At 66.9% G+C, this 57,367-nt stretch carries 48 protein-coding genes (1 of these 48 only partly in view); 19 read left to right on the top strand and 29 right to left on the bottom strand.

Annotated elements, in window-relative coordinates; genetic code table 11:
- Positions 1-130 precede the first annotated feature (130 nt).
- Positions 131-1,039: a DMT family transporter gene (locus tag LG3211_RS02960; protein ID WP_057941526.1), complete on the bottom strand. Its 909-nt coding sequence runs from the start codon at positions 1,037-1,039 to the stop codon at positions 131-133.
- A 310-nt stretch (positions 1,040-1,349) separates the two neighbouring features.
- Between LG3211_RS02960 and LG3211_RS02955 the strand changes: the two genes are divergently transcribed.
- Complete coding sequence (locus LG3211_RS02955; protein ID WP_057941525.1) at positions 1,350-2,771, top strand: aminotransferase-like domain-containing protein; 1,422 nt, start codon at positions 1,350-1,352, stop codon at positions 2,769-2,771.
- Positions 2,772-2,969: 198 nt separating this feature from the next.
- Here the strand turns inward: LG3211_RS02955 and LG3211_RS02950 are convergent, their stop codons facing one another.
- The 8 genes from LG3211_RS02950 to LG3211_RS02915 all read right to left on the bottom strand — a co-directional run bounded on the left by LG3211_RS02950 (position 2,970) and on the right by LG3211_RS02915 (position 12,735).
- Positions 2,970-3,584: a TetR/AcrR family transcriptional regulator gene (locus LG3211_RS02950; protein WP_057941524.1), complete on the bottom strand. Its 615-nt coding sequence runs from the start codon at positions 3,582-3,584 to the stop codon at positions 2,970-2,972.
- A complete protein-coding gene (locus tag LG3211_RS02945) occupies positions 3,581-5,035 on the bottom strand; it encodes an efflux transporter outer membrane subunit (RefSeq protein ID WP_057941523.1) in 1,455 nt (484 codons plus the stop codon). The genes LG3211_RS02950 and LG3211_RS02945 overlap by 4 nt, the downstream gene beginning before the upstream one ends.
- On the bottom strand, positions 5,028-8,222 hold the full coding sequence (locus LG3211_RS02940; protein ID WP_057941522.1) for an efflux RND transporter permease subunit: 3,195 nt from the start codon (positions 8,220-8,222) through the stop codon (positions 5,028-5,030). The genes LG3211_RS02945 and LG3211_RS02940 overlap by 8 nt, the downstream gene beginning before the upstream one ends.
- A 12-nt stretch (positions 8,223-8,234) precedes the next feature.
- Entirely contained in the window at positions 8,235-9,440 is a 1,206-nt protein-coding gene (locus LG3211_RS02935) for an efflux RND transporter periplasmic adaptor subunit (protein ID WP_057941521.1), read from the bottom strand.
- Between the two features lie 252 nt (positions 9,441-9,692).
- Entirely contained in the window at positions 9,693-9,938 is a 246-nt protein-coding gene (locus LG3211_RS02930) for a hypothetical protein (RefSeq protein WP_057941520.1), read from the bottom strand.
- Between the two features lie 205 nt (positions 9,939-10,143).
- A complete protein-coding gene (locus LG3211_RS02925) occupies positions 10,144-10,383 on the bottom strand; it encodes a hypothetical protein (protein ID WP_057941519.1) in 240 nt (79 codons plus the stop codon).
- A gap of 225 nt (positions 10,384-10,608) precedes the next feature.
- Positions 10,609-11,619, bottom strand: coding sequence for a hypothetical protein (locus LG3211_RS02920; protein WP_057941518.1), 1,011 nt, complete (start codon positions 11,617-11,619; stop codon positions 10,609-10,611).
- A gap of 435 nt (positions 11,620-12,054) precedes the next feature.
- Positions 12,055-12,735 carry a DsbA family oxidoreductase gene (locus LG3211_RS02915; RefSeq protein WP_057941517.1) on the bottom strand — a complete coding sequence of 227 codons (681 nt, stop codon included), beginning with the start codon at positions 12,733-12,735 and terminating at the stop codon, positions 12,055-12,057.
- 382 nt (positions 12,736-13,117) lie between these two features.
- Here LG3211_RS02915 and LG3211_RS02910 point away from each other — a divergent pair, with 382 nt between their 5' ends.
- The 6 genes from LG3211_RS02910 to LG3211_RS02885 all read left to right on the top strand — a co-directional run bounded on the left by LG3211_RS02910 (position 13,118) and on the right by LG3211_RS02885 (position 24,566).
- Positions 13,118-16,933 carry a M48 family metallopeptidase gene (locus LG3211_RS02910; protein WP_057941516.1) on the top strand — a complete coding sequence of 1,272 codons (3,816 nt, stop codon included), beginning with the start codon at positions 13,118-13,120 and terminating at the stop codon, positions 16,931-16,933.
- 273 nt (positions 16,934-17,206) lie between these two features.
- Complete coding sequence (locus LG3211_RS02905) at positions 17,207-18,487, top strand: MFS transporter (RefSeq protein ID WP_057945232.1); 1,281 nt, start codon at positions 17,207-17,209, stop codon at positions 18,485-18,487.
- A gap of 157 nt (positions 18,488-18,644) precedes the next feature.
- The gene (locus LG3211_RS02900) at positions 18,645-19,997 is read left to right on the top strand and encodes an MATE family efflux transporter (RefSeq protein WP_057941515.1); all 1,353 of its coding nucleotides are present in this window, start codon (positions 18,645-18,647) and stop codon (positions 19,995-19,997) included.
- A 423-nt stretch (positions 19,998-20,420) separates the two neighbouring features.
- Positions 20,421-22,034, top strand: a complete 1,614-nt coding sequence (locus tag LG3211_RS25370) for an N-acetylmuramoyl-L-alanine amidase (protein WP_187313127.1) — start codon at positions 20,421-20,423, stop codon at positions 22,032-22,034.
- A gap of 127 nt (positions 22,035-22,161) precedes the next feature.
- The gene (locus LG3211_RS02890) at positions 22,162-23,493 is read left to right on the top strand and encodes a condensation domain-containing protein (RefSeq protein WP_057941514.1); all 1,332 of its coding nucleotides are present in this window, start codon (positions 22,162-22,164) and stop codon (positions 23,491-23,493) included.
- Between the two features lie 170 nt (positions 23,494-23,663).
- Positions 23,664-24,566: a glycosyltransferase gene (locus tag LG3211_RS02885; protein ID WP_057941513.1), complete on the top strand. Its 903-nt coding sequence runs from the start codon at positions 23,664-23,666 to the stop codon at positions 24,564-24,566.
- 186 nt (positions 24,567-24,752) lie between these two features.
- On the opposite strand, the gene LG3211_RS02880 is transcribed toward LG3211_RS02885, so the two are convergent.
- From LG3211_RS02880 to LG3211_RS26685, 6 genes are all read right to left on the bottom strand, one after another.
- A complete protein-coding gene (locus LG3211_RS02880; RefSeq protein ID WP_057941512.1) occupies positions 24,753-25,304 on the bottom strand; it encodes a DUF6630 family protein in 552 nt (183 codons plus the stop codon).
- Between the two features lie 172 nt (positions 25,305-25,476).
- Positions 25,477-25,686: a cold-shock protein gene (locus tag LG3211_RS02875; RefSeq protein WP_057941511.1), complete on the bottom strand. Its 210-nt coding sequence runs from the start codon at positions 25,684-25,686 to the stop codon at positions 25,477-25,479.
- A 477-nt stretch (positions 25,687-26,163) separates the two neighbouring features.
- On the bottom strand, positions 26,164-27,081 hold the full coding sequence (locus tag LG3211_RS02870) for a HEAT repeat domain-containing protein (RefSeq protein WP_057941510.1): 918 nt from the start codon (positions 27,079-27,081) through the stop codon (positions 26,164-26,166).
- A gap of 198 nt (positions 27,082-27,279) precedes the next feature.
- Positions 27,280-28,047 (bottom strand): M23 family metallopeptidase, encoded by a 768-nt coding sequence (locus LG3211_RS02865; RefSeq protein WP_057941509.1) that lies wholly within the window; start codon positions 28,045-28,047, stop codon positions 27,280-27,282.
- An 84-nt stretch (positions 28,048-28,131) separates the two neighbouring features.
- Positions 28,132-30,288: a SpoIID/LytB domain-containing protein gene (locus tag LG3211_RS02860; RefSeq protein WP_057941508.1), complete on the bottom strand. Its 2,157-nt coding sequence runs from the start codon at positions 30,286-30,288 to the stop codon at positions 28,132-28,134.
- Between the two features lie 231 nt (positions 30,289-30,519).
- On the bottom strand, positions 30,520-32,439 hold the full coding sequence (locus tag LG3211_RS26685) for an N-acetylmuramoyl-L-alanine amidase (protein ID WP_057941507.1): 1,920 nt from the start codon (positions 32,437-32,439) through the stop codon (positions 30,520-30,522).
- Between the two features lie 369 nt (positions 32,440-32,808).
- Between LG3211_RS26685 and LG3211_RS26240 the strand changes: the two genes are divergently transcribed.
- Positions 32,809-34,932 (top strand): hypothetical protein, encoded by a 2,124-nt coding sequence (locus LG3211_RS26240; RefSeq protein WP_057941506.1) that lies wholly within the window; start codon positions 32,809-32,811, stop codon positions 34,930-34,932.
- Positions 34,933-35,055: 123 nt separating this feature from the next.
- On the opposite strand, the gene LG3211_RS02845 is transcribed toward LG3211_RS26240, so the two are convergent.
- The 3 genes from LG3211_RS02845 to LG3211_RS02835 all read right to left on the bottom strand — a co-directional run bounded on the left by LG3211_RS02845 (position 35,056) and on the right by LG3211_RS02835 (position 38,398).
- Positions 35,056-36,084, bottom strand: coding sequence for an aldo/keto reductase (locus tag LG3211_RS02845; protein WP_057941505.1), 1,029 nt, complete (start codon positions 36,082-36,084; stop codon positions 35,056-35,058).
- Positions 36,085-36,315: 231 nt separating this feature from the next.
- On the bottom strand, positions 36,316-37,503 hold the full coding sequence (locus tag LG3211_RS02840; RefSeq protein WP_057941504.1) for a lactonase family protein: 1,188 nt from the start codon (positions 37,501-37,503) through the stop codon (positions 36,316-36,318).
- Between the two features lie 196 nt (positions 37,504-37,699).
- Entirely contained in the window at positions 37,700-38,398 is a 699-nt protein-coding gene (locus tag LG3211_RS02835) for an SIMPL domain-containing protein (protein ID WP_057941503.1), read from the bottom strand.
- A 208-nt stretch (positions 38,399-38,606) separates the two neighbouring features.
- On the opposite strand from LG3211_RS02835, the gene LG3211_RS02830 reads away from it, so the two are divergent.
- Together LG3211_RS02830 and LG3211_RS02825 are read left to right on the top strand one after the other, a co-directional pair.
- On the top strand, positions 38,607-38,864 hold the full coding sequence (locus tag LG3211_RS02830) for a DUF3297 family protein (protein WP_057941502.1): 258 nt from the start codon (positions 38,607-38,609) through the stop codon (positions 38,862-38,864).
- A gap of 301 nt (positions 38,865-39,165) precedes the next feature.
- Positions 39,166-39,648, top strand: a complete 483-nt coding sequence (locus tag LG3211_RS02825) for a DUF2165 family protein (RefSeq protein WP_057941501.1) — start codon at positions 39,166-39,168, stop codon at positions 39,646-39,648.
- A gap of 12 nt (positions 39,649-39,660) precedes the next feature.
- On the opposite strand, the gene LG3211_RS02820 is transcribed toward LG3211_RS02825, so the two are convergent.
- Positions 39,661-40,146, bottom strand: a complete 486-nt coding sequence (locus tag LG3211_RS02820; RefSeq protein WP_057941500.1) for a tetratricopeptide repeat protein — start codon at positions 40,144-40,146, stop codon at positions 39,661-39,663.
- Positions 40,147-40,529: 383 nt separating this feature from the next.
- Here LG3211_RS02820 and LG3211_RS02815 point away from each other — a divergent pair, with 383 nt between their 5' ends.
- Complete coding sequence (locus tag LG3211_RS02815) at positions 40,530-42,056, top strand: vWA domain-containing protein (RefSeq protein ID WP_057945231.1); 1,527 nt, start codon at positions 40,530-40,532, stop codon at positions 42,054-42,056.
- A gap of 174 nt (positions 42,057-42,230) precedes the next feature.
- Here LG3211_RS02815 and LG3211_RS02810 read toward each other — a convergent pair whose 3' ends face one another.
- The 5 genes from LG3211_RS02810 to tsaA all read right to left on the bottom strand — a co-directional run bounded on the left by LG3211_RS02810 (position 42,231) and on the right by tsaA (position 47,310).
- Positions 42,231-43,613: an amino acid permease gene (locus tag LG3211_RS02810; RefSeq protein WP_057941499.1), complete on the bottom strand. Its 1,383-nt coding sequence runs from the start codon at positions 43,611-43,613 to the stop codon at positions 42,231-42,233.
- 452 nt (positions 43,614-44,065) lie between these two features.
- Entirely contained in the window at positions 44,066-44,827 is a 762-nt protein-coding gene (locus LG3211_RS02805; protein WP_057941498.1) for an ABC transporter permease, read from the bottom strand.
- On the bottom strand, positions 44,824-45,849 hold the full coding sequence (locus LG3211_RS02800; RefSeq protein WP_083512272.1) for an ABC transporter ATP-binding protein: 1,026 nt from the start codon (positions 45,847-45,849) through the stop codon (positions 44,824-44,826). The genes LG3211_RS02805 and LG3211_RS02800 overlap by 4 nt, the downstream gene beginning before the upstream one ends.
- Positions 45,850-46,028: 179 nt before the next feature.
- Entirely contained in the window at positions 46,029-46,535 is a 507-nt protein-coding gene (locus LG3211_RS02795) for an SRPBCC domain-containing protein (protein ID WP_083512271.1), read from the bottom strand.
- A 238-nt stretch (positions 46,536-46,773) separates the two neighbouring features.
- Positions 46,774-47,310: a tRNA (N6-threonylcarbamoyladenosine(37)-N6)-methyltransferase TrmO gene (gene tsaA / locus LG3211_RS02790; protein WP_057945228.1), complete on the bottom strand. Its 537-nt coding sequence runs from the start codon at positions 47,308-47,310 to the stop codon at positions 46,774-46,776.
- 366 nt (positions 47,311-47,676) lie between these two features.
- Here tsaA and LG3211_RS25355 point away from each other — a divergent pair, with 366 nt between their 5' ends.
- From LG3211_RS25355 to LG3211_RS02775, 5 genes are all read left to right on the top strand, one after another.
- The gene (locus LG3211_RS25355) at positions 47,677-48,039 is read left to right on the top strand and encodes a hypothetical protein (protein WP_148648717.1); all 363 of its coding nucleotides are present in this window, start codon (positions 47,677-47,679) and stop codon (positions 48,037-48,039) included.
- 159 nt (positions 48,040-48,198) lie between these two features.
- Positions 48,199-48,363 carry a hypothetical protein gene (locus LG3211_RS26235; RefSeq protein WP_187313126.1) on the top strand — a complete coding sequence of 55 codons (165 nt, stop codon included), beginning with the start codon at positions 48,199-48,201 and terminating at the stop codon, positions 48,361-48,363.
- Between the two features lie 347 nt (positions 48,364-48,710).
- Positions 48,711-49,085, top strand: coding sequence for a YciI family protein (locus tag LG3211_RS02785; protein ID WP_057941497.1), 375 nt, complete (start codon positions 48,711-48,713; stop codon positions 49,083-49,085).
- A 150-nt stretch (positions 49,086-49,235) separates the two neighbouring features.
- Positions 49,236-49,592, top strand: a complete 357-nt coding sequence (locus LG3211_RS02780) for an excalibur calcium-binding domain-containing protein (RefSeq protein ID WP_083512270.1) — start codon at positions 49,236-49,238, stop codon at positions 49,590-49,592.
- Positions 49,593-49,733: 141 nt separating this feature from the next.
- The gene (locus LG3211_RS02775) at positions 49,734-50,303 is read left to right on the top strand and encodes a DUF3016 domain-containing protein (RefSeq protein ID WP_057945227.1); all 570 of its coding nucleotides are present in this window, start codon (positions 49,734-49,736) and stop codon (positions 50,301-50,303) included.
- 128 nt (positions 50,304-50,431) lie between these two features.
- Here LG3211_RS02775 and LG3211_RS02770 read toward each other — a convergent pair whose 3' ends face one another.
- From LG3211_RS02770 to LG3211_RS02760, 3 genes are all read right to left on the bottom strand, one after another.
- On the bottom strand, positions 50,432-50,851 hold the full coding sequence (locus LG3211_RS02770; protein ID WP_057941495.1) for a VOC family protein: 420 nt from the start codon (positions 50,849-50,851) through the stop codon (positions 50,432-50,434).
- 200 nt (positions 50,852-51,051) lie between these two features.
- Positions 51,052-51,951 carry an SMP-30/gluconolactonase/LRE family protein gene (locus LG3211_RS02765; RefSeq protein WP_057941494.1) on the bottom strand — a complete coding sequence of 300 codons (900 nt, stop codon included), beginning with the start codon at positions 51,949-51,951 and terminating at the stop codon, positions 51,052-51,054.
- A gap of 101 nt (positions 51,952-52,052) precedes the next feature.
- Positions 52,053-52,511, bottom strand: a complete 459-nt coding sequence (locus tag LG3211_RS02760; protein ID WP_222837566.1) for an Lrp/AsnC family transcriptional regulator — start codon at positions 52,509-52,511, stop codon at positions 52,053-52,055.
- A 194-nt stretch (positions 52,512-52,705) separates the two neighbouring features.
- On the opposite strand from LG3211_RS02760, the gene LG3211_RS02755 reads away from it, so the two are divergent.
- Positions 52,706-54,013, top strand: coding sequence for a beta-1,3-glucanase family protein (locus LG3211_RS02755; protein WP_057941493.1), 1,308 nt, complete (start codon positions 52,706-52,708; stop codon positions 54,011-54,013).
- 93 nt (positions 54,014-54,106) lie between these two features.
- Here LG3211_RS02755 and LG3211_RS02750 read toward each other — a convergent pair whose 3' ends face one another.
- Positions 54,107-54,535: a PepSY domain-containing protein gene (locus LG3211_RS02750; RefSeq protein WP_057941492.1), complete on the bottom strand. Its 429-nt coding sequence runs from the start codon at positions 54,533-54,535 to the stop codon at positions 54,107-54,109.
- A gap of 401 nt (positions 54,536-54,936) precedes the next feature.
- Between LG3211_RS02750 and LG3211_RS02745 the strand changes: the two genes are divergently transcribed.
- Positions 54,937-55,839 (top strand): tetratricopeptide repeat protein, encoded by a 903-nt coding sequence (locus LG3211_RS02745; protein WP_057941491.1) that lies wholly within the window; start codon positions 54,937-54,939, stop codon positions 55,837-55,839.
- A 297-nt stretch (positions 55,840-56,136) separates the two neighbouring features.
- On the top strand, positions 56,137-57,021 hold the full coding sequence (locus LG3211_RS02740; protein ID WP_148648716.1) for a hypothetical protein: 885 nt from the start codon (positions 56,137-56,139) through the stop codon (positions 57,019-57,021).
- A 210-nt stretch (positions 57,022-57,231) separates the two neighbouring features.
- Here LG3211_RS02740 and LG3211_RS02735 read toward each other — a convergent pair whose 3' ends face one another.
- On the bottom strand, positions 57,232-57,367 hold the 3' portion of the coding sequence (locus LG3211_RS02735) for an arylamine N-acetyltransferase family protein (protein ID WP_057941489.1). 722 nt of this gene lie beyond the right edge of the window; only the last 136 of its 858 coding nucleotides appear in the window; its start codon lies beyond the right edge, outside the window; the stop codon is at positions 57,232-57,234.

The following is a 57,367-nucleotide window of genomic DNA, read 5'->3' as shown; positions in this document are numbered from 1 at the left end:
ACTGCGGCATCGTATCGGCGAACGACAAATACCCAGCCGGCGCGTCCTTGCGCCGGCCGAGCAGGCATCGCCTGCTGCCCCGTCCAGACGACGGGCCGGGTCGAGAAAAACGTACGGCGTTCGCGAACGCTCAGGCCCGCGCCGGTAGCGGCCGGCGCCACTGCCATTTCAGATTGACGCCCAGGGTGCCCAGCACGATCAGCGCCACGCCCAGGCTCTGCACCGGCGCCAAGGTGCGGCCGTAGAGCAGATAATCCAGCAGCAGTGCGATCACCGGATAGATGAAGGCCAGCACCGCGATCGTCGCCACCTGCAGGCGCGGATACGACGAATAGAACAGCACGTAGCACACGCCGCTGTGGATCAGGCCCAGGCCGGCGAGCCAGAACCAGTGGCTGCCCGGCGTCCACACCGCGGCGTAATCGGCGAACGGCGCCAGCATGACCACGCCGACCAGGCATTGGATCAGCACCACCGCGAACGGCCGCTCTCGGCTGATCCGCCGCGACAGCAGCAACGACGCGCCGCACAGAATGGCCGCCACGAAGGTCATGCCGACGCCGATCAGATAGCCGCTGCCGGCGCTGTTCCACAACTTGAACGGATCGGCCGAGCACAGCACGCCGACGAAGGCGATCGCGGTCCAGCCCAGGTCGGCCGCGCGCGTGCGCTCGCCGTAGAACATCGCCGCCATCCCCATCACCACGAACGGGAAGAAGTGGTAGACCATCGTCGCCACGCCGATCGACGAGCGCGCCATGCCGGCGAACAGCGCCACCCAGTTCAGCACCAGCAGCACGCCGCTGACGATCGCCGAGCGGATCAGCGCGCGCTCGCCGAGCAAGCCGCGGAACAAACCACGCGCGCAGCCCCAGGCCAGCAGGAACAGGCAGCCGAACACGCAGCGGAACAGCACCGCGGTGATCGCGTTCTGGCCGCTTTCGTGCACGAACACGCCGACCGATCCGATCAGCAGTTCGGCGACCAGCAACTGGATCAGGGCGGTGCGCGATTCGGCGGGGGTGGCGACGGGGGTCATGGCAGGCTGCGCGGTGCACGCGCCGGGGCTACGGGATCGGGGAAGCTCAGGTTAGGACCGGGCTGCGGACCGATACAGATTCAGTTAGGATCAATTTCGACCGGTACAGTTTGAGACGACGCGAGACCGCATCGCGGTCACCGCGTAGCTGCATCTGTTCCCTCTCCCGCTGGCGGGAGAGGGTTAGGGTGAGGGGGTGAGCGCCGAAGGCGCGAATGCTGTTGCTTTCATCAGCGCTTGCCGGCCCTCACCCCAACCCCTCTCCCGCCAGCGGGAGAGGGGCTCCGAAGACGTCATCGGATTTGCCCCCATGTCCCAAGACCTGCTCTACGAACGCCTCGCCGACCGCATGCGCCGCCAGATCCAGCGCGGCGTGCTGCGCGCCGGCGAACGCCTGCCGTCGCTGCGCCGGCTCGGTCGCGATCAGCGCATCAGCCTGGCCACCGCGGTCGAGGCGTATCAGCAACTCGAACGCGAAGGCCTGATCGAAGCGCGGCCGCGTTCGGGTTACTACGTGCGCGCCGCCGCCGGCGCGCCGCCGCGCGGTTCGCGCGCGCGCCACCTCGCCCGCGCGCCGATGCCGGTGAGCAATCCCGCCCTGCTCGGCGTGCTCGACGTGCAATCGCGTCGCGACCTGATCGCCCTGCACGCCGCCACCCCGGACGCCTCGATGCTGCCGACCGCGGCGCTGGCCGCTTCGGTCGCGCGCGCGATGCGGCGCGATCCGCACACCGCGCTGAGCTACACCGTGCCGCAGGGATTGCCGCAACTGCGCGAGCGCATCGCTCAGCGCTACGCGCAATGCGGCGTGGAGATCGATCCGGACGAAGTGATCGTCACCGCCGGTGCGATGGAGGCGATCAGCCTGACCTTGCGCACCATCACCCGCCCGGGCGACATCGTGATTCTCGAATCGCCGACCTATCACGGCCTGCTGCAGGCGGTGTCGGCGCAGGGCCTGCGCGTGCTGGAAATCCCCAACCATCCCGGCCGCGGCATCGATCCGGCGCAACTGCGCGAACTGCTCGAACGCCACGCGGTCCGCGCCGCGCTGCTGGTGCCGAACTTCAACAATCCGCTCGGCAGCCTGACCAGCGAAGCGAGCAAGCGCGAGATCGTCGCCGCCTGCGCCGCCCACGGCACGGCCCTGATCGAAGACGATCTGTACGGCGAACTGGCCTATTCCGGCGAACGCCCGTCGCCGCTGCGCCGTTACGACGACGGCGAGCACGTGGTCACCTGCGGCTCGTACTCGAAGATGCTCGCGCCGGGCTTGCGCGTGGGTTGGATGCTCGGTGGGCGGCGCCGCTCGGAACTGCTACGGACCAAGAGCTTTTCCACCGTCGCCACCGCGACCCTGCCGCAGATGGCGCTGATCGATTTCTTCGCCCGCCACGACATGGAACGCGGCTTGCGGCGCTTGCGCCGGACCTTGGCCGGCAACGCGCAGATCTATCGGCAGGCCTTGCTGGATCATTGGCCCGACGGCACCTGCGTGGCCGAACCGGCCGGCGGCATGACCTTGTGGGTGGAGCTGCCGCCGGCGATCGATGGACAGGCCTTGTTCGAAGCGGCGATGGCGCGCGGCATCGGCATCCTGCCGGGGCATCTGTTTTCCAACCGCGGCGACTACGCCCACCACGTGCGGCTCAGTTGCGGGCAGCCGTGGGACAAGAAGATCGAAACGGCATTGAAGACCGTGGGCGAGTTGGCCAAGGGCTTGCAAGGGTAAGCGGCGAAGACAATCCAGGCCTGCGCGAACTCCGGGCTGTTTTGTGGGAGGGAGCTTCAGCCCCGATGCTTTTCTTTCAGGTATCGATGGAGCTGAAAGAGAAGCATCGGGGCTGAAGCTCCCTCCTGCAAAAGCACAAAGGCCGCACGGGGCGGCCTTCACTGGAAGCATTCGCGGTCGAATCTCGACCCCGATCTGTCAGGCCGTCAACAAACTCGGCAGAAACTGATTCAACGCCGACTTGACCTGATCCACGCTCAAGTCCGGCTGCGAGATCGCGCGCATCGCCAGGCCTTCGATCAGGCATTGCAGGATCAGCACGCGCGTGGCGACCTGATCCTGCGACACGCCCAAACCGCCGTCGGCGACGGCGCGCACGAACCAATCGCCCAGCAAGGATCGGAACACGCGGTCGGACGCCTGCGTGGCCACGGCGATTTCCTCATCGCGCGTGGCCTCGGCGGTGAGTTCCAGGAACAAGGCCGCGCTGGTGACATTGGGATCGTTGGCCTGCCACTGCCCGAACACTTCCGCGATGCCCGCGACCAGATCGCTGGTCGCGTGCAGCTTGGCGATATCGGCCCGGGCCTCTTCGAGTTGGCGCTCGATAATGGCCAGGATGATGTCGTTCTTGCCCTTGAAATAGCGGTAGATCAGGCCCGCGCTCATGCCCGCCGTGTCGGCGATGTTGGCCATGCTCGCGGCGTGGAAGCCGTGCACGACGAAACATTTCTGCGCCGCCACGAGAATGCGCTCGCGCTGAGCCAGCGCGCGCGCGGCGGCCTTGGCGGTCGGCTTGCCCGGAGTGCTCATTGGCTGCGCTCGTTCCAGCCACCTCCGAGGACTTTGTAGAGCGTGACCCGGTTGGCCTGTTCGCTCAGGCGCGTGGTCACCAAGCCCTGCTGCGCACCGTACAGCGTGCGCTGCGCATCGAGCTGGTTGAGGTAGCTGTCGCGGCCGGCCTTGTAACGGGCGGTAGAAAGCTGATCGGCGCGCGAGGCCGCTTCGACCAGCGCTTCCTGCGCCTGACGCTGTTCGGCCAGGGTCTTGGTCAGCGCCAGCGCGTCGGCGACGTCGCGGAAACCGGACTGGATCGCCTTCTCGTACTGGGCCAGCGCGATCTGCTGATCGGCCTTGGCCGAGGCCAGATTCGCGCGCAGCTTGCCGCCCTGGAAGATCGGCAGGTTGATCACCGGGTTCACCGTCCACGCGCGCGTGTTCGAGTCGAACAGACCCGACAGCTCATTGCTGGCGCTGCCGAGGAAGCCGGTCAGGTTGATCGACGGGAAGAACGCCGCGCGCGCGGCGCCGATGTTGGCGTTCTGCGCGCGCAAGGTGTGCTCGGCCTGCAGCACATCGGGACGGCGCAGCAGCACTTCCGAGGGCAGACCCGACGGCAGCCCGGCCAGGCCGGTGACGCCGTCGGTGAGCTTCTGCGGCAGCAGCGCCGGATCGACAGTTTCGCCGACCAACAGATTCAACGCGTTGATGTCCTGCGCGACCTGGCCGGCATAACGCGCCGAATCCGCGCGCGCCTGCTCGACCTGGGTCCGCGCCTGGCTCAGTTCCAGCCCGGACACCGCGCCCAGTTCGCGGCGCTTCTCGGTCAGATCGTAAGCGGCCTGCTGATTCTTCAGCGTCGCTTCCGACACCGACAGCAGTTCGCGATCGGCCGCCAAGGTCAGATAAGCGTTGGCGACTTCGGCGATCAGGCTCAGCTGCGCGCTGCGGCGCGCCTCTTCCTCGGCGAAATAACGCTGCAGCGCCGATTGGCTGAGGCTGCGCACGCGGCCGAACAAGTCGAGTTCGAAGTTGGTGATGCCGATGCCGGCGGTGTACTGGTCGGTGACCGGCACGTTGTCGCCGCCGCGGCGATCCAACTGCGCGCTGGCGCCCAGCGCGGGAACGCGGTCGGCGCGCTGGATGCGGTACTGCGCGCGCGCCTTCTCGACGTTGAGCACGGCCACGCGCAGATCGCGGTTGTTGTCGAGCGCGCGGCCGATCAGGTTTTCCAGATTCTGGTCGGCGAAGAAATCGCGCCAGCCGATATCGGCCACCGCGACGGACGAATCCGTCGCGGCGGAGGCCGCCGCCGGGTCCGAGGTCAGCGGTTGCGCGCCGACGAAGGACTGGGTGGTCGGCGGCAGCGGCCACTGCGCCGGAATCGCCGCCTGCTGCTCGGGCAGCTTGGGCGCCAGGCTGAGGCAACCGGTGGTCGCCACCGCGATCGCGAGCGCCAGGGCGTGGATCGAAAACTTACTCATGGCTCTGCGCTCCTTGCGTGCCCTGCTCAGCGGGCGCGTGCTTCTTTCGGACGAATACTTTCTCGACCACCACGAAGAACAGCGGGACGAAGAAGATACCCAGGAAGGTACCCACCACCATGCCGCCGAGCACGCCGGTGCCGATCGCGCGCTGCGCGCCGGAACCCGCGCCGCTCGCCAGCGCCAGCGGCAACACGCCCAGGCCGAAGGCCAGCGAGGTCATGATGATCGGGCGCAGACGGTCGCGGACGGCCGCCAACGTGCCCGAGATCAGGTCCATGCCTTTCTCAAGGTTCTCCTTCGCGAACTCGACGATCAAAATCGCGTTCTTACTCGACAAGCCCACCGTGGTGAGCATCGCCACCTGGAAGTAGACGTCGCGTTCCATGCCGCGCAGCCACGTCGCCAGCACCGTGCCCAGGATGCCCATCGGCGCGATCAGCAGCACCGAAGTCGGGATGGCCCAGCTTTCGTACATCGCCGCCAGACACAGGAACACGATCAACAGCGACAGCGTGTACAGCAGCGGCGTCTGCGCGCCGGCCTGGCGTTCCTGATACGACAGGCCCGTCCATTCCAGACCGATGCCCGGCGGCAACTGCGCCACCAGCTTCTCGACCTCGGCCATCGCCTGGCCCGAGCTCACGCCCGGCTTGGCTTCGCCGTTGATTTCCAGCGCCGAGACACCGTTGTAACGCTCAAGTCGCGGCGAACCGAATTCCCAACGGGTGGTGGCGAAGGCCGAGAACGGCACCATCTCGCCCTTGTCGTTGCGCACGTACCAGCGATTGAAATCGGTGGGCGCCATGCGGAACGGCGCGTCGGCCTGGATGTAGACGCGCTTGACGCGGCCGCGATCGACGAAGTCGTCGATGTACTGGCCGCCCCAGGCCGCCTGCAGGGTCGAATTGATGTCGGCGATGTTCAGGCCCAACGCGGCGGCCTTCTGGTTATCGACATCGACGCGGAACTGCGGGGTGTCTTCCATGCCGTTCGGACGCACGTTCTGCAGCAACTCGCTCTTGCCGGCCATGCCGAGGAACTGGTTGCGCGCGGCGACCAGTGCATCGTGACCCAGCGAACCGTTGTCCTTCATGTAGAACACGAAGCCGTTGGAGTTGCCCAGTTCGAACACCGCCGGCGGCGCCAGCGCGAACACGAACGCATCCTTGATCTGCATGAAGCTGCCCATCGCCCGGCCGACGACGCCGTTGACGCTGTTGTCGGGCATCGGCGTCTTGCCGAAACTGGTCAGCCAGCGCCAGCGATCGCCCCAGGTGGTCTCGCGCTCTTCCCACGGCTTGAGCTGCGAGAACGCCATACCCGCGTTCTGGCCGTTACCGGCGAAGCTGAAGCCCTGCACGGTGAACAGCGAATCCACGGCCTTGTCGCCCAGGAACTGCTCTTCGACCTTCTTGAGCACTTCGCCGGTGCGTTCCTGCGTGGCGCCGACCGGCGCCTGCACGATGGTGAACAAAAAGCCCTGATCTTCCTGCGGCAGGAACGAGGACGGCAGGCGGATGAACAACACCGCCATCAACGCCGCCATCGCCGCGAACACGATCATGAAGCGGCCGGTGCGGGTGACGATGCCGCGCACCACGCCCTGGTACTTCTTGTTGCCGCGGTCGAACTTGTCGTTGAACCAGCCGAAGAAGCCCTTGTCGGAGGCGTGGTGGCCCTTCTCGATCTGCTTGAGCATGGTCGCGCACAGCGCCGGCGTCAGCACGATCGCCACCAGCACCGACAGGCCCATGGCCGAAACGATGGTCACCGAGAACTGGCGATAGATGACGCCGGTCGCGCCGCCCAGGAACGCCATCGGCACGAACACCGCCGACAGCACCAGGCCGATACCGACCAGCGCGCCGGTGATCTGGTCCATCGACTTGCGCGTGGCTTCCTTGGGCGAGAGACCTTCCTCGCTCATCACGCGCTCGACGTTTTCGACCACGACGATGGCGTCATCGACCAGCAGGCCGATCGCCAGCACCACCGCGAACATGGTCAACATGTTGACCGAGTAACCGAACAAGGCCAGCAGGCCGAAAGTACCCAGCAACACCACCGGCACCGCGATCGTCGGGATCAGCGTGGCGCGGAAGTTCTGCAGGAACAGGTACATCACCAGGAACACCAGCACGATCGCTTCGAGCAGGGTCTTGATCACTTCCTCGATCGCCACGCGCACGAACGGCGTGGTGTCGAACGGCGTCACCGCCTTGAGGCCCTTCGGGAACGAAGGCTTGAGCTGTTCGAGTTCGGCCTGGATCGCCTGCGCGGTGGCCAGCGCGTTGGCGCCGGTCGCCAGCGAGATCGCGATACCCGTCGCCGGCTTGCCGTTGAAGCGGGCGATGGTGCTGTAGTCCTCCTGGCCCAGTTCGACACGGGCCACGTCCGACAGCTTCAGCACCGCGCCGGAGCTGTTGGCGCGCACGACGATGTTCTTGAACTGGTCGGCGGTCTGCAGGCGATCCTGCGCGGTGATGGTCGCGTTGAGCTGCTGGCCCTTCACCGACGGCGTGCCGCCGAGCTGACCGACCGCGACCTGGGCGTTCTGCGCGCGCAGGGCGTTGATGACGTCGGTCGGGGTCAGCTTGTAGGTGTTGAGCTTGTCCGGGTCGAGCCAGATGCGCATCGCGTACTTGGTGCCGAACAGCTGAGTGCTGCCGACGCCGTTGACGCGCGCGAGCGGATCGACCAGGTTGGCGGCGACGTAGTCGGCGATGTCCGCGCCGTTCATGCTGCCGTCTTCGGACACGAAGCCGATCACCAGCAAGAACGCCGAGTTGGCCTTCGACACGCTCACGCCCTGCTGCTGCACGATCTGCGGCAACAACGGAGTGGCCAGCTGCAGTTTGTTCTGCACCTGCACCTGGGCGATGTCGGGGTCGGTGCCGCTTTCAAACGTCAGCGTGACGCCGGCCTGACCGTCGGAGGAGCTGGTCGCCGACATGTACAGCAAGCCGTCGATGCCCTTCATGTTCTGCTCGATGATCTGCGTCACCGAGTTTTCGACGGCCTTGGCGGAAGCGCCGGGGTAGGACGCGTTCACCGATACGGTCGGCGGCGCGATGGTCGGGTACTGCGAGATCGGCAGTTGGGTGATCGCGATCGCGCCACCCAACATGATGATGATCGCCAGGACCCAGGCAAAGATCGGGCGATCGATAAAGAACCGTGCCATGAATTTCTCCGATTACTGCTTCGGCGCGCCGGCGGGGGCCGCGGCCGGCTTGGCCGGCGCTGCGCCCTTTTCGGTCGCGTCCACCGGCATGCCCGGGCCGATCTTCTGCAGACCTTCGACGATGACCTTGTCGCCGGCCTTCAGGCCGCTTTCGACCAGCCACTTGTCGCCGATGGCCTGACTGACCTGCAGTTCGCGCGGCTCGACCGTGCCCTTGGCGCCGACCACCATCGCGGTGGCGTTGCCCTTCGGGTCGCGCGAAATGCCCTGCTGCGGAACCAGCAGCGCGTTCTGGCGCACGCCGGTACCGACCAGCGCGCGCACGTACATGCCGGGCATCAGGATGTTGTCCGGGTTCGGCACCACCACGCGCAGCAGGAAGCTGCCGGTGCCTTCATCGACGGTGACTTCCGAGAACGCCAGCTTGCCTTCGAGCGGATACTTGCTGCCGTCTTCGAGCACGATGGTCACCGGCGTGGTCGCTTCGGTCAGGGTGCCGGCGGCGATCTGCTTGCGCAGCGCGAGCAGTTCGGCGCTGGACTGGCTGATATCGACGTGGACCGGATCGAGCTGCTGCACCACCGCGAGCGGATCGGCCTGATTGGCGGTGACCAGCGCGCCGGCGGTGACCGCCGACTTGCCGATGCGGCCGGTGATCGGCGAGGTGATGCGGGCGCGGCCGAGGATCACGCTGGCGCTCTGCACCGCGGCGCGGCCGGACGACACATCGGCCTGGCTTTGCTTGAGCGTGGCGACCGCGGTTTCGTCGTCCTGCTTGCTGACCGCGTCGATCTTGACCAGATCGGCCGAGCGCTTGGCGTTCAGACGCGCCGAATTCAACGACGCCTCACCGCGCGCGAGCGTGGCCTTGGCCGTTTCCAGGTCGGCGGCGTAGGTCTTGTCGTCGAGCTGATACAGCGGCTGCCCGGCCTTGACCAGACCGCCCTCGGTGAACAAGCGCTTCTCGACGATGCCGTTGACCTGCGGCCGCACCTCGGCGATCAGCGAAGCGCTGGTGCGCCCCGGCAATTCGCGGGTCAGCGTGACCGTCTCGGGCTTGAGGGTCACCACCGTGACCTGCCCCTTCTGGCCGCCGGGACCGCCGGGACCGCCTGGACCGCCTTGTTGATCGCCTCCCTTGCCGCAGGCCGCGAGGGCCAGGCTGAGCACGGAAACAGTGAGAATTGTCTTATAGGACAGGGACTTGCGCGACGGCATGGGGGAGCCTCAGGTCGTTGTTGCGGTCGGACAGACCGCGGCCACATCGTAGAATGAACGATCATTCTCTTTTTTTGGGTGGGCGAGGTCAAGTGACCTTTGGCGGAGGCGCGCAAGGTTCCACGGCGTTTTGCGGGGTATGCAGGGTTTGGGCGCGCGAGGCGACATCGAAGGGGCCGGCTCGGCAAAGTCGCGACGGCTTGAGGGCGCCAGCGGGCAGCCCGGTCGGACAGGCCTGCCCGACAAGAAGAACTACTCGATCGGATGTTCCGCATCCCAGTCCGCCGCAATCGCTTGCGGCCCTCTGGTTTTCCATTCCCAGGCTTGTTCGATCGTCAGGCGGCGGATGCCGCTTTTATACAGATCCGTGGTCCGCGGATAGCTGCCGTCGATGAGGGAAATGCCCCAGGCGAAACCCGTGTCGTCGATGCCGATGCACAGACAGGGATGGAAGAAGACGTCTTCGTATATGTCGCCGGGTTGAATAAGTTCTTGCATGCAGTGTCGATGGTAGACTGATCGTCCAAGAGTAATGCGGCGCAGTGGGAGTTATTCGCCGCATGTGAGCCGCAACGGAACTGCGAATTGCGCGCATACCTTAGAAGACGGACCGATTAGCCCGCAAATACCGGTAACGGGCAACGAGCACATGAGCTGATACCGGATTGACTAGCAAGCACAGCACTATAAACCAGCTTTCGAACTAGCCGAACAAGACTCCTGTATAGGACGCGCCGATCAACCACGGCCACGCACCGTTCAATCTCGGCAAAAACCGCCTGGCGATGTACTCCATAAACACAGAACCGAATACAAACGGGGCTACCAGAATCGGGGCGAAGACAACAAACATTCCCGGGCTCATCTGCGGTCTGCGGTCGATCTCGAGGTAATAAAACATCCTGAGCGTGGACAGCACCAGCACGCTGGTCGCGGCGCCCATCGCTACCTGGATGTATCACAGCAATGATTTTTCCACATGGCTCGGCCCTTACTCGCGAAAGCCGGGCGGCTGGGAATTCCATGCACAGACACGGCCGCATCGGCAGGCCGAGCTTAAGGCCCAGCCCCATGTTCCGCCAAGCTATCGACGCTGTTCGGCACCCGGCCTTTTGGATGCAGACGCCTGCCTTTGCAAGCAAGCGCCTGCACTGCGCACTAAGCGAACCTAGCGATAAGGATTGTAGGTATAGCTCGCACTCACCCCTTCCGGAATCCGAAAATAATTCGTCACCACTCCCACCGGATCGCTAGCCAACATCCCCCGCCCCGGACCATCGTTGCTGTCGTCCCAACCCCAAGGCGCATTCGCCGAGTTGGTGTTGCAGCCGATCGCGCCGCTGCCGCAGCCGCCGGTCTTGTCGCCGGCGAAGCTGCCGTAGCCGGCGAACAGCCAGCTGTTGTTACGCTGATCCCACATGCCGCCGGGTTCGAAGATGTCGATGAGTCTGTACTTGACGTCGCGGTCGTCGGCGTTGGACGGAACTTCCGCGATGGTGAGCGAGGGGTAATAGATCACGCCGTCGCCGTTGATGTTGTAGGCCGGCCAGGCTTTGAGGCCGTGGCCTTTCGCTTCCTGCGCGGTGACCGGGTGCGGGGCGCCCTGGTAGGTCAGGAACGACAGCGAGCCGTCCACGTTTTCGGCGCCGGCGGTCCAGTTGCTGCCGGCGGGGACGAAAGAGAAGAAGTCGGTGTGGGCGACGGTCACCGCGGCCTTGAGCGTGCCGTAGGTGGAGCCGTCGCGTGCGATTGCGAACAGCACGCCTTCGGCGTCGTTCTCGTGTTCGGTGTCGAAGAAGGAATCGGTCCAGTCGCGCGGATGGAAGAACAGGTAGGTGATGAACCAGTGGGTGCTGGTCTCGACCACCGAGTAGTAGCCGTGCGCGGCGAGCGGATACGCGGCCTGGCCGGCGCGATCCCAATTGTTGCGGCCGTCGAGGTCGCCGTCGAAATCGTAACGGGTGACGTAGTCGGCGGCGCCGCCGAGTGCGTGGCTGCCGGTCTGGTCGACGTCCTGGTAATGCACCGGTGCCCAGCGCAGGGCGAGCGCGGCGCGGTCGGCGGCCGATTGCGCCGACAGGCCGGCCGCGGCGGCGTCGGTTGCGAATGCGCCGGCGAGCAAACCGCTGGCGATGAGACTGATGCGCATCGTGCGCGCGATACCGTCGAAGCCGATCATCGAACCCTCCTTGCCTGCTGAAAGACCGAAGCATGCGAGCCGCTTGATGGCAACGGTATTGCAAGGGCGTTGATGCGAAGGCGCAAAGCGGCACAGATCGGCGAATCCGCGCGGCGGCGGATCGGGACTGTGCGCGCGGTCGCTTGCGTGGGATGGCGCCGGGCCGTCAGCGCGGCGCGGCGATTACGAAAAAGAGGGCTGGCAGGCGCGAGCCGGGCTGGCAAGAGGGGTCGCGATCCACGTCGGTCGCGCCGCGCATGCTACGGGCCGCTCGCGGCTTGAACAAGACTCGATGATGATCGCGAACGTCGAAGACCGCGGATTCGCGGCGATCTTGCGTCGGGGCTGAAGCCCCTCCCACAAAAGATTCCGAAGCTTCGTCTCTACATTGAGCGCGATGCGACTGCGTTACGGCGCAGTCGCATCCGCCCGCAATCAACCCGCCGCTTGCGGCACGCCGGCGATCTGCCGCAACGCCGCTTCGAACTGCTCCACCGGCTGTCCGCCCTGAATCAGGTGACGGTCGTTGATGATCACCGACGGCACCGCGCGGATGCCCTGGCTTTGATAGAACTGCTCCTGCTCACGCACCGCATCGGCGTATTCGTCCGAAGCCAACAGCGCCCGCGCGCGTTCGCCGTCCAGGCCCGCTTCCGTCGCCACCGCGGCCAGCACCTCGCGCGAGGAAATATCGCGGCCGTCGGTGAAGTAAGCCTTCAGCAGCGTGTGCTTGAGCGCCCGCTCCTGCGCCGCGCCTTCGACGCCGGCCCAATGCAGCAGGCGGTGCGCGTCGAAGGTGTTGTAGATCCGATCGCGCGCGTTGAATTCAAAATCGACCGCGGCGCCGCGCTGACGCAAGGCCTCGCGGTTCTGCGCCAGTTGCTGCGCGCCCAGGCCGTACTTGTGCGCCAGATGCTCGTCGATGTTCTCGCCTTCGGCGGCCATCTGCGGGTTGAGTTCGAACGGCTGGAAATGCAGTTCGATCTCGACCTCGTCGCCGAGCCGGGCAATAGCCTGTTCGAGCGAATTCAGGCCGACCGCGCACCACGGGCAGACGACATCGGAGACGAAATCGATCTTCACGCGCGGGGCCGTACCGGGGGACAAGGAACTCATGGTGAAACTCCGCGCGGGGCGCATCGAATAGGTGCAAAGACGATGCGGCCGGCGCCGGCCGTCATCAAGCCGCGCGCGGCCGCACCGGCGGATCGGTGCGTTCCATCGCGGCGGCCGGGAGCGGCTGGCGGGGCGGTCCGTCCGGGCCCACCGGACTGATGACTGGGTCACAAAACTATGCGCAAAATAGCCCGGCGTCCGGCCGGGGCGCCCGCGCCGCGGGACGGCCCGGGCGGGCCGGGGCGCCGACCGCAGCGGCCCTCGCGCCGCGCCAACGCTCAATGGGGACAACATGGACTCGATGTATCCGGCCGGACCTGCATCCGTGCCTGCGCAACTGACTGCGCCCAGTGCCGCCTACCGCCGTCACGCCTAGCTCGCCATGGCCGGCCTGCTCGGCTTCGTCGCGATCTACTTCGCCTTGCTGGCCTGGTTCGGCTGGACCGCCTGGCGGCTGTTCGCGAGCATCGTCAACAGCAACGGCCAGAACCTGATCGGCAACGGCATCACCGGCGCCTGCGCCGCGTTCCTGTGCGTGTTCATGGCCAAGGCGCTGGTGTTCAAGCGCCGCGGCAAGAGCGGCGAGGACATGGAACTCAAGCCGGCCGATCAGCCCGACCTGTTCGCCTTCCTGCACCGGCTGGCCGATGAGGCCGGCGCGCCGCGTCCGCATCGGGTGTTCTTGTCGCCGCGGGTCAACGCCGGGGTGTTCTACGACCTGTCGCTGCTCAACCTGATCGTGCCGTCGAAGAAGAACCTCGAAATCGGCCTGGCGCTGGTCAACGTGCTCAACCTGGGCGAGCTCAAGGCGGTGCTGGCGCACGAGTTCGGCCATTTCGCCCAGCGCACCATGGCGGTCGGGCGCTGGGTCTACATCGCCCAGCAGGTGGCCGCGCACATCATCGCCAAGCGCGATGCCTTCGACGACTTCCTGCGCGCGCTGTCGCGCTTCGACCTGCGCGTGGCCTGGGTCGGCTGGCTGTTGTCGCTGGTGGTGTGGTCGATCCGCTCGGTCGTAGAGATGGTGTTCCGGCTGGTGGTGCTGGCGCAGCGCGCGTTGTCGCGCGAGATGGAATACCAGGCCGATCTGGTCGCCGCCTCGCTGACCGGCAGCGATGCGCTGGTGCATGCCCTGCACCGCCTGGGCGCCGCCGACGACGCCTGGGACCGCGCGCTGAGCTTCGCCGGCCGCGAATACGCCAACCAGCGCCCGGTGGCCGATCTGTTCGCGATCCAGACCCGCATCATCGAGCATCTGCGCCGTGTTTTCGCCGACGCCGAATACGGCGAGCCGCCGCAGTTGCCAGGCAGCGAACGCGAGCGCCACCGCGTGTTCAAGAACGAACTGGCGCAGCCGCCGCAGATGTGGTCCACGCATCCGGCCAACAGCGACCGCGAGCGCAACATCAAGCGCAGCTACATCGCCTGCGAGATCGATCCGCGCCCGGCGATGAGCCTGCTGCGCGACGGCCAGGCATTGAAGGAGCGCATGTCGCGCGAAATGATCGACGCGCCCGAGCCGCTGCCGCCGGTGCCGATCGAGGAATCGCTGCGCCATCTGGAACGCGACTATGCCGATCCCGCCCTGGACCGACGCTTCCGCGGCACCTACCTGGGCCGCTCGATCGTGCGCGACTACGACCGCTGCGACGAGCTGTACTACCCCCTGCCCGCCGGCGCCGACCTGGGCGAGCATCTGCGCGGCCTGTATCCGGCCGCGCACGGCGACGCGCTCGAACGTCTGCGCGAGCTGGAAGCCGAGCGCGGCACCCTGGAAGCCATGCGCGAAGGCCATCTGCGCGCGACCGGCGGCGTGCTGCACTGGCGCGGCAGCGAACTGCCGGCCAAGGAACTGCCGAAGATCATCGCTCAGCTGGACGAAGAGCTGACGCCACTGCGCGAGGACGTGCGCGAGCACGATCGCCGTTGCCGCAGCGTGCACCTGACCGCGGCGCGCGCGCTCGGCGGCCCGTGGGAGGCGCTGCTGCGCGGCCAGTTGGCGGTGTTGCATTACGCCGATCACAGCTACGCCGACGTGCAGGACATCAACGGGCTGCTGGTCAACACCTACGAGGTGGTCACCGCCGATCGCCGCGTGTCCTCCGACGAACTCAATCGCCTGGTGGCGGCGGCCAATCAGCTGCAGCGCACGCTGCACCGGCTGCACGATCACGCCGGGCAAGTGCGCCTGGACCGGCGCATCGCCGAGCGCCTGGAGGCGAGCGACTGGGCCGAGGTGATGGGCGAATTCCGCCTGCCCTTGGCCGATCGCGACAACATCCAGAAATGGCTGGGTGTGATCGACAACTGGGTGCGCGGCACGCTCGGCCCGTTGGCGGCGTTGCGCAAGGCCGCGCTCGGCGCGTTGCTGTCGACCGAGGATGAAGTCGCTGCGCTGGTGCATGCGCGCGCACACGCTGGCGCCGATGCGCTGGCTGCGTTCAGCGCGAGCGATGCGCCGGCCGATGCGCCGGCCACCGCTGGCGACGGCGACGAGCGCTTCGCCGCGAGCACGCCCGACTCGCCCGCCGCGGTGCCGCAGGAATACAACCTGCTCAAGCCCGGCGGCGGCCGCAAGCGCCAGACCAAGCTCGGCTGGTGGGATCGCTTCCAGACCGCCGACGGCCTGGTGCCGTCGATGTCGCGCGTGGCGGTGGCCGGCGGCATCGTCGGCGCGGTGTTGTTCGTCGGCGCCTCGATCGGCGTGGCCAAGATCACCGTGATCAACGGCCTGGCCCAGGCGATGCGGGTGGAGATCGACGGCCACACCCTCGATCTGCCGCCGCTGCAGCATCTCACCGTGGACCTGCCCGGCAGCGGTAGCCATCACGTGGTCGCGCGCACCGCCGACGGCGCGACCGTGGAGGAATTCGACAGCGACCGCGAACAGGCTTCGCACGTGGTCTACAACATCGCCTCGGCCACGCCGCTGGTGGAATGGACCGCGGTCTACGGCAGCCGCGGCGAATTCCCCGAACGCAAGCTCGGCACGCCGCGCTGGAGCACGGCGGCGGCCGACTACGTGTTCGAGCAGCCGCCCAAGCAGATCAACACCAAGGGCGATGGCGGCACGCGCACCGTGTTGCAGGAGTTCGCCGGGTTCGCGCCGGGCGATCAGTTGCAGCTGACCGCCGGCGACGACGAGAAAGCCTTGATGATCGCCGCGCATGCGCGCTGGGACGCGGCCGATTCGCGCCACATCAGCCAATGGCTGGCACTGGCCTCGACCACGCCGGAATTCCCCCGATTGATCGGCGAACGCCTGCGCCGCGCGCCGACCGAAGTGGTGTCGCTGCGCGCCGAGCAGGACGCGGTCGAGGGCAAGCCGGAATACGCGCAAGTGTGCGCGCGCCATCGCGGCCTGTCCGAACGCACGCCCGATTCGGCCGACCTGCGCTACATCGCGGTGCGCTGCACGGCCGACGACGAAGCCCAGGATCGCGCCTTCGCCGAAGGCCACGCACGCTGGCCCGAGCACGGCTGGTTCGCGCTGGCGGCCGGTTACGGCGCCAGCGAACGCGCGCAGTGGGCGCAGGCGCTGCCGTTGCTGCAGCAGGCGGCGAAGATGCCGCAGGCCGCCGATTGGCTGGGACCGGAGCTGGCGCGCGCGCAGCGCGCGATCGAGGGCGAATCGGCGCAGGTGGTCGCGCCGGAGTCGGAGCAGCTCAAGCTGCTGCTGGCGATCGACAACAACACCGTGCCGCGCGAATCGCCGTACTGGGCCTATGCCGCGCTCAAGGGCGGCTCGCTCGGCCACGCACTGACGACCAAGCAAAGCTCGCCGGAACTGGAAGCGCGTCTGCTGAGCCTGGTCGCCGCCTCCGACGGCGCGCCGGCCGAAACCGTGGCGCGCGCGCTGACGCAGAGCGTGCGAGTGGAGAACGATCCGGCGGCGTCGTGGGCGCTGGCGGCGCTGGCCGCGCGCGAGCACCACGCGGCCGCTTCGCAGTTGCGCGAGGTCGCCATGCGCGCCGATCCGGAGGACTCGGCGAAGATCGCCGCGTTCTTCGACGCGGTGCGCCGCGGCGGCGCGGCCTCCACCGCCGAGGCCGAGCGCGCGTTGGGCAAAATTTCGCCGCGTTCGCGCGGCATCGCCTACGCCACCGCCGTGGTGCTGTTGGGCCGCGATTGCCCGAACGCCTGGCGCGACGGCGCCAAGCGCCTGTTGTTCGCGATCGAGCGGCCCTACTTCGCCTGAACGGCGTGAACCGCCGATGCCGCGGCGCCGCTCCGGCGCCGCGGCGACTTTGCCGCAACTGACCGTTGCCGCGCCGGTGCTGGCGCGCATGCCGGCCAGTGGCCACACTGTGTCCACCTCGCTCCCGCATCCGGCCGATATCCTTCGCGATGTCGGCGATCGGCTCTCCCAGGTTTCGCATCGCTCGGGTCGCTTTTTGCGATGCGAGCCTGCATGCAGGCCGATCGCGGCAGCTCGCACCGCTCCCCCATTCTTTCGACGACGCATCACGCCATGAGCGCTACCGCAGCCCCCACGTCCCTCGCCCGTCCGCTCTGGCAGGGCCGCGCCTGGGTGCTGGTCGGCATCGTGCTGTCGGCGTTCACCCTGCGCACCGCGGTGACCTCGCTGACGCCGCTGCTGGACGCGTTGGGCCGCGAATTCGCCTTCGGTTCGACCATGACCGGCGTGTTCGGCATGGTGCCGACCGCGGCGTTCGCCCTGTTCGGCGTCGCCACGCCGGCATTGGCGCATCGCATCGGCCTGGAGCGCGCGGCGCTGCTGGCGATGGCGGTGGCGGCGCTGGGCCTGCTGGCGCGCGGCTTCGTCGGCGATACCGGGCAGTTGCTCGCGGCCAACGCGATCGCGCTGGCCGGCATGGGCATCGGCAATGTGGTGCTGCCGCCGCTGGTGAAACGCTATTTCGGCGATCGCGTCGGCACGGTCAGCACCGCCTACATCACGGTGCTGCAACTGGGCACGATCCTGCCGGCGCTGGCGGCGGTGCCGCTGGCGCAGGCTTCGGGCTGGCGCGTGTCGCTGGCGTCGTGGTCGCTGGTGGCGGTGGCCGCAGCGTTGCCGTGGCTGACGGTGCTGTGGATGGAAGCGCGTGGCCGTTCGGCGCAGGCGCGCGAACTGGCCAGCACGCACGATCGCGCCGTCGCTATCGGCGATGAAGCGCCGGAACTGTCCGTGCCGGCCGCGCCGGTCGCGCGCGGCAAGGTCTGGCGCTCGCCGGTGGCCTGGGGCATGACGCTGATGTTCGGCATGACCTCGCTGATCACCTATTCGATGTTCACCTGGCTGCCCAAGCTGCTGGTCGAAGCCGGCGGCAGCGCCGCGCTGGGCGGCAGCATGGTCGCGCTGTTTTCGACCCTGGGCATGATCAGCGCGCTGTGCATGCCGATGCTGGCGGTGCGCATCGCCAATCCGTTCCCGATCGTGCTGGCCTGCGTGCTGGCGTATCTGGGCGGTTTCACCGGCCTGTTGCTGGCGCCGATGCACGGCACGTTCCTGTGGGTCGGCCTGATCGGCCTGGGCCCGAGCACGTTCCCGCTGGCGCTGACCCTGATCAATCTGCGCACGCGCACGCCGGGCGGTTCGGCCGCCCTGTCCGGTTTCATGCAGGGCCTGGGCTACACCATCAGCTGCCTGGGGCCGCTGGCGTTCGGTTGGCTGCACGAGCTCAGCCACGGCTGGGTGTGGCCGTTCGCGATGCTGGGCGCCTGTCTGCTGGTGCTGATCGTGGGCGGACGCCTGGCGTGCAAGCCGCGGTATCTGGAAGACACCTGGTAACAAGGCCCGGGGCGCTGCGCCCCGACGCGCACGCGCGGTTTTTCCCTATCGGCCGATTCACGACACCATGGCCGCCTGCGTTGTTTTTTTACGTCGTGCAGGCCGTGCGCATGCGCGGTAACGTCGTGACTTCCGACTTCTTCCTTGCGTGATCGCGATGCAGGATCTGACCCAAGGCTCGATTCCCGGCCACCTGCTGCGCATGGCCACGCCGATCGCGGCCGGCATGCTGTTCCAGATGATGTATGTGCTGGTCGATCTGTATTTCGTCGCGCGCCTGGGCGATGCCTCGATCGCCGGCGTCGGCGCCGCCGGCAACGTCCAGTTCGTGATCATGGCGCTGACGCAGATCCTCGCAGTCGGCACGATGGCGCTGATCGCTCAGGCCGCCGGCCGTAAGGATCGCGACGACGCGAATCTGGTGTTCAACCAGAGCCTGCTGCTGGCGCTGGCGTGCATGGTGCTGGTGCTGGTCGCCGGTTACGCCCTGGCCGGCGCGTACATGCGCATGCTCGGCGCCAATCAGGCGACCACCGCGGCCGGCATCGAGTACCTGCACTGGTTTCTGCCGGGGTTGGCGCTGCAGTTCATTCCGACCGCGATGGGCGCGGCCCTGCGCGGCACCGGCATCGCCAAGCCGACCATGTTGGTGCAGATCTTCACCGTCGTGCTCAACATCGTGCTGGCGCCGGTGTTGATCGCCGGCTGGCTGACCGGCCATGCAATGGGCGTAGCCGGCGCCGGCCTGGCCAGTTCGATCGCGATCGGCGCCGGCCTGGTGCTGATGGTCTGGTACTTCCTGCGCCTGGAGAAATACGTCCGCGCCGATCCGGCCCTGCTGCGGATACGCCCGTCGGTGTGGAAGCGCATCCTCGCCATCGGCCTGCCGCCCGGCGGCGAGTTCGCGCTGATGTTCGTGTACATGGGCCTGATCTATTGGGTGATCCGCCATTTCGGCGCCGAGGCTCAGGCCGGTTACGGCATCGGCTCGCGCATCATGCAGGCGATCTTTCTGCCGGCGATGGCGATCGCGTTCGCGACCGCGCCGGTGGCCGGGCAGAACGTGGGCGCGCGGCAGCCCGAGCGGGTGCTCGCTACGTTTCGCGCGGCGACGTTGATGAGCGCGGCGGTGATGCTGGTGCTTACGCTGCTGTGCCAGTGGAAGCCGGAGCTGTTGGTGCGCGGCTTCACCCAGGAAGAAGCGGTGGTGCGGGTCGCGGCGGAGTTTCTCGCGGTGATCTCGTGGAACTTCATCGCCTCGGGCCTGATCTTCAGCTGCTCGGGCCTGTTCCAGGCGCTGGGCAATACCGTGCCGGCCCTGCTCAGCAGCGCCAGCCGTCTGGTGACGTTCGCGGTTCCGGCGATATGGCTGTCGGCGCAGCCCGGTTTCGAACTGCACCAGCTGTGGTGGCTCTCGGTCGCCACCCTGACCCTGCAGGCCGCGCTCAGCCTGTGGCTGCTGCATCGCCAGTTCCGGCAACGCTTGCCGCAGCTCGCGCTGGCGGTGTGAATCGCGTGCGGCGCGCATGCGCCGCGCCTTGCAAACCTCATGCGCGAAGGCGTTAGCGCCGCGCGCTCGCTGCGCGATGGCGAAACCATCCCCCTGGGGCAAACCCGGGACGACGACCCGGGCGGCCCATGGCCGCCCTTTTTTATTCGCGCCGCCGCGATCGCGAGCGTTTTTTGTTACAGCCGTTCGTGCGCGAGCGCAGCCGCCGAGCTTACGCGTTCATCGGCATGAATCGCACGGATGTGTCGGCGGTCAAAGCACGGATATGGAAACGCGGGCACAAATCGACCTGTCATCTCGCAGCGGTTTCCGGTAACGGATCACGTAACGCGACCTCTCGCTCACGACAATGAACGAACGGGATCCATGCTTGCCTTGCAACCACGCGGCTTTATCGCAGCCGCGTCCGAAGGAGATCGTTCGATGCATCCGCACTCTCTCGCCGCAGCCCTGGGCTGCTCGCTACTGCTGACTTCAGCCCTGGCCGGCGCAAGCGACCGCTTCGACACGCTGCAACTGAACCTGGAAAAGACCAACGCCCTGGTGTTGGCGCAAGCGCAACGCGCGTCGTATCCCGAGTATTTCCGCCGCGCCTACGCGCGCTATCCGAATCTTCCCGCCGGTTCCCTGGAAGCCATCGCCTACGCCGAAACCAACTGGACCCACGTTCGCCCCGATCCGGCGCAGGACCCGCGCGATCTGCACATGCCGCGCTCCTTCGGCGTCATGGGCCTGTACCATGGCGGCGGCTTCGCCGACCAGATCGGCGACGGCGCGCGCCTGATCGGCCGCAGCGCGCGGCAAGTCATCGACGATCCGGAAAGCAACATCCTCGCCGCGGCCGCGCTGCTCGATCGCGCACTCGCCGCCAGCCAGTCCGACAAGCGCAGCCGCGCGCTCGCTCAACCCGAGGATCTGGCGCCGGTGCTCGCGCGCTACGCCGGCTACGGCGCGGCCAACGGCGGCATCGCCGACTACGCGCGGCAGAGCTTCGCCTACGCCGTGCTGCAGACCTTGCAGCGCGGCGTGAACGAACAAGGCGTGCAGATCAAGGCCCAGCCGCTCAAGCTCGAACGCGCCTTCGATGCCGGGCAGTTGCGGAAGCTGCGCGCGTCCACCTTGCTGATGAACGCCGGCGACGACAGCGTGCGCGTCGACGATGCGCTGGCGCGCGAACTCGCCGCGCCCGCGCTCAACGCGCCGGCCACCGATGTCGGCACCAAGGCGATGGATTTCGGCGAAGCGCTCTGGAATCCAGCCAGTTCCAGCAACTACAGCACCGCCTCCAATGCGATGAGCGCGGTGATCATGCACACGATGGAAGGCTCGTACGCCGGCTCGATCTCGTGGTTCCAGAACCCGTCCGCGCAGGTCTCGGCGCATTACCTGATCCGCAAATCCGACGGCCAGATCACCCAGATGGTGCGCGAGTACCATCAGGCCTGGCACGCCAAGAACCATAACTACTACACCGTCGGCATCGAGCACGACGGCCGCGCCGCCGATGCAGGCAACTGGTCGGCGGCGATGGTCAACGCCTCGGCGCGCCTGACCAAGAGCATCTGCGCGCGCCGCGGCGTAAATTGCGCCAGCGCCTGGAGCGGCCCGGGTTACGACACCTTCCATCTGGTCCCCGACAGCGTGCGGGTCAAGGGCCACGGCATGTTGTCGGGCAACGAGAACCGCTACGACCCGGGCAAATACTTCCCGTGGTCGAACTACTACAGCCTGATCAACGGCGGCGGCAATCCGCCGAATCCGCCCGGCAAGTATTGGGTGGACACCTTCGCCAACGCCACCGGCTACAAGTGGCCGTCGACGCTGACGCCGGTCGGCACGCTCTACCAGGGCACCAACTATGTCTATTGCAAGGCCTGGGGCGAGGAAGTGCGTTCGGGCACCAGCTACAACCACTACTGGCTCAAGACCGATCTCGACGTCGGTCCGGCCGGCGCTTGGGTTTCGGCTTATTACCTCAGCCGCTGGGGCAACGACGAGGCGCGCGACAACAACGGCGTGGTGATTCCCGATTGCTGATCGGTAGCCGCGCAATCACTGAAACAGCCCCTCTCCCCATCGTGGGAGAGGGGTGGGACGAGGGCTGAATCCACGCGAACGCCCCCGCCCCGCAGCAACGAATTCCCCCACTGTCACGAGTCACCGAATGAAGCGAAAGATGATGTTGTGCGAGCGAATCATGTATGTCGATCGCGATTCCACCTTCACCATCGTCCAGGCCGCGCGCGTGCGCGGACGCATCGACCCCGCGCAACTGCGCCATGCGCTGGACAAGGTCCAGAGCAAGCATCCGATGCTGCGCTGTTCGATCATCGACGGCGATCCGCCGGACATCGTGCTGGAAGACGATCCGGCGCCGATTCCGCTGCGCCTGGCCGAGCGCCGCGACGACGAGGAATGGCAGCGTCAGTCCGATATCGAACGCGAAACCCGCTTCGCCAGCGAACGCGCGCCGCTGATGCGCATGGTGTGGGTGCACGGCGTGGACGCCGACGGCGAGCCGGTCGGCGAACTGCTGGTGGTCTGCCACCACGTCATCTGCGACGGCATGTCGATGATGACCCTGCTGCGCGAAACCCTGGCCTTGTGCGACAACCCGCAGCTCGACATCGGCCGCCACACCAGCTTCAACGCGCTGCAGGACATTCTGCCGGCGCAGGTGCTGGCCGACCGCCGTATCCGCCGCAGCGCGGCCTGGAAAGCGCTGGCGTTCCGCCTGTTCTTCGCCCTGCGCCGCAAGCGCAAGCCGGTGCCGCAGGGCGAGTTCTACGTGCTGCACTGGAAACTGCCGCGCGAAGCCACCAGCGCGCTGGCCGCGCGCGCGCGCGCCGAGGGCGTGACCATGTTCGCGGCGATGGCGGTGGCGTTCTCGCTGGCGTTCCGCACGGTCAAGGGCGCGAGCGCGAAAGGCAAGGTGTTCGCGCCGATCGACATCCGCAAATTCCTGCCGCTGATCGGCGCCGACCAATTGTTCTCGGCCTCGCCGGGCTCGATCGTCGCGCTCGACACCAGGCTCGCGCCCGATCAGGTCGATGACGCCGCGTTCTGGGAACAGGCCAGGCAGTTCAAGAGCCGCTTGAATCAGCGGATCGAGCGCATGGCGCGCAACGTCTACGAATACTTCGTCGGCCTGGAGATGATGCAGTCGGTGTTCGGCCAGTTCGTCGCCGAGCGCCGTTCCGACCTGGATCAGTTCGATACCACCTTGTCCAACATCGGCCGCATCGAGATTCCGCAGGAGTACCGCGAGTTCCGCGTCGAAACCGTATTCAGCCCGACCGCGCGCCTGCCCTGGCGCAGCACCACCGCGGTGCTGATGTCCGGCTATGCGGGCGAACTGGACTTCGCCCTGACCTGCGACACCGCATCGCTGCCGCGCGTGGAAGCCGAGCGCGTGCGCGATCTGGCCAACGCCCTGCTGCTGGAGCGTGCGCACGCGCCGGCGCCGCAGGCTCTGCCGATGCGGGCGGCGGCATGAGCGGTGAGGCGCGCCGCGATGCTTCGTTGAGTCAGGCCGAGGTGGTGGCGGGCGCGGAGGTCGGTCCGACGGGGAGTGAGGCGGCTTCGGCCGGTGACGCCGCGAATTCGGGGCCCTGCGTTCGCAGCTCGCAGGACGGCCGGACTTCCATTGATCCTGATTCTTTTGGCGTGATCGTCGTGCTGTGGCAGCCCAGCGCCGCGCACCTGCAGCAGCTCGCCGCCACCCGCGCGGTCTGTCGCCACGTGGTCGCGGTCGACAACTCGCCGCAAGCCGATCCGGACTTGCACGCGCGCTTGCGCGAGTCCGGCATCGAGGTGGTGCACAACGCCAACCGCGGCGGCATCTCCGGCGCTTACAACCGCGGCGCGCAGCTGGTGTTCGCGCGCGGTTGCCAGGTGATGTTCCTGCTCGACCAGGACTCGCAGCTCGGCGCGGATTTCTTCGACGGCATGATGCGGGCCTGCGCGCGCACCGGCGCCGACGCGTTCATCGTCGGGCCGAAGGTGTTCGAAGTGAACCTGGGCAAGTACCTGCCGGTGTTCTCGCCGGAGTTGCGCATGCCCAAGCCCGAGCGCATCGACGAGCGCGACGAAGGTCTGGTGCCGACCTTGTTCGTGATCTCCTCGGGTTCGGCGATCTCGGCCGCGGCCTATCGCAGGGTCGGTGAGTTCCGCGAGGATTACTTCATCGAGTATGTCGATATCGAATACGGCATGCGCGCCACCCGCAACGGCGTGCCGGTGTTCGTCAACGCCGCCGTGCAGATGCGCCAGCAGGTCGGCGAGTACGTCAAACGCGGGATTTTCTCGACCAGCAACCATGTGGCATGGCGGCGTTACTACGCTTCGCGCAACGCGGTGCATGCGCTGCGCTCGAACTCGGCGCGCTGGTCCATCCATTGGCTGATCGAGCTGCTGACCCTGCACCAGGTGGCCTGCGTGCTGGTGTGCGAGCAGCACAAGCTGCGCAAGGTGGTCGCGATCGCGGTGGGTTATTTCGATGGGTTGTTCGGCAAGCTCGGCACGTTCGAGCAGCGGCATCCGCGGGTGGCGGCGTTTTGTAAGCACTGATTCGCTGGTGCGCGGCGAGCTGAGCGAAAAGCATCGGGCCTGAAGGGCCCTCCCACAAAAGAGGCCGCGGCTTCGCAGGCTCTTGTGGGAGGGCCCTTCAGGCCCGATGCCTTGCTCTTGTGGGAGGGCCTTTCAGGCCCGATGCTTTACGCTCAAATCGCGACGAAACCTACAAACACGCCGCTCTCAAAACGCATCGCTACCCGGCCGAATATCGATCCCCAACGCCGCCGCGACCGCCTGCATCGTCTCGTCGTCGCGCCGCAAAGTGATCCACCCCGCGAAGGTATCGTCGCGCGTATCGCGATTCCACACGGTATAGCCATGCTCGCGCAGACGGTCGTGCGCGGTCGACATCAGCTCGGGCACATCCACGCTTTGCAGGAACTCATCGTCGGTGGGATCTTCCACGCCCCAATCCACCTGCAGATTCCAGCGCGCGGCCAATTGCGCGATCGAGTCGATGAAGGACTGGGTGTCGCCCTCTTCCACCCGATACCCCGAGGTCCAGTCGATCACCTCCTGCAGCGTGTCGATGGCTTCGCCGTCGTCGTCGGCGCCCTCGCGCAGTTCGCGGAAGCGGCCGAACTGGTGCAGCGCGGTTTCTTCGTCGCCCGGATTGATCAGCAGCAGCAGCTGCCAGAACAGGGTTTCTTCGTCCAGGTCCTCATCGTCGTCGTTGCCGCTGAAGTCGAAGGCGTCGTCTTCGTAATCGGATTCGTTGTCGGGTGAGCTCATGGCGGCGCATCGCGTGGGGGATGGATCATGGTGATGGAAAACGCCCGGCGCGGGAATGAGGCGATCGGGGCATCGGCACGGCGGCCCGGGCGCCCAAAACGAAAAAGCCCGGCTTGCGCCGGGCTTTTCGAGCGACTCGCGGCTTGCGCCGCAGGTCACGGGTACGGGCGAATTAGACCGCCTGAACCTGGTCGGCCTGCAGGCCCTTCTGGCCCTGGGTCACGACGAAGGAGACCTTCTGGCCTTCCTGCAGGCTCTTGAAGCCCTGGCCCTGGATCGCGCGGAAATGCACGAACACGTCATCGCCGCCTTCGCGGGAGATGAAGCCAAAGCCCTTAGCATCGTTGAACCACTTGACGGTTCCGATCTCACGATCTGCCATGTTACTAACTCCTTGAAACGTATGTATTTGGAATGCCGCTTGCACGGCGGTGGGGCTGGTTGCAAGGAGGAAGCGTGGAACGATGGAGTGGATCTGTGGATCGTTGATCTACGGCATCGGGTCACGACCTACGGTGACCCTTGACTAACTCAGCCCGCACACCGTAGTAGCGTCCGGGGCGAAAATCAATTGGCTTGGGAGTCGGATGTTCAGACGATTTGCCAAATTTGGCACAAAATTATCAATTACAGATATCGGTTCAGGCCGCGCAGGCATGCGTAAACGGCCCTGACCATAATTCTATCGAATTGATTTCAAAAGAAATTATTTCGGCGAAGCGGGAAAATACCCAGCTCGCGTAGACCCGGTTCAGCACTATTGGAGCGGACGAGCTGAACGGGCTGGCGGTCACGCTTTGGATGCCCCCTAAACAGCCTGCCGGGGTACCTGGAGAGCCAGTCTGCGCCGAACCGTTGTTCAGCCGCCCTCGCCGCTATCGCGGTCGGCCTGGGTCTGGGCCCGGCGCCAGATGCCGTATTCGGCCCGGTTGAGACGGAAGTCCTGCAGGGCGAAGGCGGCCGCTCCGCGATCGGCGGCGCTGCTGGCCGGGTCGTCGGCGATGTCGAGCAGGGCCTCCTTGAGCCGGTCGCTGCGCAGGTGCGAGCTCTGCACCCCGGCGATGGCTTTGCCGCGCACCTGCGGCGAGGCGTCGAGCAAGGCGCGATGCAGCACGTCCTCGGCCTGAGCGCCGTCGTCCCACTGCGCCAGCTGCAATACCGCCTCGGCGCGCACGGCCGGATCGGCGTGACGGGTCAGCGCGCTCAGTTCGGCCACCACTGGCGCGGCGTCTTCGCTCGGCATCGTGGTCGGCGTCAGCATGCCGACCAGTTCGGCGGTGCGCTGCGGATCGCCGCCCTGCTCCAGCTTGCTCAGCACGGCCTGGCGGACTTCGGCACGATCCATCGAATAGGCGCGCAGCAGATCGAGGCCGTCGCGCTCGTCCTGCGCGCGCGTGCTCGCCGCCAGCGACAGGGCGAAGCGCAGCACGTCCTCGCCGGAGACGGCGTTGAGCAGCGACAGCAGTTCGCCGCGCGCGGCCGGGTCGGTTTCGTTGCGGAAGCGCTGCAACAGGTTCTGCAGGAACGCCGGATCGCGGCTGGCGCGTTCGCGCAGGGATTGGAAGCTGACGTGGTTGCCGCCCAGCGACAGGTATTCGGGATAGGGCGATTGTTCGTCAGCGGCCGGTGGCTGCTTCGGCGGCGACGCAGCGGCCGCTTGCGGTGGTGTCGCCGACGCGACCGATGCGGCATCGCGATGGGTCACGTACGCGCCGCCGGCGACGGCACCGGCCGCGGCGGAGATGAGGGCGATCAATAGAACGCGCGTGGCGGTCATCGGCGAGTGGTGGCGAGATCGGGTTCAAGCATACGCGCAGCGGATCGAACCGCCCTCATCCGCCCCCCGCCTTCGCGGGGGCAGGCTCTCCGGGCACCTTCTCCCGCAAGCGGGAGAAGGGACTGCATGCGCGCTTTTTTGCTCAAAGCCCCTCTCCCGCTTGCGGGAGAGGGGTTGGGGGTGAGGGCCGCGCCCCACTCAGCAATCCGGCGCCACCCGCCCATCGGAGCCGGTGTAGGTATACGCATCGGGAATGAAGCGCCCGCTGCCGATCCGGTTCCAGATGTTGCTGGTGCCGTAGGTGCCGCTGACCGAGGTGCCGGTGGTCTGGCACTGGATGGTCACCGTCGCGCCGTCGCTCAGGCTGCCGACGATCGAATACGAGGTGCCCGGGCCGGAGCGCACATTCAACGGCGTGCCGTTGGTGTTGACCGTGCCGGTGGCGCCGCCGCTGCTGCCGCAGGAATTGCGGCTGGTGTAGTCGTCGCTGCCCCAATAGAGGATCTGCGAACCGTTGAACTTGATCTTCTGCGCGGTGCCGCTGAGGCGTTCTTCGAAATGCAGATGCGGGCCGGTCGAGCCGCCGGTGGTGCCGACGGTGCCGATCGACTTGCCCATCGCCACGCTCTGCCCGACCGAGACCGAATACGAATTCAGATGCGCGTACAACGAGGTCCAGCCGCCGCCGTGATCGATCACCACGTACTTGCCGTAGCTGGTATCGCCGAGATTGCGCACCACGCTGACGGTGCCGGCCGCGGCGGCGACCACGGTGTCGCCTTCATCGTTGGCGCGGTTGAAATCCACCGCGTTGGCCGGGCTGTGATTGGTGCGAGTCTGGCCGGACCAGACCTGGCCGCAGGGGAACGGCATCTGGAACGTCGGCGCGGCCTGCGCGGCCGATCCGAACAAAGCCGCGAACGCGAACAGCGCCAGCGCGCCGCGGGTGCGATTGACTGACTTCATGAGCACAACTCCATGGTTGGGGCCGCGAGCTTCGCGCCGCGGCGACAAGATCGGGACAACAGGACGAAACATCGGTGGTGAAACTCAGTGCACGATCTGTACATCGTCGAGGTAGAGGTTGACGTCGAAGCTGGTCTGTTCGCGCAGGAACCACACCGCGTCCAGACGCACGCCGGCGCCGTCGATCTGGCCGTTGCTGGCGCCGGCCCAGGCGTTCCACTGCGCGGCGTCGTCCAGCGACCATTCCAGGTACGTCCATTGGCCGGTCGGGATCGCACGTTCGATCGCGCGCTCGGTGCCGTCGCTGTCGTCGATGCTCAGCGAGGCGCGCAGGCCGCTGGCGCCGGTATAGATCCAGAAACCGACCTTGCCGCCGTCGCGGATCAACTCGACGTTGTTGGCCGGCGTGCCGCCGCCCGACAGCAGCCGTACCGACCACGCGGTGGTCACGGCGGGATCGTCCTTGAGCAGCACGCGCAGCGAGCACACGCCGTTCTTGCGCGTGGCGCAGTCGTGCTGGGCCAGCGATGCGGTCGAAATGCCGGCGGTGCTGCCGGACAAGGTCGGCGCGCTGGCGAAGCGGCCGACGCCGCCTTCGAAGTCGTCCAGCACCACCGCGCCGCCGCCCGGACCACCGCCGCCGTCGTTGGCCAGGAAGGCGTTGCGCTGGCCGCCGGGATTGTTGTTGGCATTGAAGTAATGGTTGGCGATCCAGCGCCAGTCGCGGCCGTTGTTCGCGGCCCAGCGTTGGGTGCCCCATTGGCTCATGCCGCGGCCGTGGCCGAAGCAACCGCGGCCGCGCCCCACGTCATCGGACAGGCACGGCCAGCCGTTGCGCGGCGAACCGTTGTTGCCGTTGCCGCAACTCAGATCGTTGTTGACGCACGACAGGCCATCGCCGGGATCGTCCCAGGCGTTGTTCTCGGAGGAATACTCGCTGAAGGCCGCGTTCTGGCCGTCGCGGGTCAACAGCACGCCGCGGGTGGCCGCGGCCGCGGCGACGGTGGCGGCGACGCTGTCGGCGTTGAAGGCCTGACATGAAGTGCTGGAGCAGATGTCGTAGCGGCTGTTGACCGGATGGGCGACGTAATACGCGGCGTAGCTGCGGTACGCCACCGCGCCGGCGGCCAGCGATTGCGGATTCCATGAAGGAATCCATTCTTCGTCCAGGCCGCGGCCGACATAGTCCTCGAAGTTGTACACCGACACCGCGGTGCACGAACGCCCGGAGCAATTGGTGCCCACGCGGATGCTGGCGGGCACGGCGACGCTCGCGGCCTGCGCGGCCAGGCGTTGCGCGAGCGCGACCGATTGCGGACGCGCGGGATCGAGGCCGGCCTCATCCGCGGACGCGGCGGCATCGGCTTGCCCGCGAAGCGCGTCTTCGGGCGATTGCGGCCGCTGTTGATCCTCGCGCTGACGCGCGCGCTGCTGCACGTGGCGGCGATCCATGGCGATGAGGCCGTCGCCGCGATCCAGATCGAGAATCAGATGGCGGCTGTCGTTGAGCAGCGCCAGACCGCTCAGGCGCTGGCCGCGGTAGCCGGCATGTTCGATGCTCAGATCGAACGTCGCCGGCAGCGCCTCGCTGTCGCTGGCGAGCGCGCGCGGCAGCGTGGCGGACAATTCGAAGTAGCCTTCGCGGTCGCTGGTGGTGCGCGCGCCCTGGCTGCTGCGCACTTGCGCGCCGGCCAGCGGTCGGCCGCTGGCGCGATCGTAGAGATGACCGCTGACGATGGCGCAACGCGCGCAGGCCGCGGCCTTCAGCGCGAGCAGGTCGAGCGCGTCCGACGGCGCGGCCGGCGTCAGCCACACCGTTGTCGGCAACGGCTGCGCGGCGTCGATGCGCGTGTGCGTGGTCAGCGATTGGTAGCCGGCGGCGCCGATCACCAGTTCGTATTCGCCCGGCGCCAGCGTGGCGATGCGTTCGCCGCTGGCCGCGGTGCGCAGGTCCTGCACATGCGCCGAGGCGCCGCGTGCGTGCACGGTCAGGTTCGAGTCCAGGATGCGACCGCTGACGCTGTCGCGCACGCGGATCGGCAGATGGCGATCGCCGGCGTTCGCGGCGGAGCGGGCCGCGGCGGATGGCGCGGCGACTGCGGTGGATGCGTTACCGCGCGCGGTGCGCAGCCATTGCGCGAACACCGCGCCGGCGATCAGCAGCGCCAGGATCGCCAGCCAGGTGGGTGCGCGGCGGGGCCGGCGGTGCTTCGGCGCGGGTGAATCGTTGGGTTCCGACATCGGTGTTTCCCCCTGTCGTTTGGTCCGGCCTGTTCGCTGCGATGTACGAAGTTTTTTGTAGGAGGATCTTCAGGCGCGACGCTGTCTGCAGCTGTGATTGCGTGAGGTCTGAGCGAAAAGCATCGGGCCTGAAGGGCCCTGCCACCAAAGGATTGAAACCCGTCCGAGTTGGTCCGATGACAAGAAAAAGCGCGCAGGCCGCTGCGGGATTGCGGCCTGCGCGCCCGCCCCTCAGTTTTTCACTTGCACATCGTCGAGATACAGGTTGACGTCGAACGCGGTCTGGTCGCGGTAGAACCACACCGCATCGAGCTTCACCGTGGCGGCGGTGATCGCGCCGTTGGCGCCGCCCACCCACGCGTCCCATTGCGCATCGTCGGTCAGACTCCACTCCAGATAGGTCCAGGTATCGGCCGGAATCGCGCGGCTCAGCGAGCGCTCGGTGCCGTCGCTGTCGTCGATGCCGATCGCCGCGCTCAGGCCGGTGGCGCCGGTGTAGACCCAGAAACCGACCTTGCCGTTGGCGCGGGTCAGGTTGGCGTTGCTGGCCGGATTGCCGCTGGCCGACAACAGGCGCACCGCCCAGGCGTTGGCGCTGGCGGTGTCGTCCTTCAGCAATACCCGCAGCGAGCACTCGCCGTTCTTGCGCGTGGTGCAGTTGCGCTCGCTCAGCGACGCAGTCGAAATGCCGGTGGTGCTGCCCGAATACGCCGGCGACGTGTCGAAGTGGCCGACCGTGCTTTCGAAGCTGTCGATCACGCTGCCGCCGCCGGGCGGGTTGCCCGGGTTGAGCAGGGTGTAATAACGCGCCCAATCCCAGTTGATGCCCGGATCGGTATGGGTCTGGCTGCTGTAGTGCTGATGGCCCTTGACCTTGACGCTGGTCGGCAACACGTTGATGCCGCTGCCGGCCGGGCCGCGGAACGCGCTGGCGCAGCTGATCGCGCTGTAGGTCGCGCAGAAGTGGCGGGTCAGCGCGGCCGAGGCGTTGTACATCGCGGCCGTGTACCAGCTGGCGTTGTTGATGAAGCCTTCGTGCTCGATGCCCAGCGTGGTGTTGTTATGCACGCCGACGTGATGGGCGGCGCGGTTCTCGCGCACCATCTGGGTGATCTGGCCGTCGGAGCTGCGGATCAGGTAATGCGCGCTGACGCTGTTGGGATTGTTCTGGAACCAGGAGATGCTGCCGGCGTAATAGCCCTGCATCGTGTGGATGGTCACCGAGTCGTAAGACGTGCGCGCGTGGTGATAGGGCGATGCGACCCACAGCGCCGGCGGGTAGTCGGTGCTCTTTTCGTCGGCCGCGGCCGACACCGGCGCCTGCAGGGTTTCGCTGAGCGGATCGATCGCGAACGCATCGCCCTGCCTGGAATTCAGGCGACCGGCTTCGACGCGGTCGCGGGCCACGTCCAGCCGCACGAACGGCGCGCGCAACCGCACCAGGGTGCGTGCATCGAACGCGCGCTCGAAGGCCACTGCGCGTTCGGGAACGACGATGCCGCGATCGTTGACGCCCTTGTCCTGCGCCAACAGCACATCGAAGGCGAAGCTGGCGCGGGCGTGCGACTGCACCGCGCTCTTGTCCTGGCCGCGGGCGAAGCCGGCATAGCGCTCCAGAGCGGCGCGGGTGGCTTCGACCGGAGACTTGGCGTTCACGCCGTCGGCGCGCAGTTCGCGATCGAGCAAGGCCGCGGCCGCCAGGATGTTGCTGAGCGGATCGCGCTGCACGCGCGCGACCGGCACGCCGAGCAGGCGCGCGCCCTCGCCGACCTGATCGGCGAAGCCTTCGCCGTGGTACAGGCCCATGACGCCGTAGGCCTGCGGCATGTGCTGGTGCTGCTCGCCGTAGGCCACGGTCTGCGGACGCAGGTGCTGCCAACGGCTCATGACATACGCCACCGATTCCAGGGTACCGGCCGGAATCGAGGGATAACGGGCGTAGGCCTGGCGGAAATAACCGGCGTAGAGCTGGCGATCGACCCGCGCCAGCGATTCTTCGATCTGCAGGCGCTGGGCCAGGGCCCGGTCCTCCGGCGCGGCCTGGGCCTGGGCGGCCGAAGCGGCGAGGCTCAATACGGCGATCAAGGCGAACGATAACGGCGACAACCACGGCTGACGGCGGTCCGACTGGCGGACGGAATATTCGTTCATATTTGTTTTCCCCATGAGAATTAAAAATTCCCGCGCGGCTTTTGTACTGCATTTGTTTGACTGGCAAGTGCTGTCGGGCCGGGTTTGCGGCACCGGTTTTCGGTTCCGCGACCGGGGTCACCCGGGGAATGCGCGCTGCGGCGAATCCGGGCATGGCCGCGGGGCGGTCGCGGTGCGCCGCGTCATGGTTTCGGCCGGTTGCGCGGGCTGGGCCGCGGTCTGGCGCAAGGCCGGACATGCAGGCGCGACGGGCGCTGGCGGCGCTGGACAGGTCTAGGGTTGGCCCCAGTTCCCTAGCTGAACGCGCACTCTTATCGTGACGGTCTGGGCGCTTCGGGGCGCCCGCCTACCCACGACGAGGGATCAGCAATGAGCGGCATCGACGGCGTCAATTACCAGCTTCTGCGCAATCTGCCGCCGGAAGACCGGCAGGCCATTCTCGATGCCGCCAAGGCCCCGCAGGCGCCGCCGCCGGAACCGCCGCCCCCGCCGCCTCCGCCCCCGCCGCCGCCGCCGCCGAAAGAAGCCAAGACCCCGGAAGAAGCGGTGCGCTCGATCCACGGCCTGCCGCTGCCCAAGAACAGCGACCTGTCTTCGAGCATGCCCTCGGAGGTCTACAACTCGATCTACCAGCCGCGCGTCACCGAGTTCAACAACACCCGCCGCACCGAAGCGCAGGCGGCGCTGGACCGGATGGAGCCCCAGCTCGACGACTACCGCAACAGCGGCCTGAACGGCGCCACCGCCAATTACGAGTACCAGCAGTCGCGCGATGCGTTCAACAGCAATCCTTACGTCAAGGAATTGCAGCGCATCGTCGGCGAGGCCACCGACCAGCCGACGCAGGTGCCGGCCTACCTGACCGCCCAGAAGACCACCGCCGACCCGGCGCAGGTGTCCGCGCTTCCGCCGCAGACCATGCGCACCGCGCTGGACACCCTCGGCGTGCAGTTGCCGGTGAATGCGACGCCGGAACAGATCGCCTCCGGTTACGAGCTGCTCAAGCTGATGCCGCCGGACGTGCTGTCCTACGCGATCAACCCCGGCACCGCGGTGAGCTACCAGATGCCGGTGGCCGGCGTGGGCACGCCCTCGTTCATTCCCGCGCGGGTCAACGCCGGCGTCACCGTCGAAGGCAAGGTCGAGCTGTCGGACGTGCAGACCGGCGTGGACTTCCAGAAGACCCAGCAGTTCAAGGCCTCGGTGCAGGTGCAGGCCGAAGCCGGCGCCGACCTGGGCAAGACGCCGCTGCAGAAGCTCTACGGCATCGCCGACCTGCTCGGCCGGGTGCCGCCGGACGTGAAAGAGCTGGTCGACAACTCCAAGCTGCTCAAGAATGTGGTCAAGGGACTGCCGATCTCCGGCCACATCACCGGATTCGAGGGCAGCCGCCTGAGCTACGAAGCGACGGTGGCGCCGCAGCAGGGCGCGCGGCTCGACAACGGCGATACCACCGCCATGCCGAACCCGCTGGATCCGTTGGCCATGCCCGAGGGCGCCTCGGTCCTGATGCGCGGCCAGAACCTTACCGGTTCGGACTTCGCGCTCAACTTCAAATCCTATGTCGGCATCGGCGGCACTCACACCGAACTCGAAGGCGCCGGCTTCGGCGTGCGCAAGATGGAAGGCTCGGTGGTGGAGGTCTACGCAGGCCCCATGGAGACCGTGGAGAACGCGACCATGTTCGGCCTGGGCAAGGTCGGTTCGTATTCGGTCGGCCTGAGCGTGGAGACCAGCAGCGAAACCCGCTCGCTGCAGACCGCGCGCATCGACTTGTCGACGCAGGAAGGCCGCGACGCCTACCAGACGTTCATGAGCGGCGGCAAAGTGCCGGACTGGAACCCGCCGGGCGTGCAGCGTTCGGGCACCACCGAGGTGTTCAACGCCGAGCATGCCGCGCGCCTGGGTATCGACCTGGGCCCGGTGTCGATGGGCATCGGCAACAGCAGCCAGCTCACCATCACCCGCAACGTTTGGCAGGACGGCACGGTCGATCAGACCAACAGCTACCAGTCGATGGGCCAGACCACCGACGTGCAGTTCCAGGTCGGCGCCGACGGCAAGCCGGTGAAGGACTCCACCCAGTGGACCCTGGTGCTGCCCAACACCAGCGATGTCGCCGCTTCGTACTTCAACTCGGCCTATCACCCCGGCGAACTCAACAAGAAGTTCGACGGCGATCAGCACCTGCAGTTCGAGTTCACCGATTCGAATCTGATGTCGCTGCGCGACCGCGCCCGCCAGAGCGTGGGCAACCTGGGCGGCGAGGAGCACGGCGGCGAGCGTCTGCGCGATCTCGACTCCGGGCGGGTGACGCCGTTCCCGAACGATGTGACCGAGCAGATCGCCATCGCCAAGACGCCGGACGAAGTGTTCGCCGCGATCTCGCGCAGCGGCCAGGCCGGCTGCGAGGACTTCGTGTCGATGATGATGTGGGGCGATCAGCGCAATACGGCGCTGCCTGGGACCTTCAAGATGCAGGATGCCGGCTGAAGTCAGCGGCCATTTCCATGTTTGCGAAAACGCCCGGCCTGGCCGGGCGTTTTTGTTTGTTGGCGGGGCGCTAAGGCGAAATGATCTGAGCGAAAAGCATCGCCGCGCCACTCCGACCCAAACTCACACCGGCGAAGGATTGCGCTCGCCGAACCCGCTCTGGTGCCAGTACGGATACGCCTTCGCCGTCGCGCTTGCCGCATCGAGCCTGGCGACCTGCTCGGCCGTCAGATTCCAACCCACCGCGCCCAGGTTCTGCTTGAGCTGCTCCTCGTTGCGCGCCCCGATCACCACCGTCGCCACCGTCGGCCGCTGCAACAACCAGTTCAGCGCGATCTGCGGAATCGTCTTGCCGGTCTCCTGCGCGACTTCGTCTAGCGCATCGACCACCTTGTACAGATACTCATCCTGCACCGGCGGCCCCATGTCGCCGGTGACATGCAGACGGCTGGTTTCCGGCAACGGCTGGCCGCGGCGGATCTTGCCGGTCAGGCGGCCCCAGCCCAGCGGGCTCCACACCACCGCGCCCACGCCCTGATCCAGCGCCAACGGCATCAGCTCCCACTCGTAATCGCGGCCGATCAGCGAGTAATACGCCTGATGCGCGACGTAACGCGACCAACCGTAGCGTTGCGCGACCGCCAGCGACTTCATCAGATGCCAGCCGGAGAAATTCGATACGCCCAGATAACGCAGCTTGCCGGCGCGTACCAGATCGTCCAGCGTGGACAAGGTTTCCTCGATCGGCGTGCGCGCATCGAAGCCGTGCAGTTGGAACAGATCGATGTAGTCCGTGCCCAGGCGCTTGAGCGCGGCATCGACGGAACGGATCAGGTGATAGCGCGAGGAACCGACTTCGTTCTCGCCATCGCCGAAACGGAACGTGGCCTTGGTCGAGATCAGCAGGCTGTCGCGCGGCCGGCCCTTGATCGCTTCGCCGAGAATCGATTCGGCCGCGCCGTTGGAATAGATGTCGGCGCTGTCGAACAGATTGACGCCGGCATCGATGGCGACGTCGAGCAGACGCCGCGCGCCGGCCACGTCGGTCTGGCCCCAGGCCTTGAAGAAGTCGCCCTCGCCACCGAAGGTACCGGTGCCGAAACTCAACACGGGCACGCGCAGGCCGGACGCGCCGAGATAACGATGTTCCATGCCGCACTCCTGATGGGGATAAGGCCGCATTGCACGCCAACGCGGGCGAGCGCTCAACCCGGGGCGGTGGGATGCTGCGTTGTGCGACGGCGCGCGCGTGAGCGACGGCATCGCGGCGGTAAGCCTAGCCCGCCGAGTGTTGCAAAGGCGTGAGCCGCATCGACCCAACTACAGTGACGCAAGCGCGCCGACTGAATTCATCCAGTCGGCGCGCCGCTCGAACCTGCCGACTCAACGCGCCGGAACGAACTTCACATCCGAAGGCGATGCCATCGCCATCGACTGCACCGTCTTACCGAGTTTGCCGTCGCGCGGATCGCGCTCGATCACCCGCAGCGTATTGCTGTGCTGATTGGTCACCACCACGAAGCGCCCGTCCGGCGACAGCGCGAATTCGCGCGGGCCGCGGCCTTCGCTGTCGCGGCGCTGCAACGCGCTCAGCCGGCCGCTGCCGGCGTCGACCGCGTACACCGCGATGTGGTTGTCTTCGCCGCGATTGCTGGCGTACAGGAAGCGGCCGTCAGCGGACAGATGCAGCGCCGCGGCGGCGTTGCCCTGCGTGCGGCCCGGGTCGAGCGCCACGGTCTGCACCGCCTGCAGGCGGCCGTCCTCGTAGTCCAGCACCACCACTTCGCCGCTCATTTCCAAAGTCAGATACGCATGCCGTCCGCTCGCGTCGAACAACAGATGGCGCGGGCCGCTGCCGGCCGGCAATTCCAGGTACGGCGTGGACGCGGCCTGCAGCGGGCGTTCGGCGCTGTGCGCGGGATCGTAGCGATAGGCATAGAGCTTGTCCGCGCCCAGGTCGGCCGCGTACAGATAACGCCCGTCCGGCGACGGCACCGCGGCGTGCACGTGGGTGGAGAGCTGACGTTCGCGATCGGCCTGGCTGGCGCGATGGGTCAACACCTGCACCGCCGGCTGCAGTCGGCCTTGCGCGTCGATCGGCAGCACTGTGAGCGTCCCGCCCGGCGTGGCGTTGACGGAATAATTCGCGACGAACAGATAGCGCCCGTCGCGGCTGGTCGCCGCGTGCGCGGGCTCGTCGCCGAGGCTGCCGACCTGCGACAAGCGCTGCGTGCGCGCATCGCCGCGGCCCAGGGCGAAGCTGCTGACGCGACCGACCGGATCGGCCGACTGCGCGCCGTTCTCGTTGACCGCGTACAAGATCGAACCGTCGGGCGAGAAAGTGAACCACGACGGATTATCGGTCTCGATCACTTCCACCGGCTCGGCGCCGACCTGCCCGCGCGCGGCGTCGAAGCGGTAACGGCCGATGCCCTTGCAGGCCGGGCCGGTGTAGCAGCCGATCAGCAATTCCGTCGGCGCGGCATCGGTGGGCCGGGCGGCGCCCGCGTCGGCGGCGAAGGTCGAAGTCATGATCAGGCTCCAGGCAAGCAGGGTGGATCGCAAAGTCATCGTCGGTTCCGGTGGGTCGGCGCGAGGCTCGATCCTGCATCAATCCGCGCCGATGACCAAGCGCCGATGCCGCGCGATGCGATGCCGGTGCGAAGTTCGCATCGGTTCGGGCGCAATCGCGGCCACGAAGTCTTTTGTGGGAGGGCCTTCAGGCCCGATGCCTTCCGCTCGGATCGCGACACACCATCCTCGGAAATCACCGCTTGTACGCATACTCCACATCCACCTGCGAAGTCACCTCGCCGCTCTGCGCCGGCGCCTCGGCCGCATAGTTGTAAGCGCGCGCCTCGTATTGCCGCGCCGTTGGCGTCTGCGGCAGCCACCAAGGCCGCTCGTCCTGGAATTTCACCGCGGTCGCGCCCGTCAGCTTCCAGCCCATTTCGCCGGCGATCAGTTCCGCCTTGCGCTTGGCGTCGCGCAACGCCTGCCGCCGCGCCTCATCGCCGTACTGCGGCAAACGCTCGGACAGCGGCCGCAGTTCGAACGCCGCGACGCCGGCATCGGCCAGTTGCTGCTGCAGCAAGGCCACCGCATCGGCGCCGCGCACACGCAGCACGAAGCGGGTATCGAAACGATGCGTCGCGCGCCCGCCCTCGCCTTCGCGGACCTGCAGGCGCGGCGCGTCTTCGGATTGCTCGCTCAAGGCCGCGCGCTGGGCCTCGACGATGCGCCGCACCGCCGCCACCGCCGGCAGATGCCGCTCGCGCGCGCCGCGCGCGTCGTCGCCCTGGCTGACCACGGTGAACGCCAGTTCAAACAGGTCCGGCTGCCAGGCCACGCGGCCGAAGCCGGCGACATGGAAACGCCCGCCGTCGATATCGACCAACTGCGCCGGCGCAGGCGCCGACCACGCCAGCGCCGACAGCGCCAATAAGCAGCTCGCCACGATCTTCATAAGCACGGCCCGTATGGAGCGACGGAAGGATTCTGCCGCCGGTGGCGCCGCCCGTCGATGCCACCGGTGCCTCGGCGCGGGCGCCCGGGCCCGCCCGGGCTGGGCCCTGCCGCCGGGCCCGCGTATCCTAGGCGCCGCGCCGGGCGGTCCCCGCGACCGACCGCGCCCGCCTCCGTCCCGCCGTATCCGTCTTCGCTAGAGCGCCACCATGACCGACACCCCGCCCGACCATCTGTCCAACGACCCGCGCAGCCCGTTCTACGACCCGTCCGTGCTCGAGCGCGGCATCGGCATCCGTTTCAACGGCGTGGAGCGCAGCAACGTCGAGGAATACTGCATCAGCGAAGGCTGGGTGCGCCTGCCGGTCGGCAAGTCGCTGGATCGCCGCGGCAACCCGATGACGATGAAGCACAAGGGCCAGGTCGAGGCCTATTACCTGCTGCCGGCGCCCGACTCCGCCGAGTAAGCGCTGGCGGGGGCGCCGTTTCGCGGCGCCTTCGCGTCCGGCCGCCGATTACGCTGCTTCGCCACCTTTTGTGGAAGGGGCTTTAGCCCCGATGCTTTCCGGTCGGTGCCCGGGAAGTCCCATCGCGAGCGGAGCGAAGAGCGCCGGGGCTGAAGCCCCTCCCACACAAGCGCCGCCCACAAAAAAGTCGCGACACTTTTGTTCCGGATGTCGCAAACGCGGCCCCTGGATCGTCGATAGAGCATGCACCCCGAATCGCCGCCCGGCACGGGGCCTCGCCCAGACGTTCCGGAGCCCATCCATGTCCCTCGCCGCCAGCCTGCTGTCGTTCAAGCTCATCCTCCTCGCCGGTCTGGCCTCGTGGATCAGCGTGGTCGCCTTCAACAACCTCGTCGCCTTCCGCAACGGCGTGTTCGCGCTCGGCCAGATCATGCGCATGGCGCCGCTGGACCAGGCGCCGGCGATCCAGACGCCGCTGCAATCGCGCAAGGTCGATAACGTCGCCTGGCATCGCGCGGTGCTGAGCATCGTGCTGGCGGCCGAGGTCGTCAGCGCGCTGCTGCTGTGGTCGGCGGCGGCGGCGCTGGCCGGAGCGGGCATCGTCGCCGACCCCATCGCCTTGGCCAATCTGGCACTGACCGCATTCATGGCGACCTGCTTCCTGATGCTGCTCGGCGGCAGCTGGTTCGCCTACTACATCCGCCAGGACAACGTGCAGCTGCTGCACTTCGTATTGATCGGGGTGTCGGTGCTGGGCCTGCTGGCGGTCAATCTGCGCGCCTGAGCCCATCGGGGCTCAAGCGACGGCGGTTTCGCGCAATTGCTCGCACAGCCGGCGCATGTCGCCGGCCAGTACCGGCACCGGTTGCGGCAAGAGCAGCGCCGCTTCGATCAGGCCGCAGGCGCGCGCCGCATCGCCTTCGGCCGCGGCCAACAGTCCCTGCGCATACGCGCCCAACGGCGCGCCCTGCTCCAGCACCGGCAGCAGCCATTCGCGCGCGTCCTTGACGGTGCCGCGCATCACCAGCAACTGCGCCAGTTGAAAACGCGCGACCACGAACTGCGGCTGCGCGTTCAACACCGCGCGCAGGCGTTCTTCGGCGCGCTCGTACAGGCCCAGCTGGGCGTGCTGGATCGCCAGCAGGTACTGCGCGTGCAGATTGCCCGGATCGCGTTCGAGCACGGTCTTGAGCAGGCGCACAGCCTCGACGTCGCGGGCCTGCGCGATGGCGGCGGACGCGAGCTGCAGCAAAGCCGGATTGTCGAGCCGCGATAGGTTCATGCGGGCCTGCGCCTCCCCGGCACCGGCGATCGGTTGCGACCGGGCATTGTGCCCTGGACGCGGGCAACGAAAAACCAACGCCCGTCATAACGAAAAGCGAAGACGCGCTTTCGTATGTTGCGATCGCCGCCGTCGAGGGAGGAACCCCGAAGCGCGGCGGCAGACGTTAGCCCGTCGCACAACCCGATCATTGGAGGATCACCATGTTGTCGCGCACCGCACCCCGGCTCGATACGAGCACGCTCCCCGCACGCCCCCTGTCCCTCGCCGCGCTCGCCGCCGGCCTCGCCCTGGCCCTGGTCATGGCCGGCTGCGGGAAGAAAGTCGATCATGCCGAAGCCGACGCCGCTGCCTCGGTGGAGGAAACCGCCAACGTAATCGCCATGCCCGCCGCGGCCGAACCGGCCTACCAGGCCGAGCCGCCGGTCAACACCGAGCGCTACGCCAAGATCGAGGCCAACCCGATCCACCGCGTCGCCGAACAACCGGTGTCCACCTTCTCCATCGACGTGGACACCGGCAGCTACGCCAACGTGCGGCGCATGCTCGCCGCCGGCGAACTGCCGCCCAAGGACGCGGTGCGGGTCGAGGAACTGGTGAACTACTTCGACTACGGCTATCCGCGCCCGGACTCGAAGGACACGCCGTTCAAGGTCTCCACCGAACTCGCGCCGGCGCCGTGGAACGCCAAGCACGTACTGATGCAGATCGGCATCCAGGGCTACGACGTGGACAAGCAAGAGCTGCCGCCGGCCAATCTGGTGCTGCTGATCGACACCTCCGGCTCGATGGACGAGCCGGACAAACTGCCCCTGCTCAAGCGCGCGTTCGCCCAGCTGGCGACGCAGTTGCGGGCGAAGGACCGGGTCTCGATCGTGGCCTACGCCGGTTCGGCCGGGCTGGTGCTTGCGCCGACCGCGGGCGATCGCGGCGGCGAAATCCTCGACGCGCTCGAACGTCTGCAGGCCGGCGGCTCCACCAACGGCGGCGAAGGCATCCAGCTGGCCTACGCCACCGCGCGCCAGGCCTTCATCGAAGGCGGCATCAACCGCGTGCTGCTCGCCACCGACGGCGATTTCAACGTCGGCGTGTCCGATCAGTCCGCGCTGGAAACCCTGGTCGCCGACCAGCGCAAGTCCGGCATCGCGCTGAGCACGCTGGGCTTCGGCACCGGCAACTACAACGATGCGATGGCCGAGCAGTTGGCCGACATCGGCAACGGCAATCACGCCTACATCGACAGCGCGCTGGAAGCGCAGAAGGTGCTGATCGAAGAACTGGGCTCGACGCTGATGACCATCGCCGGCGACGTCAAGGTGCAGGTCGAGTTCAATCCGGCGGTGGTCGCCGAATATCGACTGATCGGTTACGAGAACCGCGTGCTCAAGCGCGAGGATTTCAACAACGACCGCGTCGATGCCGGCGAGATCGGCGCCGGCCACGACGTCACCGCGCTGTACGAATTGGCCCTGGTCGGCTCCGGCGGCGAATCGGTGGACCCGCTGCGTTACGGCAAGGACTCGCAGGCCGGCGAGGCGAAACCGGCCGCCGACGGCGCGAGCGCCCAAGGCAAGTCCGACGAGCTGGCGCTGCTGCGTCTGCGCTACAAGCGCCCGGGCGAGAACGACAGCCGCCTGATCGAAACGCCGATGCTGCGTCGTGGTATCGCCGCCGAACCCAGCGAACGCATGCGCTTCGCCGCCGCGGTCGCCGGCTTCGGCGATCTGTTGCGCGGCGGCACCTACGTCGAGCAGAACTTCGGCTGGGACGGCGTGATCGGCCTGGCGCGCAGCGCGCGCGGCGACGATCGCAACGGCTATCGCGGCGAGTTCCTGCAACTGGCGCAGACCGCGCGCAGTCTGCAGGCCAAGGGCGGAGCGACGAAGGGTGCGGCGGTGGCGGAGGAATAAGCCGCCATCGACAAAACGGATCCGCCGGACTGTTCCCTCTCCCGCTGGCGGGAGAGGGCTAGGGTGAGGGCCGCTTTTTCGCAGCGAGCGGAAGCAACAACCAAAGCATTCGCGCTACGCGCTCATCCCCTCACCCCAACCCCTCTCCCACAAGCGGGAGAGGGGCTCTATCGATCAAGCGCCCTGCGCCACCGCGCTGTCGCGCTTGTTCAAGCCGGCGACGAAATACAGCACCACCAGCAGAATCAGGAACGCCGGGCCCACGTACAAGGCCACGCGGGTGTCGGGGAAGTACGCCATCAGCCCCACCACCAGCACCAGGAAAGCCAGCGCCACCCACGACGCGACCGGATACATCGGCATCTTGAACGCCAACTTGGCGCGCTCTTCGGCGCTGAGCTTGGCGCGGAACTTCATGTGCGACACCAGGATCACGCCCCAGGTCCAGATCGCGCCGAAGGTGGAGATCGAGGTCACCCACACGAACACCTTGGCCGGCGCCAGATAGTTCAACACCACGCCGAACAGCAGCACCACCACCGACACCAGGATCGCCGCGCGCGGCACGCCGCCGGGCGAGGTGTTGGCGAAGAACGCCGGCGCCTGCTTCTGCTGGGCCAGGTTGTAGAGCATGCGGCCGGTGCTGAAGATGCCGCCGTTGCACGAGGACAGCGCCGCGGTCAGCACCACGAAGTTGATGATGCCGGCCGCTTCGCGGATGCCCATGCGCTCGAAGGTCATCACGAACGGGCTGCCGGTGGTGCCCAGCTCGTTCCACGGGTACAGCGACAGGATCACGAACAGCGCGCCGACGTAGAAGATCACGATCCGCCAGAACACCGAGTTGATCGCATCGGGAATCGACTTCTGCGGATTGGCCGCCTCGCCCGCGGTCAGGCCGATCATCTCCACGCCCAGGTAGGCGAACATCACCATCTGCAGCGACATCAGCACGCCCTGCGCGCCGTTGGGGAAGAAGCCGCCGTGCGCCCACAGATTGCTGATGCCGGTGGCCACGCCGTGGTTGCCGAAGCCGAACACGATCATGCCCAGGCCGGCCAGGATCATCACCACGATGGTCACGACCTTGATCATCGCGAACCAGAATTCGAACTCGCCGTAGGCCTTGACCGTGATCAGGTTGACCGAGCCCATCGCGATCAGCGCCGCCAGCGCCCACACCCATTGCTGCGACTCGGGGAACCACACCTGCATGTACACGCCGACCGCGGTGATCTCGGCCACGCAGGTCACCAGCCACAGGAACCAGTAGTTCCAGCCGGTCAGGTAGCCCGACAACGGACCGAGGTAGTCGCGCGCGTAGCGGCTGAAGGAGCCGGCGACAGGGTTGTGCACGGCCATTTCGCCGAGCGCGCGCATGATGATGAAGATCGCGCCGCCGCCGAGCAGGTAGGCGAGCAGGATGCCGGGGCCGGTCAGCTTGATCGCGTTGGCCGAGCCGAGGAACAGGCCGACGCCGATCGCGGCGCCCAGCGCCATCAGGCGGATATGGCGCTCGCTGAGGCCACGGTGGAGTTGCTGCTGGTTGTTCTGCATCCGCGGGACTCCGGCTGCTCCCGACACGACGACCGTGCTGCGCTCAGCGCGGCCGGGCGGGAATCGGCGAAGCATACCCCGGGTGTCCGGGGTCCGGCAGGGCCGCGGTTTTCGGTTTTCTTCCTTTTTTCTTCCTTTTGCCTGGTCTAACCAGCGGGCTACGCCGTCGCGCGTGCCCTCATCCGGCCCTTCGGGCCACCTTCTCCCGCGCCCCGAAGGAAGTCACCTTGGGTGGCAAGCGGGAGAAGGGAAAGCAACAAGCTCTTGCTCCCTCTCCCGCAAGCGGGAGAAGGGAAAGCAACAAGCTCTTGCTCCCTCTCCCGCAAGCGGGAGAAGGAAAAGCAACCAGCTCTTGCTCCCTCTCCCGCTTGCGGGAGAAGAGAAAGCAACCAGCTCTGCTCCCTCTCCCGCTTGCGGGAGAGGGTTGGGGTGAGGGCCGCGGCCCCAGTTCCTCAGCTCTTGAGCTTGTACCCCGTCCGGAAGATCCACCACACCACCGCCAGGCACAGCAGCATGAACCCCGCCGTCATCCCCACGCTCAGCACGATGTCCACGTCCGACTTGCCGTAGAAGCTCCAGCGAAAGCCGTTGACCAGATACACCACCGGATTGAACAGCGACACCCCGCGCCAGAACGGCGGCAGCATGTCGATGGAATAGAAGCTGCCGCCCAGGAAGGTCAGCGGCATCACGATCATCATCGGGATCATCTGCAGCTTCTCGAACCCGTCGGCCCACACGCCGATGATGAAGCCGAACAGGCTGAAGGTGACCGCGGTCAGGACCAGGAACACCGCCATCCACAGCGGATGGACGATGGTGAAATCGACGAAGCAGCGCGCGGTGACCAGCATCAGCAGGCCCAGGATCACCGACTTGGTCGCCGCAGCGCCCACATAGCCGCAGATCACCTCCACGAACGACACCGGCGCCGACAGCAGCTCGTAGATCGTGCCCGACCACTTGGGCAGATAGATGCCGAAGGAGGCGTTGGAGATGCTCTCGGTCAGCAGCGACATCATGATCAGGCCCGGCACGATGAAGGCGCCGTAGCTGATGCCGCCGATCTCGACCATGCGCGAGCCGATCGCCGAGCCGAACACGATGAAGTACAGCGAGGTGGACAGCACCGGCGTGGCGATGGATTGCATCAAGGTGCGGAAGGTGCGGTGCATTTCGAAGAAATAGATCGCCTTGATCGCGTGCAGGTTCATGCGCGCGCCTCCGGCGACGGCGCCGCCGAGGGCGGCTGCGCCCGCGGCGACTTCACCAGGTTGACGAAGATTTCCTCCAGCGAGCTTTGGCTGGTGTTGAGATCCTTGAACTCGATCCCGTGCTCGCCCAGGCGCTTGAGCAGCGCGGCGATGCCGGTGTCCTCGGCCTGCGCGTCGAAGGTGTAGACCAGCTCGTTGCCGTCCTGGGCCAGATTCAGCGAATCGTGCCGCAACGCGTCAGGCAGCGCCTGCAGCGGCGTTTGCAACTGCAAGGTCAACTGCTTCTTGCCGAGCTTGCGCATCAAGGTGCGCTTGTCTTCGACCAGCACGATCTCGCCCTTGTTGATCACCCCGACCCGATCGGCCATTTCCTCGGCCTCGTCGATGTAGTGCGTGGTGAGGATGATGGTCACCCCGCTTTCGCGCAGGCGCGACACCATCGCCCACATCTCGCGGCGCAGCTCCACGTCCACGCCGGCGGTGGGTTCGTCCAGGAACAGGATGGTGGGCTCGTGCGACAGCGCCTTGGCGATCAGCACGCGCCGCTTCATGCCGCCGGACAGGGCCATGATCTTTTCGCCGCGCTTGTCCCATAGCGACAGCTCGCGCAGCAGTTTTTCCAGATACGCGGGATTGGGCGCCTTGCCGTACAGGCCGCGGCTGAAGCGCACCGTGTCCCACACGGTTTCGAAGGCGTCGGTGTGCAGTTCCTGCGGTACCAGGCCGATCGCCGAACGCGCGGCGCGGTAGTCGCGCACGATGTCGTGGCCGTCGGCGATCACCCGGCCCTCACCGGGATTGACGATGCCGCAGACGATGCTGATCAACGTGGTCTTGCCGGCGCCGTTGGGCCCGAGCAGGGCGAAGATTTCGCCGCGGCGGATGTCCAGGTCCACGCGCTTGAGCGCCTGGAAGCCGCCGGCATAGGTTTTGCTCAGGCCCTGGATCGAAACGATATTGGCCGCGTCGTTGCGCGCGCGATCGGGCGCGGCGGCGGCGGGTACGACGGAAGCGGACGGCATGGAGACTCCCTGGGGACGGGACGCGGATGCGGTGTGTCGCGCGATCGCACCGGCACGCATCGGTGCGTTCGCGCGGCCGGCGATCGCGACGGATTCGCGAGCGCATGCTTGCGCCGGCCAGTGTACGGCGCGTGCGCGCCGGCGTGCTGCACCGGTGGCGCGATTTGCCTGCGCCGCGCTCAGCGCTGCGCCAGATAAGCGTCCAGGCGCTCGAAGGTTTCGCCCCAGCCCGGGATGATGTGTTGCGCCTGCGCGGCCTCGCGTTCGGCCTGCGTCGCGAACAGCATCTCCACCGTCAACAAGGTCTGCTCCGGCCCGGCCGCTTCGAAGGTCACCGTCACCCGCGACTGCTGCGAGGGGCGGTCGTCGTCCCAGTCGTCGATATAGACCAGGCGCTCGGGCTCGACGATGTCCTGATACGTCGCCTTGATCGGGTACTCGGTGCCGTCGGGCGCGATCATGCAGATGCGGAACTGGCCGCCGACCGCGACATCCATCTGCCGCACCACGCTGCGGAACCCGTGCGGCCCCCACCAGCGGGCGACGTGGACCGGATCGGTCCAGGCCAGGAACACCAGATCGCGCGGCGCGTGGATGAGGCATTGCAGGCGGATGCTGCGTTCTTCGATGCGATGGCTGCTGCGCGCGGGCGCGGCCGCGAAAGGGCTGGAACCGTCTGACGTCATGTCGGAACTCCTTGGAGCAAAGGACCCTGCGCCGCTCCGGCGGCCGCGGCACGGCCCGGAGCGGGCATCCAAATAAACCGGTCGGATAATTAACCGACAAGGAAACTACCGCCGACGACGAGTCGCGTCAAGGCGGTGGATGCACAGGATCCGCGGCGGGGTCTCACAGGCTGCGACCCTCTATAAGGTCGTGGATGCAGTCAGGCCCCGGTCCGGCTCGAGAACCTCATCGAAGACTTCAATGGCCCGGCCCGGCCTTGGCTTTACGCGGCCGCTTAGGCCCCGGCGCCGAATGCCGGCCCTGGCTGGCATCGATCTCGTCGATCCAGCCCGCGCGCGATTGCGCGAACGCATCGGCATACGGCACATACGGTTTGATATCGAGCACCGGCGTGCCGTCGAGCAAGTCCACGCCGCGCACGACCAGCGCGCGCGCCTCCACCGCCACCAGTTCCACCGCCGACAGTCCGAGCGGATTGGGCCGATGCGGCGAACGCGTCGCCAGCACTCCGCGCTTGGGCCCGCCGCGCGGCGGCTTCACCTGCGCCTTCCAGCCCTGGCTGCGATCGAAGGCGAAGATCAGCCAGATCCGCTCGAACCCGGCCAGATCGGCGAACGCCTCGCCCGGCAGATCATCGACGAACTCCACCCGCGCCTGCGCCACATCGCCGGTTTCGGTGCCCTGCACCACCGTGGGCTGATGCGGCGCGTCGATGCGCTGCGCGTAAGGCGAGCGCAGGTAGGCGATCGGGCGGCAGGGGTAGATATTGGACATCGGGGGCGCGTCGGGGAGCAGGCGGGCATTGTCGCCGCTGGCGCGCGTCGATGCGCGGCTGCAGCCCAATCAACTGTTGGAGCTGTGCCAGGATTCGCTACTTCAATCGATTGGCGTGCGAGGGCAACATAAAGGTACGGCTGTCTCTTGCGGCGAAGTAATGAAACAACTTACTCACTTTAAGGATGCTGTGAATGCTGCGGGAGTTAACTACAACGCGCGCGGCGTAAACTCAAATTCATTTGCATTTGACGCTGCGCAAGGTCTTACTGGAACTAGACCCGTTGCCACGCCTGACCCTAACAACAACGCCTTGGGAAACAACCTTACAACTGGAGTGCCGTTCGAACCAAAGGGGCCTAGTCAGTGAAACGCGCTATCAATGGATTGCTGTTGGCATTTTTCAGTATCTACTCGGCCTCTTGCCAGAGGCATGGACCTGCCGAGGCTGCGACTGAAGGAATTAGAGTCGGAGAAACTCGTGCCAACGTCGAACTTCTACTGAAAGACCGCGGCATAAAGTTCAAGTTCAGCCCTCCGCTGGCCGACACCTCGACATTCCCGACTGAAATGATTCAAGAGGAGGCGCTCGAATCGTCTACCCTCACTTTTTTCGTTTTCGAGCCGCCAGTGAATGCGATCACGAAAATTACGAGAGTAATCGTCGTGTTCGATCAAAATGGTCGCGTTGATCGAATCCTTACAAAGGAAAGCAACCTCGGCTTGTAGGGAGACAAAGGGACCGCAATTAAGTCGATCCCATCACGCAACAAGCCCGCCACTCGGCGGACTTGTTGCCCGCGATCTGCCGAATCGGCGACACCTGCACTTCCGCGCGGCCCGGCAGCGCGACAATCTGGCAGCGAATGCACTACCCGGAGCAACAAAATGGCTCACCGCAGCCGCCTGACCGGTTTCATCATCGATTGCGAGACCGGCGACCTCGACGTCGCCGCCGATTTCTGGAGCGGCGTGCTCGGTTTGGCAGGCGTGGGTGACTGGAAGGATAAAACAATCAAGCTCGCTCAGAAGTATGGATGTACGGCGTGGTAGGAGAATCCACAGAGGCACGAATGCTAGTGGTCGATTCGATTCCTTAAACTGCAATAAAACTGGCGCGCGACGGGCGCGAAATCGGCGGGTGGAGTTGAATATCGCGCCGGACTGAGCGCGCAGTACGGGACCGGGGGCGCCGCCTTCGACAATCAATCGCCGCAGGCCATACCGCCCAGCGATGGCTCTGGCAGCTCGCAAACAAACCCATCACATGCGTTTTGTCACTGCAGCCCCCTACACCGATGGCGTTATGCTCGGCGCCGCAGCCATCCATCCCGGCCAGCCCCGCGCGGGCTGCGGGCGAATCTATCGACTGCGGGCGCGAGCCCGTTGCAGAGGACTCCATGAAATTTCTCGTGATGATCTACAACGACGATCAGCTGATCGAAGCCCTGCCCGACGGCGAGTACGACACCATGATGCGCGGCTGCATCGCCCACGCCGACAAAATGCGCGACAACGGCGTGTTGCTGGATTCGCAGATGCTGGAGCCGCCGGCGAAGGCCGTGTCGCTGCGCACCCGCGCCGGCCGCACCACCTTCATGGACGGCCCGTTCGCCGAAGCCAAGGAGTATCTGGGCGGCTTCAATCTGATCGAAGCGGCGGACATGGACGAAGCCTTGCGCATCGCGCAGGACTTCCCGTGGAGCCAGACCGGTCGCATCGAGGTGCGTCCGGTGGCGGACTTCGAGCAGGTGCGCAAGCACTTCAATGCCTGAAGCGCCGGCCGCGTGGATCTGTTGAGCCGGTGCACGCGAGTGCAAGCGCGCGCCGGTCTTCCGCTCAGTGCCCACTGACGCCGCGATACCCCGCACCGACCTGACCTGTTCGGCTCCCCCACCGCGTTGATAGCGGAACGGGGGACAGGCATGACATCGCGTTATCGAGCGGCGCTGACATGGGCCTTGCTGTGTGCGACCGTCGACGTCGGCGCGCACGGCGGCGGGCTCAACGCCGAAGGCTGCCATCACGATCGCAAGCACGGCGGCTATCACTGCCATCGCAGCCCCGCCGCGCCGATCTATCCGGCGGTTCCGGCGCGCGCACGGCAACCGGCTCAGGCCCAGGGCTACGCGCCGTCCGGCGGCGCATCCTACGCCGCGCCGGCGATCTACTACCCCAACTGCAGCGCCGCGCGCGCGGCCGGCGCGACGCCGCTCAGGCTCGGCGATCCGGGCTATGCGCCGCATCTGGATCGCGACCACGATGGAAAAGCCTGCGAATGAACAGGCGAACCTCCCGCGCATCGTGAATTCGCGGCAACGGCGGCCGCGCCCGGACCCGGTTTAACGCAGTGTCGCTGGCGGCCGCCGTGGCGGAGGCGGAGAATCCAGGCATCCCCACCCGCACCGGAGCCCGTCATGTATATGCGGACCGCACTCGCCATCGTTCTTTCGGCCGCCGCGCTGTTGGCCGGGGACGCCGGCGCCAAATCCCGCAGCGTCACCGATCCCGACGCCCCGCGCGCGCTGCCCGCGCAGGGTCCGGTCAGCGTGAGCTGGCAGAATCCCGAGCAGTTCACCGAAATCCGCCACAGCCGCAACCGCTATGAAGCGCGCCGCGGCAACTGGGTCGAGCAACTCGCCCAGTACGTGCGCACGCGCGGACAGCGCCGGCTGCCGCCGGGCGAGCGCCTGGACGTGGACATCACCGACATCAAGCGCGCCGGCGATTTCGAACCCTGGCATGGCTCGCAGTACAACGACACTCGTTTCGTCCGCGACATCTATCCGCCGAAGATCGCGCTGAGCTTCAAGCGCCTGGACGCCAACGGCCAGGTGATCGAAGAAGGCCAGCGCACCTTGCGCGACATGAGCTTCATGATGGGTCCGCGCACCGCCAGCGACTCCGATCCGCTGCGCTACGAAAAACGCCTGATCGACGATTGGCTGCACGACGAATTCAAATCCACCGACGCGCGCAGCGCCTCGCGCTGATCCGGGCATCGCGTTTTCGACTCCGCCGACGCCAAACCCCGGCCAACAAAAAACCTCGCACATCACGAGGTTTTTTGTTGCGCTCGGGGCGGACCGACTGGCCGCCGCCGCGTAGTCCCGCGAACGGCTTACTGCTGCGCGGCGCTCGGATCGGCGTCGGCATCCATGTAGAACACTTCCCAGGTGTGGCCGTCGAGATCGTCGTAGGAGCGCTGGTACATGAAGCCGTAATCCTTCGGTTCGTGCGCGGTCGCGCCGGCGGCCACGGCCTTGTCGGCCAGCGCATCGACTTCGGCGCGGTTGGGCAAGGACACCGCCACCAGCGTTTCCACCTGCTTGGTCGCGTCGACGACGGTCTTCTTCGTGAAGCTCTGGAAGAACGGCTCGACCAGCAGCATCACGAAGATGTTCTCGCCGACGATCATGCAGGTGGCGTTTTCGTCGGTGAACTTCGGATTGAAGGTGTAGCCGAGCTTGGTATAGAACTCGACCGAACGGTCCAGGTTCTTGACCGGCAGGTTGACGAACAGTTGGGCGTGGGTGGTCATGGCGATGGCTCCGGCAGTTGAAAGGGATGGATGGATTGAGGCGGCGGGCAGTAGCGAAGGGCTCGTTTCCGGACCGTTTCCTGCCTGCTCCTGACAACGACGAACCAGGATCGCAGGAATCGACACGGCCGCGAAAAAAAATTTCGCATGCCCGTTTTCGCCGCAGCCCGGCCGCCCGCGCGCCCTCCGGGACGCGCCCCTCAGACCGTCCGGGCCCCGCACACCGCCAGCAGCACCGAGTACAGCGAGGTGGTGGCGGTAATGAACAAGCGATTGCGCTTGGGCCCGCCGAACACCAGATTGGAGACCCGCTCGGGCAGGCGGATCTCGCCGATCAGCTCGCCGTCGGCGCGGTGGCAATGCACCGCGGCTCCCGCGCTGACCCAGACCCGGCCGTCCTCGTCCACCCGCAGGCCGTCGTAGACCGCATCGGCGCAGGTCGCGAACGTCCGCGCCGCGCTCAGGCGGCCGTCGTCGCCGACATCGAACACCCGCAGCAGCCCGCTGCCGACGCCGCTATCGACCACATACAGCCGCGATTCGTCCGGGGAGAACGCCAGCCCGTTGGGTTGCACGAAGCCCTCGGCCACGCGCTCGATCGCGCCATCGGCGGGGTCGATGCGATAGATATGGCAGCCGTCCTGCTCGGCCGGCGCGCGCACGCCCTCGTAGCTGGAGTCGATGCCGTAGGAGGGATCGGTGAACCAGACCGCGTCGTTAGACTGCACCACCACGTCGTTCGGGCTGTTGAAGCGCCGCCCGCGATAGTGCTCGGCCAATACGCTGATCCGGCCGTCGTGCTCGGTGCGGATCACCCGCCGCCCGCCTTGTTCGCAACTGATCATGCGGCCCTGCCGATCCACGGTGCCGCCGTTGGCGTAGCCCGACGGCTGGCGGAACACGCCGACCTGGCCGTTGGTTTCGTCCCAGCGCAGCAGGCGCTCGTTGGGGATATCGCTCCAGACCACGCACCGCATTGCCGCGAACCAGGTTGGCCCCTCGGCCCAGCGGCAGCCGTCGGCCAGCCGCTCCAGGTTCGCGCTCAAGCGGATGCAGCGGCGGAATTCGGCGTGGTGAATCACGTAATCGTCGTCGGCCATCGCTAATCCGTGTCGGTGAAATCGCGACAGGCATTGTCGTCGCGGCGGCCGGCCGGATTCCTGCGTACACCGCGGCGATGACGCCGCGAAACTGCGTGCGCTCAGTCGATGGGCACCTGCAGGCCCACCTTCGCCGCGTCCAGCACGAAGGTGGTGGTGAAGCGCTTGATGTTGGCGTCCTCGAAAAACAACTGCCGGCTCAGTCGCTCGTAATCGGCGACATCGCGCGCCAGCACGATCAGCAGGAAATCGAATTCGCCGGCCACGTAGTAGCACTGCTGCACCTGCGGCTGGGCGGCCATGCGCCGCTTGAACGGATCGATCAGGTCGGCGCGGCTGCCCTGGATCAGTTCGACGCCGACGATCACGCGCAGGCCCAGGCCCACCGCCGCGGGGTCGATCACCGCGACCTCGGACACGATCGCGCCCTGCGCGCGCAGGCGCTTGATCCGCCGCTGCACCGCGGTGGCCGACAAGCCGACGGCCTCGGCGATGTCGTCCGTGGTGGTGCGCGCGTCGTCCTGCAGGCGCTGCAGGATGCGGCGATCGAATTGATCCATATCGCGACTCGGCAATGGGGCGATGACTTGCGCGCCAGTGTAGAACGCGCCGCGGCCGACCTTGGCATTCACAGGCCGCCGGCGCGGGCGTTTACCTCTCATCCGCCGCTGCGCGCCGAGCGCCCGCGCGTGTCCGCCGCCGCCGCGGTTCCACGTTCGTTAACGGCCCGCCCTCCAATACGAAGGTATCGCCCATGAGCTCAGTACCCCTCACCCTCGACGCCACCCAGACCGATCTGGCCGCCGATGTCGGCGTCTATGCCTATATCGTCGGCCTGGTCGCGGGCGTGTTCTATCGCCTCGACGCCAACGGCGTGCCGCAGGCGATGACCTTGAACGACAACACCCAGGCCGCGCAGAGTTTTCCCGACTCCGGCCAGCTCGATGCCGCCGCCATCGCCGCACTGCAACCCAACTATCCCCTGGCCTGGGCCGACTACTCGATCGCGCTGGCCCGCACCGCGCCGGCCACGCAACTGGACCTGTCGCAGATCAACACCACCACCGTGCCCGGCCTGGGCATCGGCGCCAATGCCTTCAGCGGACGCATCTACGTGTCGGTCGGGCTGCCGCGATTGCCGTTCACCGTCCAGGCCAGCGGCTACGCCGCGCCGGTGCCGTACGCCGACGGCCCGGGCGCGCAGTGCCTGTTCGACTGGATCGAGTTCTCCTACGACAGCGAAGGCAACTTCAACGGCAATACCACCCAGGTCGATCAGTTCGGTTTCGCGATGAGCCTGGACGGCGCGCCCGGCGGCAGTCTGCAAGGCGCGATGAGCCTTACCCGCGACGCGCTGCTGGCGAAGATCGGCGCGCTGACCGGCCCGTTCGTCGACTCGGGCAGCCTGGTCGCGGTCAACGCCGCCGCCGCGGCCGCCTATCCGGCCAACCTATCCACGCTGCGCGCGCAATCGCCCAAGACCCTGACCGCGATGGGCAGCTACAGCGGCGGGCTGACCGATTACTTCAACGACACCTTAAGCGCGTGGTACCTCAACTGGCAGACCACGCCGCTGGTGGTCAACGACGGCGCCACCGGCTACTACACCGGCGTGGTCGACAGCGGCAGCGGCGTGCTGAATTTCTATCAGGGGCAATACACCACCCTGGCGCAATGGCAGGCGGCGGCGCCGGCGGTGGCCTTCGCGATGGTCGGCGCGGCGCCGTCGACGGTGCAGATCGCTTCGATCGACGTATGGCAATGCGCCAACTCCTTGACCGCCGGCGGCGCCGCGCAGCAGAACGTCGGCAAGAACATCGCCGCGGCGTTCAATCGCGGCGTGCCCGGCTATCTGCTGGACGACACCGTCTGCCATAGCGAGGCCGGATCGTTCTATCCCTCCGGCGGCACCTGGAACGCCTGGGCCGCGATCATGCATGCGGCCAACACCAACGGCCTGGCGTATGGCTTTCCCTACGACGATGTCTGCCAGCAGAGCCCGACGATACAGCTCAACGCGGCCACGCAGGTCAACGTGGTGATCGGCAAGTTCTACAGCTGATAACCACGCGCGGAGGATGGACGAAACAGCGGCCGCCTTCGAACGAAGGCGGCCGCGATGTTTACCTCGGCATGAACCGGTTCAAGGCGTGGATCAGTTCTTCTCGACGCCGAAAATCTTCCCGTTGTCCGGGTCGAGCTTGAGCTTGACGTCGCGGCCGGCCGGATCGTCGGCCTTGGCCAGCCAGATGCCGTCGTCGTAATCGACATCGTGGATGTTGGTGTAACCCGCCGCCGACAGCGCCGCGCGCACGTCGCGCTCGCTCATCTGCGCGACCTGCTCGTTCGGATAGACGCGGCCGCTGCGCGGGTCCAGCTTGACCTGCACGCGATTGCCGTCGGCGCTGCGCGCATCGGCTTTCCACACGCCGTCCTCGAAGTCGAGATCGTTGATCTTGGTGTAGCCCTGTTCGGCGAGGCGAGTGCGGATCTGATGCTCGGTCAGCGCGGTGGGCGCGGCCTGGGCCATTACGAAGGAAGGGGTGCAGGCCACCAGGGCCAGCGCCAGCAGATATCGCTTCATGGCGTCCTCCTGTGCGTGGGGAGATTCGATTCTCGATACGCCGCGCAAACGAGAAGTGAACAACCGCGCGTCATTCATGCTGTTGCTTAAGCGATGAATGAATGCGGCGCCGCGGCCGGCGCGCGATCGATATTTTCGCCAACGCTCATGCCGGCATCACCGTGCGCTAACGTCGGTGCAACCCGTTCGCGCACCCCGGCGCAGGTATGGGGGATTTCGGCAATGCCGATACCCGCATCGATCGCGCCGCGGCAGCGATGACTTTGCCAGCGTGTTCGTGCGCCATTGACGGCGCGGCGCGACCGCACCGCCGCCCGTCCGCGCGGACTTGGTTTCCCGCGCCGGGGCGACTAACGTGATCACAATCGCGCCACCCGGACGTGGCCGAAGGGGAGACTGCCATGTTCGTTGCCCGATTGCGGCGCTGGCGCGCGGTGCTGCTGACCGCACTGCTGCTGCCCGCCGCCGCCCACGCCTGCATCAACGAAATCGGAACCAACATCCGCGGCAAGACCTTCGAAACCGATTGGTTCGCAGGCGGCACCGACATGACCGCGCACCTGACCGACGACGCCCGCGGCCCGGTGCCGGCCGACTGGCAATTGGCCGAGGCGGTCGAACGCGCGCGCAAGTTGCCGCAGTTCGCGCACCTGAACGACCTGGGCGTGGTGCTGATCTACCGGCGCAGCTATGCGCGCGCCATCGACCATTTCCTCGACGTCGAGCGCCGCTTTCCCGGCCGCCACCAGACCGCGGCGAATCTGGGAACGGCGCTGGAGCTGGCCGGCTACGACGAGGTCGCGCTGCGCTGGATCCGCATCGGCATCCGCCGCAACCAGAACGAACACCAGCGCTCGGAATGGCTGCACGCGCGCATCCTGCAGGCCAAGATCGCGCTCAAGCGCGATCCGCACTATCTCGATCACCGCTCGGTGGCCGGGCTCGACTTCAGCCGTGCGCTGATTCCGAAGATGCCGGCGATGCCCCTCGGCAACGACGGCCGCCGGGTCAGCCCGGTCCTGCTGGAGCGCTCGCTGAGCTATCAATTGTTCGAGCGCACCCAGTTCGTCAAACCCAAGGACCCGGTGGTCGCCAACCTGCTGATGGATTGGGCGACCTTGCATCTGGCCGGCGGCTCGATCGAGAACGCGACCGCGCTGTACGACCTGGCCGAGCGTTACGGCGCGCCGCGCGATGCGCTGATGAACCAGCGTCAGGCGCGCATTCGCGCGGTGCTCGATCGCGACCGCGACGGCGAAAAACTGTTCACCGGAGACTGCGCGGTCTGCGAACCGAAGTCCTGACGGCGGCCGGGCGGACACGTCGGTATCGCCCGCCGGGCCGCGGCCGGCGCCGGCCGGCGAACCGGGCGACACCCGGGCTGGTCGCCGCCGGCGCGGCTGATCGATAATGAGCGCGCTATCGAAACCTGGCCGGCGCATGATCGAATCGCGGCCGGGCCGTAACGCGGTCGCGATCGGCGCACGCCGCATCGAACGTCAATCAACACAGGCCGCGCAGGCCGGGGGCTTCGCATCGTTTGTCGGCAATGCAAATCGAACGTCCCCGCCGGCTCGCGCGTCTGCCCGCGCTGCGGCGCGGTGCTGCCCGGCTGGGGCGGCTTCAGCCCGACGCCGTCGATGTGGCGGGCCTGGCGCTCCAATGCCGTGTTCAAGCGGATGCTGCTCGCGCTGGTGGTGCTGATCATGGTGCTGTGGGTGTGTTCGCTGGTCTCCGACGACGTCACCCAGAGTCTGCGCGAGCAACAGCGCGAGCGCGGGCTCGCCGCCGACAGCCGCGAACTGCTGGTGCGCGAGCAGCAGCGCTTGAACGTCCCCGACGCCGACAGCCTCGCCACGCGGCCGTCCGCCGCCAACACCCGCCTGGCGCCGGCGCGCAACGCGAAAGAGCTGTTGAGCGGCATGCGCGTGATCGTGGATGAAGTCGGCGGCCGCAGCCGCTATCGCCAGGCCGAGGTCGAGGCGCGGATCGCCGCGCTGCATCTGCAGGATCTGCTGCTGCCCGAGCACCTGCTCAGCGAGCAGGGCCTGCGCTCCGGCCGCGCCGTCATCCGGCGCTACATCACTCTGCTCAACTACTCGCTCGCGATCAACCGCACCAGTCAGGCCGAGCTCGAGCAACGCCTGCGCGCGTTGGCGGCCGAACTGCCCGAAGGCCGCCCCGTCATCGCCAGCCACGACCGCAACGCGGCGCGCGGGCTGGAGGAAGACAACGCCCTGCTCAACAACCAGCGCGTGGCCATCGGCAAGATCGAACGCATCTATGCGCTGGCCGAGGCCCGGCTCGGCCAGGTCCAGTTGCGCGACAACGCGCTGATTTTCGAGCGGCAGAGCGACGCGAACGAATACAACCGGCTGGTCCGCGATATCCAGGCGCTGGCCGAACAACGCAGCGCCATCTATCGCTATCGGCAGGCGCGGGTGCAGGCGGAGTTGGATGAGATCAGTAAGCTCAAGCGGCGTTAAGAGCTTTCAAAGGCTCGGGGGCACAGACTCGGGGGGGTACAGACTCGTCATTCCCGCGAAGGCGGGAATCCAGCGACTTCAGGCGTTCTCGCACGAAAGGCACTGGATTCCCGCGTTCGCGGGAATGACGAGCAAAAAAGACGCAGCGGCTCGACGATCCAAGCAGCGACGTGGAACCGGCTCTAAACCTCTGGTCGATGAGCCCGCCGATCAGGCCGCCGACTGCGCGGCCGCCCGCTCCGCCGCCTGCACCTGCAACCTGCGCTCGATCGCGGCCGGCAATTGCGGATCGTCCGGCAAGCGCAGTTCAAACTCGTCCCGCAGCACCGCCATCACCGCCGCCGCG

This window comes from Lysobacter gummosus, from assembly GCF_001442805.1.
Lineage (GTDB): Bacteria > Pseudomonadota > Gammaproteobacteria > Xanthomonadales > Xanthomonadaceae > Lysobacter > Lysobacter gummosus.
Note: the sequence above shows the minus strand (reverse complement) of the source record. Positions and strands in the feature narration are given on the sequence as shown.

Excerpts from the sequence above, each read along its gene's own strand:
- LG3211_RS02960 (WP_057941526.1), bottom strand. The coding sequence starts at position 1,039 with ATGACCCCCGTCGCCACCCCCGCCGAATCGCGCACCGCCCTGATCCAG.
- LG3211_RS02955 (WP_057941525.1), top strand. The coding sequence starts at position 1,350 with ATGTCCCAAGACCTGCTCTACGAACGCCTCGCCGACCGCATGCGCCGC.
- LG3211_RS02950 (WP_057941524.1), bottom strand. The coding sequence starts at position 3,584 with ATGAGCACTCCGGGCAAGCCGACCGCCAAGGCCGCCGCGCGCGCGCTG.
- LG3211_RS02945 (WP_057941523.1), bottom strand. The coding sequence starts at position 5,035 with ATGAGTAAGTTTTCGATCCACGCCCTGGCGCTCGCGATCGCGGTGGCG.
- LG3211_RS02940 (WP_057941522.1), bottom strand. The coding sequence starts at position 8,222 with ATGGCACGGTTCTTTATCGATCGCCCGATCTTTGCCTGGGTCCTGGCG.
- LG3211_RS02935 (WP_057941521.1), bottom strand. The coding sequence starts at position 9,440 with ATGCCGTCGCGCAAGTCCCTGTCCTATAAGACAATTCTCACTGTTTCC.
- LG3211_RS02930 (WP_057941520.1), bottom strand. The coding sequence starts at position 9,938 with ATGCAAGAACTTATTCAACCCGGCGACATATACGAAGACGTCTTCTTC.
- LG3211_RS02925 (WP_057941519.1), bottom strand. The coding sequence starts at position 10,383 with ATGGGCGCCGCGACCAGCGTGCTGGTGCTGTCCACGCTCAGGATGTTT.
- LG3211_RS02920 (WP_057941518.1), bottom strand. The coding sequence starts at position 11,619 with ATGATCGGCTTCGACGGTATCGCGCGCACGATGCGCATCAGTCTCATC.
- LG3211_RS02915 (WP_057941517.1), bottom strand. The coding sequence starts at position 12,735 with ATGAGTTCCTTGTCCCCCGGTACGGCCCCGCGCGTGAAGATCGATTTC.
- LG3211_RS02910 (WP_057941516.1), top strand. The coding sequence starts at position 13,118 with ATGGCCGGCCTGCTCGGCTTCGTCGCGATCTACTTCGCCTTGCTGGCC.
- LG3211_RS02905 (WP_057945232.1), top strand. The coding sequence starts at position 17,207 with ATGAGCGCTACCGCAGCCCCCACGTCCCTCGCCCGTCCGCTCTGGCAG.
- LG3211_RS02900 (WP_057941515.1), top strand. The coding sequence starts at position 18,645 with ATGCAGGATCTGACCCAAGGCTCGATTCCCGGCCACCTGCTGCGCATG.
- LG3211_RS25370 (WP_187313127.1), top strand. The coding sequence starts at position 20,421 with ATGCATCCGCACTCTCTCGCCGCAGCCCTGGGCTGCTCGCTACTGCTG.
- LG3211_RS02890 (WP_057941514.1), top strand. The coding sequence starts at position 22,162 with ATGAAGCGAAAGATGATGTTGTGCGAGCGAATCATGTATGTCGATCGC.
- LG3211_RS02880 (WP_057941512.1), bottom strand. The coding sequence starts at position 25,304 with ATGAGCTCACCCGACAACGAATCCGATTACGAAGACGACGCCTTCGAC.
- LG3211_RS02875 (WP_057941511.1), bottom strand. The coding sequence starts at position 25,686 with ATGGCAGATCGTGAGATCGGAACCGTCAAGTGGTTCAACGATGCTAAG.
- LG3211_RS02870 (WP_057941510.1), bottom strand. The coding sequence starts at position 27,081 with ATGACCGCCACGCGCGTTCTATTGATCGCCCTCATCTCCGCCGCGGCC.
- LG3211_RS02865 (WP_057941509.1), bottom strand. The coding sequence starts at position 28,047 with ATGAAGTCAGTCAATCGCACCCGCGGCGCGCTGGCGCTGTTCGCGTTC.
- LG3211_RS02860 (WP_057941508.1), bottom strand. The coding sequence starts at position 30,288 with ATGTCGGAACCCAACGATTCACCCGCGCCGAAGCACCGCCGGCCCCGC.
- LG3211_RS26685 (WP_057941507.1), bottom strand. The coding sequence starts at position 32,439 with ATGAACGAATATTCCGTCCGCCAGTCGGACCGCCGTCAGCCGTGGTTG.
- LG3211_RS26240 (WP_057941506.1), top strand. The coding sequence starts at position 32,809 with ATGAGCGGCATCGACGGCGTCAATTACCAGCTTCTGCGCAATCTGCCG.
- LG3211_RS02845 (WP_057941505.1), bottom strand. The coding sequence starts at position 36,084 with ATGGAACATCGTTATCTCGGCGCGTCCGGCCTGCGCGTGCCCGTGTTG.
- LG3211_RS02840 (WP_057941504.1), bottom strand. The coding sequence starts at position 37,503 with ATGACTTTGCGATCCACCCTGCTTGCCTGGAGCCTGATCATGACTTCG.
- LG3211_RS02835 (WP_057941503.1), bottom strand. The coding sequence starts at position 38,398 with ATGAAGATCGTGGCGAGCTGCTTATTGGCGCTGTCGGCGCTGGCGTGG.
- LG3211_RS02830 (WP_057941502.1), top strand. The coding sequence starts at position 38,607 with ATGACCGACACCCCGCCCGACCATCTGTCCAACGACCCGCGCAGCCCG.
- LG3211_RS02825 (WP_057941501.1), top strand. The coding sequence starts at position 39,166 with ATGTCCCTCGCCGCCAGCCTGCTGTCGTTCAAGCTCATCCTCCTCGCC.
- LG3211_RS02820 (WP_057941500.1), bottom strand. The coding sequence starts at position 40,146 with ATGAACCTATCGCGGCTCGACAATCCGGCTTTGCTGCAGCTCGCGTCC.
- LG3211_RS02815 (WP_057945231.1), top strand. The coding sequence starts at position 40,530 with ATGCCCGCCGCGGCCGAACCGGCCTACCAGGCCGAGCCGCCGGTCAAC.
- LG3211_RS02810 (WP_057941499.1), bottom strand. The coding sequence starts at position 43,613 with ATGCAGAACAACCAGCAGCAACTCCACCGTGGCCTCAGCGAGCGCCAT.
- LG3211_RS02805 (WP_057941498.1), bottom strand. The coding sequence starts at position 44,827 with ATGAACCTGCACGCGATCAAGGCGATCTATTTCTTCGAAATGCACCGC.
- LG3211_RS02800 (WP_083512272.1), bottom strand. The coding sequence starts at position 45,849 with ATGCCGTCCGCTTCCGTCGTACCCGCCGCCGCCGCGCCCGATCGCGCG.
- LG3211_RS02795 (WP_083512271.1), bottom strand. The coding sequence starts at position 46,535 with ATGACGTCAGACGGTTCCAGCCCTTTCGCGGCCGCGCCCGCGCGCAGC.
- tsaA (WP_057945228.1), bottom strand. The coding sequence starts at position 47,310 with ATGTCCAATATCTACCCCTGCCGCCCGATCGCCTACCTGCGCTCGCCT.
- LG3211_RS26235 (WP_187313126.1), top strand. The coding sequence starts at position 48,199 with ATGGCTCACCGCAGCCGCCTGACCGGTTTCATCATCGATTGCGAGACC.
- LG3211_RS02785 (WP_057941497.1), top strand. The coding sequence starts at position 48,711 with ATGAAATTTCTCGTGATGATCTACAACGACGATCAGCTGATCGAAGCC.
- LG3211_RS02780 (WP_083512270.1), top strand. The coding sequence starts at position 49,236 with ATGACATCGCGTTATCGAGCGGCGCTGACATGGGCCTTGCTGTGTGCG.
- LG3211_RS02775 (WP_057945227.1), top strand. The coding sequence starts at position 49,734 with ATGCGGACCGCACTCGCCATCGTTCTTTCGGCCGCCGCGCTGTTGGCC.
- LG3211_RS02770 (WP_057941495.1), bottom strand. The coding sequence starts at position 50,851 with ATGACCACCCACGCCCAACTGTTCGTCAACCTGCCGGTCAAGAACCTG.
- LG3211_RS02765 (WP_057941494.1), bottom strand. The coding sequence starts at position 51,951 with ATGGCCGACGACGATTACGTGATTCACCACGCCGAATTCCGCCGCTGC.
- LG3211_RS02760 (WP_222837566.1), bottom strand. The coding sequence starts at position 52,511 with ATGGATCAATTCGATCGCCGCATCCTGCAGCGCCTGCAGGACGACGCG.
- LG3211_RS02755 (WP_057941493.1), top strand. The coding sequence starts at position 52,706 with ATGAGCTCAGTACCCCTCACCCTCGACGCCACCCAGACCGATCTGGCC.
- LG3211_RS02750 (WP_057941492.1), bottom strand. The coding sequence starts at position 54,535 with ATGAAGCGATATCTGCTGGCGCTGGCCCTGGTGGCCTGCACCCCTTCC.
- LG3211_RS02745 (WP_057941491.1), top strand. The coding sequence starts at position 54,937 with ATGTTCGTTGCCCGATTGCGGCGCTGGCGCGCGGTGCTGCTGACCGCA.